We start from the raw sequence: 53,458 nt of genomic DNA, 5'->3' as shown, positions 1-53,458 counted from the left end.
GGCGGCCCTGAATCCCCTTACCTTCGCGATTGAACCGATCCGCGCCGCCTACGCGGGATCCTTCCACCTCACCGATGTGGTGCTGGTGGCCCCCTACGGATCCCTCTCGGCCCTCACCTGCCTGGCCATCCTGGCGGGGCTGGCCGCCGGTCTGTTCCTGCTGATCCGCCCGATGCTGGATCGCAAGCTCACCTGACGCCCCGCCCCGTGTCCCTGCCGTCCCCCCGTCCAGAGCTTTCCCATCTGCTGCTCGAAGCCATCCGCCGCAGGGATGCCGCCACCGTCGCCCGACTCACCGGCCAGTGGGCCCACCGCCATGGGGTGACCTCCCTGGAGAGCTTCCGCACCGGCAGCGTGGTTGCCGAGGCGGGCTGGGAGGCCGGCGACTGGCTGCTGCAGCACATGGACGCGGCGATGGCCCCCGCCAGCGTGACCATGGCCGAGGCCTTCGCGGCCCTCGAAGATTCCTTCTCCGGCCCCCCGCAGCCCGCCCCGACCGCGGCCGTCTCCACCCCGATCGCGGCCGTCCCCACCGCGATCACGCCCGTCCCCAACCCGGTCACTCCCATCAGGGCCGTCCCCGAGCCGACCGACCCCGTCACTGACACCGCCGAGGAGCCAGTCCCCGCCCCCGTTGACGCCCCCGTCGCCGCGGCCGAAGGGGCGGCCGGCCTGTCAGACGTCATCGCCTTGCATCCTCTGAGCCCGAGCGCCTCGCCGGCTCCGGCGCCCTCCACCCTGGCCGACCTGCGCTCCTGGCTCTCCGCGGCGCCGCAGCATCGCCGCGCCAGCTGATCCCTGATCCCTGAACCCCGCCCATGCCGTCCTCCCGTCCCCTGCCTGCGCGGGCCCAACTCGGTGGTCGACTGATCGTCTCGGTGCAGGCCCCCGAGGGTTCGCCCCTGCGCGATCCCGCCGTGATCGCGGCGATGGCGGAGGCCAGCCTGCTCCAGGGGGCCGCCGGGGTGCGGCTCGAGAGTCCGGAGCACATCGGCGCGGTGCGGCGTCGCTGCCCCGAGGCCCTGATCGTGGGTCTCTGGAAGCGAAGCTTCCCCGGCAGCCCGGTGTACATCACCCCCGGCTGGGAGGAGATCCGTGCCGTCTGGGCGGCCGGAGCCGATGTGGTGGCCATCGATGCCACCGAGCGCCCCCGCCCCGATGGCCAGGAGCTGGAGGCGCTGATCACGCGGGTCAGGCAGGAGCTGGGGGCTCCGCTGATGGCGGATGTGGACAGCGTGGCGAACGGGCTGCGGGCGGCGGCCCTGGGCTGCCAGTGGGTGGGTACCACCCTCTACGGCTACACCGAGGCCACCGGCTCGCTGCCGCCGCCCGCCTGGGACCTGCTGGGCCCCCTGCGGCAGGAGCTGCCGGAAGCAGTGGCCCTGATCTGTGAGGGGGGCATCGCCTCGAAGCAGGAGGCGACCCGTGCCCTGGGTTGTGGTGCCGATGCCGTGGTGGTGGGAACGGCGATCACGGGTGTGGACCTGCAGGTGGCCGCCTACGTGAAGGCCATGGCCGGCTGAGCCCCAGCCCAACCGGCCCGTGCGAGCCCCCCGGGGCTCACATCATGCCGGGCATGCCCATGCCGCCCATGCCACCCATCCCTCCCATGCCGCCCATTCCACCCATGCCGCCGTCACCGGCGGGGGGAGCGGCGGGCTCCGGCTTGTCGGCGATCACGGCCTCGGTGGTGATCAGCAGCGAGGCGATCGAGACCGCATCCTGCAGGGCGAGCCGCACCACCTTGGCCGCATCCAGGATGCCGACGGCGAGCAGATCGTCGTAGCTGTCGGTGAGGGCGTTGTAACCCTTGCCCTGACTGAGCATCTGCTGCACCACCACGTCGCCGTTGGCGCCGGCGTTGATGGCGATCTGGCGGGCGGGGGCCGCCAGGGCCCGCTGGACGATCTCGACCCCGGTGCGGACGTCGCCCTCGCAGCGGCTGGCCAGGGCTCCGAGTTCTTCGGTGAGTTCCACCAGGGTGCTGCCACCGCCGCCGACGATGCCCTCATCGATGGCGGCCCGGGTGGCGTTGAGGGCGTCCTCGATGCGCAGCTTGCGGTTGCGCAGTTCGGTCTCGGTGGGGGCCCCCACCTTGATCACGGCCACCCCGCCGGCGAGCTTGGCGATGCGCTCGTTGAGCTTCTCGCGGTCGTAGTCGGAGTCGGTGGCCTCCAGCTCCCGCTTGATCGCCGCCACCCGATCGCTGACGGCGGCGCGCTGGTCGTCGGCGGCCACGATCGTGGTCGTGTCCTTGGTGATGGTGATGCGGTGGGCATGGCCCAGGTCGGCCAGGGTGGCCTTGTCGAGGGTCATGGCCCGGTCCTCGCTGATCACCGTGGCGCCCGTGAGGATGGCGATGTCCTCGAGCATGGCCTTGCGGCGGTCACCGAAGCCCGGCGCCCGCACGGCGGCCACCTGGAGCACGCCGCGGGTCTTGTTGACCACCAGGGTGGCCAGGGCTTCGCCCTCCACCTCCTCGGCCAGGATCACCAGGGGCCGGCCGCTCTTGGAGACGGCCTCGAGCACCGGCACCAGGTCGAGGACGGTGCTGATCTTGCGATCGGTGATCAGCAGCAGGGGATTGTCGAAGGCGCACTCGCGCCGGTCCTGGTCGGTGACGAAGTAGGGGGAGGAATAGCCGCGATCGAAGGCCATGCCCTCGGTCACCTCCAGCTCGGTGGCCAGGGACTTGGATTCCTCCACGGTGATCACGCCATCGGCGCTGACCTTCTCGACCGCTTCGGCGATCATCCGGCCGATCTCCTCGTCGTTGCCGGCGCTCACCGTGGCCACCTGGCGGATGGCGTCGCCCGCCACGGCACGGGAGCGCTCGGCGATGCCCGCCACCACCACGGCGGTGGCCTGCTCCATGCCGCGGCGCAGGGCGACGGGGCTGGCGCCGGCGGCCACGTTGCGCAGGCCCTCATGCACCAGGGACTGGGCCAGGACGGCCGCGGTGGTGGTGCCGTCGCCGGCGGTGTCCTTGGTTTTCGAGGCCACCTGCTGGATCAGCTTGGCGCCCAGGTTCTCGAAGGGATCCTCGAGTTCGATCTCCTTGGCGATGGTGACGCCGTCATTGATGATGTCGGGGGCGCCGTACTTCTTCTCCAGCACCACGTTGCGACCCTTCGGTCCGATGGTGACCTTCACCGCATCGACCAGGGCATTGACGCCCCGCTCGAGGGACTCGCGGGAGGCATCGGCGAACTGGATCAGTTTGGCCATCGACGGGGTGACATCAGGAGCATCCGTCGCAGCGTCCCACAGCGACCCCGCCGCAGGCACCCGCCCCTCGGTGGGGAAAGCCGAATGTCCCGTTCAGGGACGGCTGCGGCCCCCCGCCGCAGGAGGTACCTTCGATCCATGGAAGACCTGCTGCAGCAGACCCTCGACAGCGCGGCCACCGAATCGGCCCTCGTCCCCAGCACCAACGCCGACGGCATGGTGTTTCTGCTGATCGCCGCCCTCGGCCTGCTGATGGCCCTGGTCTACGTGCCGATCCGCCTGTTCCTCACCCTCACGGCCCGCAGCCGTCGCCTGCGCCTGCTGCAGCGGATCCGCAAGCTGCGGGAAGACCTGGCCCAGCCCCTGGCTCCGGAATCCTGAGCGGCGCTCAGCGCATCACCATGCCGCCATCCACCTGCAGCACCTGGCCGGTGATGTAGGCCGCCGCCGGATCGGCCGCCAGGAACCGCACCGCCCCGGCCACCTCCTCGGGCTGGCCCATGCGGCCCAGGGGGATGGCGGCGAGGATCGGCTCCTTGTCGAGATCCCTGGTCATGTCGCTGTCGATGAACCCGGGGGCGACGGCATTGACGGTGATGCCGCGGCTGGCGAATTCGGCGGCGGTGCTGCGGGTCAGGCCGATGACGCCGGCCTTGGCGGCGCTGTAGTTGGCCTGGCCGGGGTTGCCCATCAGGGCCACCACCGAGGTGATGTTGATGATGCGGCCGCGGCGGGCCTTGAGCATGCTGCGGCTGACGGCGCGGGTGCACAGGAACACCCCGGTCAGGTTGAGGTCGATCACGCTCTGCCAGTCGGCGGTCTTCATCCGCATCAGCAGGCCGTCGCGGGTGATGCCGGCGTTGTTGACCAGCACGTCGAGGCGCCCCTCCGTGTCCAGCACGGCTTTCACCATCGCCTCCACAGCCGCTTCATCGGCCACATCCGCCTGATGGCTCCAGGCCCGGCCACCGGCCGCGGTGATCGCCGCCACCACCTCCTCGGCCGCCTCGGGTGAGCGGGCGTAGTTCACCACCACCGTGGCTCCCGCCAGCGCCAGGGACTCGGCGATGGCCCGGCCGATCCCCCGGCTGGCACCGGTCACCAGGGCGACCTGACCGGAGAGGGGAGCGGCGCTGGACATGGGGTCGGGAGCAGGGTCAGGCGATCGTATGCCGTGCGCCGGCCCGCCCCTATCGCCATGCGCCGGCCCGACCAGATCGGCTCAGTCGGCCATCTGGTCGGCACTCTCGAGAGCAGGCCCGAGCACATCGGCGAAGCGCTGCAGCTGCTCCTTGCTGCCCATCACCACCAGCAGCTGGCCGGCCTCCAGCCGGATGTCGCCGCCGGGGTTGGTGACCAGCGTCGCCTCCGGGGTGCCGTAGGTGGTGCCCCGGTAGGCGTAGGGATTGGCCACCGCCGGCGGCGGCGTGCGGATGGCCAGCACCTGGGCGCCGCTGCGGCGGCCGAACTGCATCTCCGCCAGGCTGCGGCCCTGGAGCTCCCCCAGCCGGGAGGGGTCGTCCGTGAGCTGGAACTCCTCCACCTCGCAGTCGGAGCCGGCCAGCAGCTCCATGAAGTCGACGGCCAGGGGCCGCAGGGCGGTGGCGGCCATCACCCGGCCCCCGGCCACGTAGGGGCTCACCACCTGGTCAGCGCCGGCCAGGCGCAGCTTGCGGCCCGCCTCGGCACTGTCGGAGCGGGCGATCAGCCGGCAGCGGGGGGCCAGTCCCCGGGCACTCAGCACCACGTAGAGGTTGGCGGCATTGCTGGAGAGGGCCGCCACCAGGCTGCGGCACTGGTGGATGCCCGCCTCCAGCAGGGTCTCGTCGAGGGTGGCGTCGGCGAACAGCACCGGCAGCCCCCGCTCCTCCGCCGCATCCCGGCAGCCCTGGTCCATCTCCACCACCAGCAGGGGGACCTTCTCCCGGATCAGCTGGTCGGCGATCTCCTGACCGATGCGGCCGTAGCCGCAGAGAATCACGTGGTTGTTCATGCTTTGGACCCAGTTGCGGAAACGGCGCTGCCGCAGGCGCCGGAAATAGCCGGTTTCGGAGAGGCCCACCAGGTTCTGGATCGTCAGCTGCACCACCACGAGCCCTCCGGCGATGGAGAACACGGTGACGAGACGGCCGGCGGTGGACAGGGGCTCCACCTCCCCGTAGCCGATCGTGGCGATGGTGATCGCCACCATCCAGTAGCAATCCCCCCAGTCCCAGCCCTCGGTGATCCGATAGCCGATGGCGCTGGCGTTGACCACCACGAGCAGGGCGATCAGGGGGGTGAGCCAGGGCCGGCGCGACCGGGCGGTGGGGGGACGCTTCCTGCGGGCGAACCACAGGCGACTCATCGGCGTGGCTCAGCCCAGGCCAAGGGCCTTGAGCACGTCGTTGCTGGGGAGCTCACGCAGGTGGCCTTCCGAACCCAGTCCTTGTACTCCGGCGCGAACCGGAAGGCTGTCGCTGCTGCGACCCAGGGCCACCACCGGTGTGCCGCTGAGCAGGGCCAGTTCGATCGTCACCGGATCGCTGGCCAGCAACACGTCACTGGCGGCCACCAGGGCGGCCCGGGCGGGAATGTCGGCCGCCGAGGCCGGCGGCACCTGCCGGGAGCGCAGGCCGGGGAGGGTGGCGGCGATGCGGCCGGGCAGCTCCTGCCAGGCCGCTTCGGGCCAGTCGCCGGCACGGCCGGAGGGGGCCAGCAGCAGCATCGGCCCGTCGCCGGCCGGCAGCGCGGCCATGGCCTCGTCGAGGGCGGTGCGGGGAAGGGCCAGGCGGAAAGCGGCGGCCTCGAGCTTCACCCCGATGGGCCGCAGGTAGGCCGCCAGGGCCTGGGCCGGCCAGAGCCCCTGGGGCACCTGCACCTTCTCGGTGGCGGAGAAGCCCCCGGCCGCCATCCGGTTGGGGATGTGGCTCATCGAGAGCATCGGGTCGACCTGGCGGCCGGCCGCCAGGTTGATGCAGGCCTGGAAATCCGGCTCCCGCACCGACCCCAGCAGGTTGGCCCAGTCGGCCAGGGTGGCATCGCCGAAGTTGAAGGGGATCACCTTCTCCACCGCCGGCAGCAGCTTCCAGAGACCGGCCAGCGAGGGGTGGCAGGCCACCTGGATCTGGAACCGGAGCTGCTCGGCGGTGGCCGCCACGGCCGGGAGCGCCTGCAGCTGGCTGGCGCCGTCGCCCGGGATCAGAAACAGTGCGCGCATCGGGCGTTGGGTCGGGCGGGCCTCGCGGCCTGATTGTATGGAGGGGACTCCAGTGTTCCGCCCGGGCGGCCCATCGCTTGTGCATTTGCTGATCGCCGCCGCCGGCAGTGGGCGCCGCATGGGCGCCGCCACCAACAAGCTGCTGCTGCCCCTGGCCGGACGCCCCGTTCTGGCCTGGACGCTGGACGCCGCCCTGGCCTGCGGGGCGATCCGCTGGATCGGGGTGATGGGCCGGCCGGAGGACGAGGCGGCCATCGGCGCCATCCTTGCCGCGGCGGAGCCCCGCCGGTCCCTGGCCCAGCCGGTGGCCTGGATCGTCGGCGGCGACACCCGCCAGGAGTCGGTGCGGCGTGGTCTGGAGGCCCTGCCGGCCGATGCCGAGGCGGTGCTGATCCATGACGGCGCCCGTTGCCTGGCGGAACCGGACCTGCTGGAGCGCTGCGCCACGGCCCTGACGCAGGCCATGGCCGAGGGGGCCGGCATCATCGCCGCCACCCCCGTCACCGACACCATCAAGCAGGTGGATGGCTGCGGTGTGATCACCGCCACCCCCGAACGCAGCGGACTGTGGGCGGCCCAGACCCCCCAGGGCTTCGGGGTGGCCCAGTTGCGGGAGGCCCACGGGCGGGCCGAGCGCGAGGGCTGGAGCGTCACCGACGACGCCGCCCTCTACGAGCGGCTGGGGCTGCCGGTGCGGGTGCTGGAGGCGCCCCCCTCCAACATCAAGCTCACCACCCGCTTCGATCTCACCATCGCCAGCGCCGTGCTGGCGGCCCGCGGGGCCTGAGGCCGCCGATGGACAGCGCCACCCAGCTCGAAACGATCGCCACCCGCTGGCAGGGGTCCTTCCACAACCGGCGCCAGGTGGCCGCCCATGTGGCCAGGGGCGGTCCGGCGGCTCCCGAGCTCACCCGGGAGGTGCGGACGATGGTGGTGGAGAGGCTGCAGGCGCCCCAGCTGGGGGCGGTGGTGCTCTACTTCCAGGAGTTCCGCGCCAGTGCCCCCCAGCTGGCCCAGCGCCAGCGGGTGGTGGTGCTGCGGCAGGACCCGGACCGCGGCGCCGTCCGGGCCGAGCAGCTGTTCTTCCGCGGCGGGCCCACCTACGACCGTCCGCCCCTGGCGGCCGGCCTGGTGGCGGACCTGGGACCGGAGGCCTTTGATCGCCATCCCGGCTGCGACCTCTTTTTCGAGGCGGAGCCGGCCCTCGACCGCTTCCGCGCCCGCATGGATCCCGGGGCCTGTCGCTACCGCCATCCCCAGGACGGTGAGGTCTGCGCCGAGTTCGAGATGCTCCTCCATCCCGACCAGCTCTGGTACCGGGACCGCAGCCTGCGCCTGGCCGACGGATCGGTGCGGGGCGAGGTCGACGGCTTCAGCTGGCTGCTGTTCGACCGGGCCGAGGGGGCTGCCGGACTCGCGGAGGCCACCCTGCCGGCGCTGGTGCGGCAGCGGGGTATCTGGCGGGGCACGTTCCGCCGCTATGACGCCGAGGGCGTTCTGCGGGAAACATTTCCGAGCACGATCACCATTCGGGTGAGCCAGGACGCCGGCCGCTGGCTCTATCACCAGAGCAACCTGCATGGCACTGAGGACGCTCCGCTGCGGCGCATCGAGGCCCACGGTGAGATCCATTCCGGCCGGGTGTGGTTCGCCAGCGAGCGTTATCAGGGCTGGGCGATGGATCTGCCGGGCGAGGAGCCTGCGGCCGGCAGCCTGCTGGTGATGCACCCCCGCGACCCCGCGGATCCCGACATTCACGAGACGATCCGCTGCAGCCCCGATGGTCGCCGTCGCTGGCGGGTGAGTCAGCTGCTGAAAGATGGCCAGCTGGTGGGCCGCACGCTGATCGACGAGGAGAGGCTCACCGAGGAGGAGAGCCTCACGGGCGACTGACGGGCCCACCGGCCCCTTCGACGAGGCTCAGCAGGCCCCGGTCGCCGTCGAGCCGGGCCCGCACCCCCAGGGGCAGGGCGGCATTGACGTCGCCGTGGCCCACCGGCAGGCCGGCCAGCACCGGGATCCCCAGATCGGCCGTGCGTTCCCTGAGCACCTGCTCCAGGCTGAAGCGGGAGCCGTCGCCCTCGGGGTCGGTGGGATCGCCGCAGCCCTCGAAGCTGCCGAAGCCGATGCCCCCCAGCCGCTGCAGGGCGCCGCAGAGGCGCCAGTGGGTCAGCATCCGCTCGATCCGGTAGGGCGCCTCGCCCACGTCTTCGAGGATCAGGATCGCCCCGTCCAGGTCCGGCAGGTGCGGCGTGCCCAGCAGGTGGGTCGCCACGGTGAGGTTGGCGGCCAGCAGCGGCCCCTCCACCTGCCCGCCTACCCAGGGCTCCCCCTCGAGGTCGGCCAGGGGTTCGCCGAACAGCAGGGCCCGCAGCCGCTCCCGGCTCCAGGCCGGTTCGGCGGCCAGGGTGGTCAGCAGGGGACCGTGAATGGCGCCCCCCTGGCCCGTCACCAGCCGATGCCACAGCAGGGAGGTGACATCGGAGAAGCCCAGCAGCCAGCCCCCGGCCGCCTCCAGGGGGCGCTCCAGCAGCCGGGCCGATCCCCAGCCCCCCCGCACACAGGCCAGCAGGGCCGCCGGCTGCTGAGCGTCGGTATCCGGGAGCAGATCCCCGGCCCGCTCAGCGTCCCGGCCCGCCAGGTAGCCCCAGCGGCGCGGCAGCAGCCGGGCGGGGTCGTCATCCAGCTCCAGGCCCCAGCCGGCCAGCACCGCCAGGCCCGCCTGCAGCCGTTCCAGGTCGGCCAGGGCGGAGCTGGCGGCCACCAGCCGCACCCGGTCGCCCGGACGCAGGGCCGGTGGCTGGTGGGGCGGCGGCTGGGGCGCTGCGGCGTCCATGGGGAATCAGGCGCTGGTGGAGAGGATCACCGCCAGCAGCAGCAGGGCACCGAGCCACACCTGGACGGCGAAGTGGCGCCCATAGGCGCTGCGGGGCAGATCGGCGCGACGCAGCTGGGCGGCCTGCTGCTGCATGGCCAGGGCGGCGACGGCCCAGGGCAGCCAGAACGGCAGGCCCGCCCGCCCCTGCAGCAGCACCGCCAGGGCCAGGGCGGCGCAGGTGAGGCCGTAGCAGAGCGCCACCGCCAGGGGCGCCCGGGCCCCCAGGCTCAGGGCGCTGCTGCGCACCCCGAGGCGCCGGTCGTCCTCCCGGTCGCTCATGGCGTAGACGGTGTCGAAGCCGAAAGTCCAGCTCACGGCCGCCAGCCAGGTGAGCAGCAGGGGCCAGCCCCCCAGGTCGCCCTGCAGGCCCCCCTGGGTGGCCGCCCAGGGAATCAGCACGGCGAAGCCCCAGCAGAGGGCCAGCACCAGCTGGGGATAGCCGAACCAGCGTTTGGCGGACGGGTAGAGGAGCACCAGGGGCAGCGTGGCCAGGGCGAGGCCCACGCAGAGCACCCGGTTGGCGGCCGGCAGGGCCAGCAGGGCCGCCAGCGCCACCACCAGGCAGAGCAGCAGCAGCACGGCCGCGGTGCCCACGCCGAGGCGGCCGTCGGCCAGGGGGCGGTGGCGGGTGCGTTCCACCAGGGGATCGATGCGCCGGTCCCAGAGGTCGTTGGCCACGCAGCCGGCGCCGCTCACCGCCAGTCCCCCCAGCACGATCCAGCCCACCAGCAGGGCCGGGGGCGGCACGGCCGGCCCCAGCCAGAGGGCCCAGCCGGCGGGGATCAGCAGGATCAGCCGGCCGCTGGGCTTGTGCCAGCGCAGCAGCTCGAGCCAGGCCGGAGCGCGGCCGGGGGCCATCGGGACGTTCACCGCGGGCAACGGTCGGGTGTCGGCACCCTATCCAACTCCTGTCGGTGACGTTCCAGCGGCCGATCCGGAGCATCGCCCGGTGGCAAAGTGGCGCCGCCGCCGCCCGGGCCGACCCCCATGCCCCCGACCCCCGACACCGCCGGCTCCGCGGAACGGCGGGTGGCGGCCATCGACATCGGCACCAATTCCATCCACCTGCTGGTGGCGGCGATCGACCCGGTCCTGGGCAGCTTCTCGGTGGTGGTGGCGGAGAAGTCCACCACCCGGCTGGGGGAGAGGGATCCGGAAACGGGGGACCTCACCCCCGAGGCGATCGAGCGCGCCTACCTCACCCTTCGCCATTGCCGCGACCTGGCCACCAGCCACGGGGTGGAGCAGATCGTCACCGCCGCCACCAGCGCCGTGCGGGAGGCCCCGAACGGCCGTGCCTTCCTGCAGGGCCTGCAGGACCAGCTGGGGCTGGTGGTGGACCTGGTCAGCGGGCCGGAGGAGGCCCGGCTGATCTACCTGGGGGTGCTCTCGGGCCTGTCCTTCGGCGACCAGCCCTATTTCATCCTCGACATCGGCGGCGGCTCCACCGAGCTGGTGCTCGCCGACGGCCGCGATGCCCGCGCCCTGACCAGCACCCGCATCGGGGCGGTGCGGCTGCAGCGGGAGTTCTGCCGGGAGGATCCCCTGACGCCGGCCCGCCGGGGCTTCCTCGAGGCCTACATCCAGGGGGCGATGGATCCGGCCGTCGCCGAGGTGAAGCGGGAGCTGCGGCCGGGGGAGAAGCCCGTCCTGGTGGCCACCAGCGGCACCGCCATGGCGATGGCGGCCCTGGCCTCCGCCCAGGATCCCAATCCGCCCCTGAAGCTCGACGGCTATCGCCTCGGCCGGGCCCGCCTGGACGAGATCGTCGAGCGGCTGGTGGCGATGACCCCGGACCAGCGCCGGGCCCTCACCGCCATCAACGAACGCCGGGCCGAGATCATCGTCCCCGGCGCCCTGATCCTCCAGACCACCATGGAGATCCTCCAGGTCCGGGAACTGGTGGTCTGCGAGCGGGCCCTGCGGGAGGGCCTGATCGTTGACTGGATGCTGCGCAACGGCCTGCTGGTCGACCGCTTCACCTTCCAGAGCACGATCCGCCGCCGCACCGTGCTGCACCTGGCCCGCACCTACGGGGTGGACACGGGCCGGGCCGACCGGGTGGCCAGCCATGCCATGAGCCTCTACGACCAGACCCGGGGCCTGCTCCACGATGACGACGGCGAGGGCCGCGCCCTGCTATGGGCGGCGGCCCAGCTGCATGCCTGCGGCAAGCACGTCAACATCGCCGCTTACCACAAGCACACCTGGTACCTGATCCGCCATGGGGAGCTGCTGGGGTACTCCGAGGCCGAGCACCTGATGGTGGCGGCGATCGCCCGCTATCACCGCCGCAGCCTGCCCAAGAAGCGCCACGAGTCGTGGCAGCTGATCGAAGCCGGCCAGCAGCGTCACACCGTGTTCACGATGGCCCTGCTGCTGCGGCTGGCCGCTGCCCTCGACCGCAGGCCCGCCCCCGGCATCGCCGCGATCACCGTTTCAGCGGACACCGACCGGGCCCATCAGCCCCGTGGCTTCACCATCGGCCTGCAGGCCGGACCTCCGGAGGCCGGGGAGCCCCCCCTGGATCTCAGCCTGGAGGAGTGGAGCCTCCGCTCGTGCGCGGATCTGGTGCTGGAGGCCACGGGCCTGCGGCTCACGGTGACGCAGGCGTCGCCCTGAAGGTGCGCCAGACCACCTGATCGATCCTCCCGAGGGTCTGGGGCGCCAGGCTGCCGGCGCTGGCCGTCACCAGGTCGGGCCGGCCGGCCAGGACCCGCAGACCGCTGCCCAGGGGGAAGCGCTTCTCACCGGTGAAGGTGCCGCGGAAGAGCGTCTCCCCGGCGGCCGTGCGCACCTCCAGCCAGCTGGGCTGGCGGCTCTCCAGCAGCAGCTGATCCGGCGCCGGCCGGGGTGCCGCCGGTGCAGGGGCCGGTGCGGCTGGCTGGCCGGAGGCGGTGGGCTGGCCGGAGGCCGTGGCCTGGCCGGGGGCCGCCGCCGGTGAGGGGATTCCGGCCGCCGGCGGGGAGGGGACCAGGCCCTTCAGGGCCGCCACCGCGACGGCACCGCCCCCCAGGAGGACCAGGACCCCCCACAACCAGCCGGGGGGGCCGCTGCGGCGGGCGGGGGCCGTCGCCGTCAGGACCTTGCGCTGCAGGGGCCGGGCGGCAGGCTTGCGCCCCACCCGCATCAGGCGGCTGTTCTGCAGATCGCTGATCTGCTGGCTGACGTCGATCCCCAGGGCGCCCGCCACCCGCTTGGCCTGGGCCACCACGAAGACGGCCTCCGGCAGGTGCTGGTGGTCTCCGGTCTCGAGGGCCATCAGCTGTTCGCTTCCCAGCCGCAGGCGGTCGGCCAGGTCCTCCAGGCTCAGACCCTGGCCACGGCGGGCCGTGGCCAGCCGTTCGCCCAGCTCGACCAGTTCCGGGATCGGAGTGCTCCAGTCCTCTGCGGCCATGGTCGCGGCAGGAGATTCGGGCAAGGGCAGTGTCTCCTGAAGCGCTGCGTAGCCAGCAGTATGACGAGCGGTCCGGATCGAGACCAGCACCCGTCGCTGGGGACCTTACCGGTGCAGAAACCGGAGGAAAGACATGGGCGATACTGGATTCGAACCAGTGACCCCTTCCGTGTGAAGGAAGTGCGCTACCGCTGTGCTAATCGCCCGTCATTGCGGCCGACACCTCTTCGACGCTGAAAGTGATTCTTCCTGCGGCTGAGGGTTCCGGCCCGGCCCGTGGGCCAGAACCCTCCTACACGGTCGCCGAACTCACTGTCAAATGCCGGCTAGCTGCTGCAGCCAGTGCGCACCCGGCTGACCGCCACGGGATTGAATTCGATGCTCGCCGGCCCGGTGAACAGATCGGGCTGCAGGTCCCTCAGGGCCTGGGCGTCCCGGTCGAGGCGGTCCTGGGCGGCGGTGATGCGGGCCTCCCGCCGCTGGAGCCACCGGGCCCGCTCGCCGGCCACCTGCTGCTCCCAGGCCCCGAGGGCCTCCTCGTAGCGTTCGCGGTCGAGGCGCTGGTCCTCCGGGCGGTACCGGGATTCCCTGCCGTCGTCCAGGGGCTGGGGGGGCGCCACGCTGGGGCGGAAGGGGCTGTTGCGCGCCGCCGCCAGCTCCTGTTCGGCGTTGCGCAGGGACTCCATCAGGGTGGCGATCCTCCCCTGACGCCGGCGGCAGCTGTCGAGGGCCTCGCGCCGGGCGGCCGCCGCCTTCTCCATCGCCGCCCGCTCCATCGCCAGGCTGCGGTCCGTGCCGGGCAGGCAGCGGAAGTAGCTCAGGGCCGCCCTGAACGGATCGCCGGCGGCGGCGCTGAGCCGGCGGCAGCGCTCCTGGCCGGCCTCACTCACCCCGGCCCCCTGGCAGCCACCGGCCAGCAGGGTCAGGCCCAGCAGCACCGGCAGCAACGTCCGGACTCGGCTTCCACGGGAACTGGCCATCGCCCTCGAAACGCCCCTCGGAGGCACACCGCATCCATTGTCGCCACCGCCCCGGCGCTCCGATGGTCGACGCAGCCGCCCCCTACGGCGGCACTCGCACCACCCGGAAGGTCAGGTTGAGCCGGGGGGCGCCCACCTTCAGCCGCCGCGGCAGTCCGTGCTGCCAGTGGCGCTGGGTGGGCGGGTCCATCAGCAGCAGGTCCCCGTGGTCCAGTTCCACCGCCAGGGTCGGGGCGGTGCCCCGCTGGCGGGGGCGGAAGCGCAGGGTGCGGCTCGCCCCCAGGCTCAGGGAGGCGATCGGTGCCTCAGGGTCGAGCTCGGCCTCGTCATCGGCGTGCCAGCCCATGGCATCGCGGCCGTCGCGGTAGAGATTCAGCAGCAGGGAATTGAAGTCCCGCATGGCGGCCTCCCCCACACGCCGGCGGATGGCGCCGGTGAGGGGGGTCCAGGGCTCGATGGCGTTGTCCAGGCCCGAGTAGCGGTAGCCGCAGCCCGGATCGGCCATCCAGCAGGTGAGGCGGGGCATGGCGTGGCGGCGGCCGTAGACGGTGATGGACTCCTGCTTCCAGGGCACCTCCTCCAGCAGGGTCCGCAGCCAGCCATCGGCCTCCGCGGCCCCCACCCAACCCCGCCAGTGGCGCAGGCGGGGGGCCGCCGCCGTCACTCGGCGCCGCCGCGGAAGAGGTGGTTGTGGCTGGCGGAATAGAGCAGGGAACGGGCCCCGCCGGCGTCCCGCAGGGCCGGACTCACCACGTAGAGGGTGGTGCGGATCAGGTTCCGCTCGCGGCTGACCCGGGCCATCGCCTCGAGGGGCACCACCGTGAGCCACTGGTCGGGCCAGCTGACCCGGTAGCCGATGGCCACGGGGGTGTCCGCCGGGTAGTGCTGCAGGAGTTCCCCCTGCACCTCCTCCACATGGCGGGCGCTGAGGTAAAGGCACAGGGAGGCCTGCAGGGCGGCGAGCCGGGCCAGGGATTCCCGCTCCGGCGTGCCGGTGCGTCCGCCCGCCCGGCTCAGCACGATCGTCTGCACCCGGCCGGGGATGGTCAGCTCGGCCCCCAGGGCGGCGGCTGTGGCCTGGTAGGCGCTCAGGCCCGGCACCACCTCCACGGCCAGCCCGGCGTCGGCCAGCCGGCAGATCTGCTCCTGCAGGGCGCCGTAGAGGCAGGGATCGCCGTCATGGAGGCGCACCACCCGCTGCCCCGCCTGGGCCCGCTCCAGCACCACGGCCATCACCTCCTCGAGGGTGAGGGTGCTGGTGCGGACGCTCTCGCAGCCCGGCGGCGCCAGGGCGGCGATCTGGGGATTCACCAGGGAGTCGGTCCAGACCAGCACCTGGGCCGATTCGATGGCCCGCGCGGCCCGGAGGGTGAGCAGGTCCGGGGCGCCGGGACCGGCTCCCACGATCTGGACGGTGGCTGTCATGCGGTCAGGCCGGAGGGGTCGGGGAGGGGACGGCGGAAGCGGTAGAGCCAGAGCAGGCCCGCCCCCCCCAGCAGGATCAGCAGCAGGCTCATCAGCTGGGCCATGCGCAGGCCGCCGCTGCAGAAGGGGGGCTGGGAGAACAGGCAGAGGGGATCGAGCCGCAGCCCCTCGATCCAGAGGCGGCCGCTGCTGTAGGCCATCAGGTAGACGCAGCTCAGGGCACCGGCCGGCAGCCGCAGGCGGCCGCTGCCGCCGAGGCGGAACAGGACCAGGAGCAGGGCGCAGACCCCCAGGTTCCAGAGCGACTCGTACAGGAAGGTGGGATGGAACGACGCCTGCTCGAGGAACTCCTGCGGCCGGTTGGCCATGGGAATCGTCAGGGCCCAGGGGAGGTTGGTGGGCAGGCCGAAGGCCTCGGAGTTGAAGAAGTTGCCCCAGCGTCCAATCGCCTGGCCCAGTGCCACGGCGGGCACGAGCACATCCAGCAGCGGCCAGAAGGCCTGGCGGCGCCAGCGGCAGAAGAGCACCGTCACCAGCGTGCCGCCGATCAGGGCGCCGTGGATGGCGATGCCGCCGCGCCAGATGGCGAAGACATCGGACCAGTCACTGCGGTACTGGCGCCATTCCAGGGCCACGTAGTAGATCCGGGCACCCACGACGGCCCCGAGCACCATCAGGGGCAGCAGGTCGGCGATCAGGGCCGGGTCGATGCCCCTGAGGCGGCCCAGCCGGGTGGCCAGCAGCAGACCCAGCAGGACCGCCAGGGCGATGAGCAGGCCGTACCAGCGAACGGAAACGGGACCCAGCTGGAAGATCAGGGGTCCCGGGGAGGTGAAGAGGCCGAGAGGAAGGCTCAGAAGCCCTCCGCCGCCTGGACCTTCTCGATCTGGCGCTTCTTGAGCACCAGCATGATCTGGGCGAGGGCCACGGCGGCGAAGAAGGCCAGCAGGCCATAGATGCGCACCGGGTTCTGAAGCACCACCTCGGCGTCGATCTGGCCGAAGCCACCGACGTTGGGGTCGTTGGTGATCGGTGCGCCGGCCTCGACGGCGTCGCCGACGGCGACGGTCAGGGTGGGCCCGGCGGGCACCGTCTCGGTGACGCTGCCGGCGGCGTCGGTGATCTCCACCACGGTGGCGCCGTTGGCGTCGGTGCTGATGGCGCTGACCGTGCCGGCCGCCGGGGCGGTGTAGACGGTGTTGTTGGTCTTCTCACCCTCAGGGGTCACCTGGCCGCGGCCGCGGTTGGCTCCGACGTGGACCTGGTACTTGCCGAAGTGGATGGCGCTGTCGGTGGCCGGGTCGGGGGAAAGGATCGGGAAGACGATCTCCTGGTGCTGGTCACCGGGGAGGGGGCCCACCAGAAGGATGTTGGGCTGGTCGTCGCTGTACTGGGTGTAGTAGATGCCGGCGGTCTCCTCCTTGAGCTCATCGCTGAGGCGGTCCTGGGGGGCCAGGGTGAAGCCGTCGGGGAGCATCACCACCGCGCCCACGTTCAGGCCGGCGGGGCTGCCGTTACCGGAGACCTGCTGCACCGAGGTGTCGTAGGGGATTTCGACCACCGCCTTGAACACCGTGTCGGGGAACACCGCCTGGGGAACTTCCACCCGGGTGGCCTTCTTGGCCAGGTGGCAGTTGGCGCAGACGATCTTGCCCGTGGCCTCACGCGGGGTGGCGTAGTTCTGCTGGGCCCAGAAGGGGTAGGCCCAGCTGGGGCTGGCCCCCAGGAGCACCACGCCCAGCGACAGGCTGAGGGTGAGCAGGGTGCCGAACAGGGGGGAGAGGAAGCGGCGCATGGGGGTGGAGGTGGCGGGCGTCGGAGAGGAGAACGGGGAGGGATTCAGGCGCCGATCAGGCCCACCAGGCCTTTTCGCCCGTGCGGAAGTCGGTTTCGGTCCACTGGCTGAGGAACACGTTGTCGTTCTCGACGCTGACGTGGGCCAGGGCCAGGGAGAGGGGCGCCGGGCCGCGCACCACCTTGCCGGTGGCGTCGTACTGGCTGCCGTGGCAGGGGCAGATGAAGCGGTTGGCGCCGCTGTTCCAGGGCACCACGCAACCCAGGTGGGTGCAGATGGCGTTGATGCCGTAGTCGCCGATGGCCTCGCCGCCCTCGACCAGCAGGTAAGTGGGGTCACCCTTGAGACCCTGCACCAGGCTGCGGTCGCCTTCCTTGTGGGTGGCCAGCCAGCCGGTGGCGGTCACGCTGTTGCCCAGCTCGTCCTTGGCGGTGACGCCGCCACCGCTGCCGGCGGCCTTCGGCGGGATGAAGTAGTTCACCACCGGGTAGAGGGCACCCAGGGCCACCCCCGTGACGGAGCCGAAGGTCAGCAGGTTCATGAACTGGCGGCGGCCCATGCCGGGCACATCACCAGAGGCACCGCCGTTCGAAGAGGCCGCAGGGATCTGGGTCATAGGGAACGGCGCGGTGTGACCGATTGACGTGGCGCCCATTATGAACCTTGCCCTTCCCGCCCCGGGTCCGAGCCGCACCCGGCCGAGACCGGCTGCAACATGCTGTTGTGGAGTGCGCCGTCCGCCATGACCTCACCGGAACCGCTGCGGCGGGAGGAACTGCTGGAGCTGCTGCGCAGCCGCTGGCAGGCCTCCTATGACCTGCAGCTGGTCCAGCGTCGCGGCCGCCTCTATCTCCATGTGATGTGGGGCTATCTCGAGCAGCAGTCGTTCCCGCTCACCCGCGAGGCCTACGAGGCCCATCTCGAGGAGCTGGTGGGCTCCCTCAACGGCCTCGGGGTGGCGTCCCAGGTGCGCCAGTGGCTGCGGACCACCAACGACAGGCCCCGGCTGGGCAAGGCCCTGTCCCTGCCCCTGGAGCTGCCGGCGGGGCGCGCCAGCGAGTTCATGCTCTGAGGCCCGGCCGGGCGCCGGCCGTTCAGGTGGAGGGGGAGGGGGAGGGCCGCAGCCCCTCGGCCAGGGCCACCAGGGCCACCCCCAGCAGGTAAAGCGCCGTGATCGCCCCGGTGAGAAGCAGCATCGTGATCGGGTCGGTGGAGGGGGTCAGCACCGCCCCGGCCAGGGCCGCCACCAGCACCACCCAGCGCCAGGCTCCCAGCATGGTGCGCCAGTCGATCAGCCCCAGGGCGCCCAGCAGCAGCTGCAGCACCGGCAGCTGGAAGGCGAGGGCCGTGGCCACCATCAGCAGCAGCACGAAGTCGAGATAGCGCTCGATCGACCAGATCGGCTCCACCACATCGGCCCCGTAGGACACCAGGAAGCGCAGGGCGGCCGGCACCAGGGCCCACCAGGCGAAGGCCAGACCGGCCGCGAACAGCACCGTCGAGCCGGCGACGGCCGGGGCCACCAGCCGCCGCTCCCGCCGGGTCAGCCCCGGCAGCACGAAGGCCAGAACCTCGAAGATCACGTAGGGCAGGGCCAGGGTGAGCCCCGCATAGCCGGCCACCTTCAGCGACACGAACAGGAATTCACCCGGGGCCAGCTGCAGGAAGCGGATCCCCTCGGCCGGCACCTCCAGCAGCCGCACCAGGGGCCGCACCGCCAGCAGGCAGGCGGCGGCGCCGACCACCACCGCCAGCAGGCTGCGCAGCACCCGCCTGCGGAGCTCCTCGAGGTGCTCCACCAGGCTCATGTGCACCTCGCCGGGGAACTCGCCGGGGAAGGTGTCCTCGGGGATGGGGTCGCTCATGGCTGTTCCGTTCCCGGCAGCCTAGGGGGCGCGGCCAGCAGACCTGCGGCCCGTTCGGGCACCGCCCACAGCACCTCGCCCCCCCGGTGACGCACCGTGCCGGGGCCGGCGCCGGCGATGCGCTGCAGATCCGTGGTCGGCACCATCACCACCGGCACCCGGCCGTTGGCCCGGCCGCGGCTGAAGTGGGCCGCCAGGTCGGCCGCCTCCCGCAGGTCCGCGTCGCTGGGGGTGCCCTCCGAGCCCTTGAGCACCACGTGGCTGCCCGGACACTCCTGGGCATGGAACCAGAGGTCGCCGCGCCGGGCCTGCTGCAGGCTGATCCATTCGTTCTGGCGATGGTTGCGGCCCACCTGCAGCCGCAGGCCACCGCTGCTGCGCAGTTCCAGCGGGGCCGGAGCGCCGCCGGCCGCGCCGCGACGGACCCGCCGGGACGGCCCGGGCCCCTGGCCCTCCCGGGCGGGCAGCAGGACGGGGAGGTCCTCCTCCACGGCGGCCAGCTGGGCTCCGTTCTCTGCCTGCTCCAGGAAGGTGAGGCTGGCTTCGATGGCGGCCAGCCGTTGCTGATGCAGCTCCAGCCGCGGGGTGATCGCGGCGACCGAACGGCGCAGCTTGCGGGCCCGGCGGTACAGCCGCTGGGCTTCGTCGATCTCCTCCCGCGATGGCGACGGCAGGCTGAGCAGGCCGTCCGCCCGGTGCTGCATCGCGTCACTGCCGGGCACGGCCTCCAGCAGGCCCTGCTGCTGGTCGGCGTTGCGGCGCTCCCGGGCCGCGGCGTTCAGCAGCCGCTGCCGCAGGCTCGCCCGCCGCTGCTCCAGCTCCCGGCTCCCCAGGCGATCGGCGTAGTAGCCCGCCAGCCCCCGGTTGATCGCCCAGTCGTCGTAGTCGTCGTCGTCGTCGGTCGGCCCTTCGGGGTCCCAGCAGCGGTAGTCGCTGGGGCCGCCCCAGTCCAGCTGGAAGCGCTCCTCGGCCACCGTCTCCAGCCAGAGCTGCCAGCGGTGCCAGAGCTGCTGCCACGCCTCCGCCTCCAGGCTCTGCACCGGCCGGGCCAGCCCCTCCTGCGCCAGCTGGCGGGCCAGGGCCGGGCCGACCCCCTGGTAGGCGCCCATCAGGGCCTCGCCGACGGTCTGGGGCAGAAGGCCGAGGCGCCGCCGCCAGGAGGCGACCTCCTCCTCCAGCCGGGGCGGTTCGCCGGCCATGGGCGGTGGCGGCTGGTAGGGATCGCCGGTGCCGATCGGCCGCAGCCGCGACCGGTCCTGGCGCACCTGGCGGGCCAGGGCGATCACCCGCTGGTCCTCGTCGAGCAGGAACAGGTTGCTGTGGCGCCCCATCAGCTCCAGCACCAGCTGCCTCCGGATCGGCTCGCCGGGCCTGGGGGCGAAGCCCAGGGCCACCACCCGCTCCCAGCCCTGCTGCTCCAGGCTCACCAGGGCCAGGCCCCGCAGGCCGTGCTGCAGCTGCTGGGCCAGGGTGCTGCCCTCCCCCTGCTTCAGGGGCGGCTCGACCACCAGCAGGCGCGGGGCCTCCGCCAGCCAGCTGAGCTCCAGCCAGAGGGTGCCCCGCAGGCTGCGCAGGCCCAGCTGCAGGCGGTGGGCGTCGGGCTGCTGGGCCTTCTCGAAACGGCTGGGCAAAAGGCCGCGGCGCATCTCGGCCAGCACGGCCCGCAGGCTGGTCACATCCATGGCCTGGATGGACGGGGATGGGGCCATCGCCTCCTCTGTCGCCTCAGAGCGGTCCACCCCTACTGTGCGCCCCAGCGCCAGTCATCCATGGACTCCCCCCCCTCCAGCGGCCGGCTCACGGTGATCACCGGCCCCAGCGGGGTGGGCAAGGGGACCCTCGTGGCCCGGCTGCTGCAGCGGCACCCTGCCCTGTGGCTGTCCGTCTCGGCCACCACCCGCTCGCCCCGTCCCGGTGAGATCGACGGGCAGCACTACTTCTTCCTGACGCGCCCAGACTTCGAGGCCCAGGTGGCCAGCGGGGGCTTCCTGGAGTGGGCCGAGTTCGCGGGCCATCTCTACGGCACCCCCCGGCCCCCGGTGGAGGCCCAGCTCGCCCAGGGGCGTCCGGTGCTGCTGGAGATCGAGCTGGAGGGCGCCCGCCAGGTCAGGCGCACCTTTCCAGCGGCTTTCCAGTTGCTGATCAAGCCGCCCAGCTTCGAGGAACTGGAGCGCCGCATCCGCGGCCGCGGCACCGACAGCGACGAGGCGATCACGCGGCGGCTGGCGCGGGCACGCCAGGAGCTCACGGCCGAGGCGGAGTTCGATGCCGTGCTGGTCAACGGCGACCTTGACCTGGCCCTGCAGGAACTGGAGCGGCTGCTGGGATTTCGCGACGCCGTCTGACAGCACCGCCAGGTTCGTGCCGCCATGAAAAAAGCGGCCCTTCAAGGGCCGCAGGGTGGATTGGGCTGCCGCACTGGGGGTCAGCCCTGTCGCTGGCTTCAGGGTCAGTGAATGATCAGATCCGGGAAGAAGCGGAAGACCTCGATCGTGATGCCGGCGGTGAGGGTGAACCAGACGGCGGCCACGACGGGAGCGGTGGTGAGGAATTTCTTCATGGCTCTTGGAATCAGCGGGGGGAAACGGTGACTTTGGAGTCGGATTCCACCAGGGCTCCGCTGGTGAACTCCTTGAGAGCCGCCAGGGGCCAGACGGCGGCGGCCAGGGTGGTCTTGAAGGCCAGGGGCAGATCGATCTGGATTTCACGCATGGTGGCGTCCTTGCTGCCGCGAATGGCGATCAGGTAGCCACGGCCGGCCCAGCCGATCGTGCCGGCGATGTACAGAAAGAGCAGGCCGGGAATCGTGAAGTCACCGGCGTGGCTCCAGCGGCCATCCGTGATCAGGTGGGGCAGGCCATCGGTGCCACACAGGGCCTCCCCGTAATACGCGAAGCGGGCCTTGGCCTGATCCGTTTTCGCAGCGGCGGCGCGCTGCTGGAAGCGGGGGGTCTCGCTGCAGGGGGTGAGTCCGCCGATGTCGGCCCGGGCCGAGGGGGCGAAGCCGAAGAGCAGGAACACGGACGCCACCAGGGCGAAGGCCCGGATGGCGAAGGAACGACTGGAGAGAAGACGGCGCATGGAGAGGGGCCGCGGGGGAACTGCCGCGGGGCAGGATGGCTCGTGCGGACAGTAGGGGAGCTCCCCAGGGAGCATGCGCACGGTTCTGGCCCTCGAAACAAGTTGTGACGAGTCAGCGGCGGCGATCGTGGCCGGTCGGCGGGTGCTGGCGGGGGCCGTGGCCTCCCAGATGGAGGAGCACGCCCGCTGGGGCGGGGTGGTGCCGGAGATCGCCTCGCGCCGCCACGTGGAGGCGCTGCCGGCCCTGATCGCCCGGGTGCTGGAGGAGAGCGGTCTGGCCATGGCCGATCTCGATGCCGTCGCCGCCACGGTCGCCCCCGGCCTGGCCGGGGCCCTGCTGGTGGGGTCGGTCACGGCCCGCACCCTGGCGCGGCTGCATGGCAAGCCCTTCCTGGGGGTGCACCACCTGGAGGGGCATCTGTGCTCGGTGCACCTGGGCGACCCCCTGCCGGCGGGTCCCTACCTCGTGCTGCTGGTCAGCGGCGGCCACACCGAGCTGATCCGCGTCGATGGTCCCGGGGCCTACACCCGCCTGGGCCGCAGCCGCGACGATGCGGCCGGAGAATGCTTCGACAAGGTGGCCCGGCTGCTCGGGCTGGGCTACCCGGGTGGGCCCGCCATCGAGGCGGCGGCGGCCGGTGGCGACTCCGGTCGTTTCCGCTTCCCCAAGGGAAGGGTCTCCCTTCCCGAAGGGGGCTTCCATCCCTACGACTTCAGCTTCAGCGGCCTCAAGACGGCGGTGCTGCGCCAGGTGCAGCGGCTCGCTGGCGAGGGCGTTCCCCTGCCAGTGGCCGACCTGGCGGCGAGCTTCGAGCAGGGGGTGGCCGAGGTGCTGGTGGAGCGCAGCTGCCGCTGTGCCGTCGAGGCGGGCCTGGAGACGGTGGTGCTGGTGGGGGGCGTGGCCGCCAACCGGCGCCTGCGCCGCCTGATGGCGGAGGCGACCGCCGCCCGCGGCCTCTCCTGGCGCGTCGCGCCCCTGGCCTACTGCACCGACAACGCCGCCATGGTGGGCCTGGCGGCGGTCGAGCGGCTCGAGGCGGGGGGGCGCAGCGGGATCAGCCTGGGGGTGGCGGCCCGGCTCCCCCTGGAGCAGGCGGGCTCGCTCTATGCGCCACAGCCACCCTTTTGATGCCCTTAAGGTGGGTGGATCGCCTTACCGTCTGGCCCCATGGCCCCCGCGAACCCCCTGCCCATTGAGCAGGGCGAAACCTCCCTCATCGACACGGAACCCGTGTCCCAGCAGGAACTCAACGCCTGGCGCCGTGGTTTCACCCCCCAGGCCGAGATCTGGAACGGCCGTCTGGCGATGCTCGGCCTTTCCGTGGGCCTCGGAGTTCTGCTGCTGGTGCGGCTGGCCGGCGGCTGAGCTCCGGCCCGTTTCTCCGCCCTCCCACAGTCCTCAGTCTTCCGAAAATCTGCTGTTCATGTCCGCCCGCGCATCGTCTGGGCCAGTTCGCTGGGCCTGAGGCTGGCGGCGAGAGCATCTTCCGCGTGGACCCTGCCGGCGGACACCAGATTGGCGAGATACTGGTTGGAGGTGATCATGCCGTCGAAACCGCTGCGGGCCATGATCGATTCAATCTCATCGAGATTGGCCCGCATGATGTAGTCCTTGCAGGCATCAGTGTTGATGAAGACGTCGTGGTACGACGCCCGTTTGCCATCCACCGTCTTGATCAGGCCCTGGGAGATCACCCCCAGCAGCGAATCGGCCACCGATCGCCGGATGATCTCCTGTTCGTCGGGGGGATACATACCCAGCATCCGCTCGACGGAGCGCACGGCCGAGTTGGTGTGCAGGGTGCCCAGCAGCAGGTGTCCGGTCTGGGACGCTTCGATCGCGGTGGTGAGGGTGTCCTGGTCGCGGATCTCCCCCACCAGGATCACGTCCGGATCCTCCCGGAGTGCGGCGCGGAGCGCCGTCTTGAAGTGGCGGGTGTGGCTGCCCAGTTCCCGCTGGCGGATCAGGGACTGGCGGCTCTGGTGCACGAATTCGACCGGATCCTCGATGGTGAGGATGTGGCGCTTCATCGTGCGGTTGATGTGGTCGATCACCGCGGCCAGGGTGGTGCTCTTGCCTGAGCCCGTCGGGCCGGTGACCAGAAGCATGCCCTTGGGACGCTGGGCCAGATCCTTGAGCACCGGCGGCAGGTTGAGCTCGTCGATGGTGGGAATGGCCTGGGGAATCAGCCGCAGGACCATCGCCGGACCCTGTAGGGATTCGAGCAGGTTGATCCGCACCCGCACGAAACCGAAGGCATAGGAGCCGTCGTATTCCTTCTGCTGGAAGAAACGATCGATCTGGGCCGGCTCCAGGATCTCCCGGAGCCAGTCGCGGAAGGTGTTGCCATCAGTCATGCCCAGACCGGCGAGGATCATGTCGCCGCGGCTGCGGAACCGGGGCGCCTCACCGACGCCGAGGTGGATGTCGGAGAAATTCCGTTCGAAGGCCACCCGAACGATCTGCTCGAGCGTCGGCGGGGCTCCACCATCGTCCGACATCGGCGTGCCCTGGACGGAAAGGGCAGCCCCTGCCTGCAGGCTCACGGGGGGCGGTGGTGGTGGGGCCTGGGGCATGGAGGAACGCGGCTGGAGCGCGGGGCGGTCCCGCTGATCGATGGCGTTGGTCGAATGAGGCGGGCGAATTCGCCGACACGAATGTGACGCTCCGGGGGGATCCTAGGGGCGGATTCGCATCTGTGGACCGGGGCGACGACCGGCGCCCCGCCTGGCCGGGGAGTGGCGAACCCAGGCTGCCTAGGATCGTCCAATCCGCGTCGGCCCGTGTCCCTACAGCCTCTGGTCAGCATCGTTCTGGGCACGCGCCCCGAGGCCATCAAGCTGGCTCCGGTGATCCTGGCCTTCCAGCGGTCGCAGGACTTCCGCACCCGCGTCGTCCTCACCGGACAGCATCGCGAGATGGTCACCCAGGTGATGCATCTGTTCGGCCTCACCGCCGACCATGACCTGGCCCTGATGGCCCCGAAGCAGACCCTCACCCACGTCACCTGCGCCGCCCTGCAGGGACTGAAGCAGGAGTTCGAGGAGCACCGCCCCGACCTCGTGCTCGTCCAGGGCGACACCACCACCGCCTTCGCCAGCGCCCTGGCCGCCTTCTACGAACAGATCCCCGTCGGCCACGTGGAGGCCGGCCTGCGCACCGACGACCTGCTCGACCCCTTCCCCGAGGAAGCCAACCGCCGCCTGATCTCCCAGCTGGCCCGCCTCCACTTCGCCCCCACGGCCCAGTCGGCGGCGAACCTGAGGGCCTCGGGGGTGGTGGGCGAGATCCTCACCACGGGCAACACGGTCATTGATGCCCTGCTGCTCATGGCCAGCACGGCCCCCGACTGGGACCTGCCCGGCCTCGACTGGCAGAACCAGCGGGTGCTGCTGGCCACCGTGCACCGCCGCGAGAACTGGGGCGAGCGCCTCCAGGACATCGGCCGTGGCTTCCTCGCCCTGCTCGAACGCTTCCCCGACACCGCCCTGCTGCTGCCGCTGCACCGCAATCCCACGGTGCGGGAGCCCCTGCAGGCCCTGCTCGGCTCCCACCCCCGCGCCTTCCTCATCGAGCCGCTCGACTACGACCGCCTGGTGGCGGCGATGCGCGGCTGCACGCTGCTGCTCACCGATTCGGGTGGCCTGCAGGAGGAGGCCCCGGCCCTGGGCAAGCCCGTGCTGGTGCTGCGCCGCACCACCGAGCGGCCGGAGGCGGTGGCGGCGGGCACGGCGAAGCTGATCGGCACCGACAGCGAGGCGATCGTGGCGGAGGGCAGCCGGCTCCTGGAGGACCCGGAGGCCTACGGGGCCATGGCCCACGCCCACAACCCCTTCGGCGACGGGGCGGCCAGTGGCCGGATCGTCGAGGCGGCGCGCCGCTACCTGGGCCTCGCCACCTAGGGGCGCTTCTTGGCCCAGGGGGGCAGGTCGATGAACACCCGGGTGCCGCTCTCCAGGCCCGAGAGGATCTGGGTGTCCTTGCCGCTGCTGGCCCCCAGCTCCACGGGCTGGAAGGTGGGTTCCTGGCCCTTGCCCACCAGCAGCACCCCCGGCCGGCCGTCCTCGGTGACGATGGCGACGGTGGGCACCACGGTCCTGGCCTGAAGGGTGCCGGTCTGGAAGTCGATGTCGGCGGTCATGCCGATGCGCAGTTCCGGGGCCGGATCGGTCAGCTGGAGCTTCACCTCAAAGGAGGTGACGTTGTTGGTCTTCACCGCCCTCGGGGCGATCTGGCGCACCCTGGCCTGGAAGCGACGGTCGGGGAAGGCATCGACGCGCACGCTGGCGGGCAGGCCCACCCGCAGCCGGCCGATGTCGCTTTCCGGCACCTTGGCGACCACCTCCAGCCCTTCGGAGAGCTCCACGATCGAGGAGCTGGTGGCGCCGGCGGTGGCCGAAGCGGTGGTGGTGGGGGTGACGAAGGCGCCCGGTTCGGCGTAGCGCTGGCTGATCACCCCGTCGAAGGGGGCCCGCACGATCAGCTCGTCCTTCTCCACCATGCGCTGGCGGAGCCGTTGCCGGGCGGCGGCGGTGGCCAGGCGCCGCACCTCCGCCTCGGAACGGAAGCGGTTCATGGTGTCGAGGCTGATCGCCCCCTGGCGGAACAGGGGTTCGTTGCGGCGCAGCTCGCTGTCGCTGCGGCGCTGCTCCGACTCCGCCGACTGAACGTTGGCCTGCAGTTCCATCAGCCGGTCGCGCAGGTCGCCGTCATCCATCAGGGCCAGGGGCTGGCCCCGGCGCACGCTGTCGCCCTCGTCGACCATCAGCTCCAGCAGCACCCCCTGCCGCTTGGGGCTGACATTCACCCGCTTGACGGCATCGAGCTCGCCGCTGGCGGTGATCACCCCGGGCAGGGAGCCCTCGCGGGCCACCACGGTGAAGGGGGCTAGGTCGCGGCCGGCCTGCAGGCGCTGCCGCTGCCAGAGCCCGGCGGTGGCGAGCAGGGCCAGGCCCACCGCCAGGCCGATCCAGAGGCGGCGGCGGCGGCCGCGGCGCCGGCCCTTCACCGCGGGAGTGGCTGGCGGGGGCGCCTCCCGGGTCGGAGCGGGGGCCGGCGGCAGGGGGGTGATGGCGGGAATGGGCCGGCGGATCGCTTGGGATAGTTTCGCGCGCCCGCGCGGTGGTTGTGAACGGCGGGAGACCGAAGGCCCCCGTCCGGGCGCCCCCTACATTTCCCCCATGCTCAAAGCCGGAATCGTCGGGCTGCCCAATGTGGGCAAGTCGACCCTCTTCAACGCCCTGGTGGCCAACGCCCAGGCCCAGGCGGCCAACTTCCCCTTCTGCACCATCGAGCCCAACGTGGGGGTGGTGGCGGTTCCCGATGAGCGCCTGCAGAAGCTCTCCGATCTCTCCAGTTCCAAGGAGATCGTGCCGACCCGCGTCGAATTCGTGGACATCGCCGGGCTGGTGCAGGGGGCGAGCCAGGGGGAGGGACTCGGCAACAAGTTCCTGGCCAACATCCGCGAAGTCGATGCCATCGTCCACGTGGTGCGCTGCTTCGAGGACGACGACGTGATCCACGTCTCCGGCAGCGTCGACCCGGTGCGGGACGCCGAGATCATCAACCTGGAACTGGGCCTGGCGGATCTGGCCCAGATCGAGAAGCGGCGCGAGCGGCTCAAGAAACAGATGCGCACCAGCAAGGAGGCCGCCGCGGAGGACGGCGCCCTGGCCCGGCTGCAGGCGGAACTGGAGCAGGGCGGCGCCGTGCGGCGGGTGACCCTGACCGAGGAGGAGCAGGCCCTGGTGCGCAACCTGGGCCTGCTGACCGGCAAGCCGATCATCTATGCCACCAACGTCAGCGAGGACGACCTGGCGGAGGGCAACGCCTGGGTGGCCGCCGTCGAGGCCCTGGCCGCCCGGGAGGGGGCCGAAGCGGTGCGCATCTCCGCCCAGGTGGAGGCCGAGCTGGTGGATCTGGCCGCCGAGGAGCGCTCCGACTACCTGGCCGGGCTGGGGGTGAGCGAGGGCGGTCTGCAGAGCCTGATCCGCGCCACCTATCGCCTGCTGGGTCTGCGCACCTACTTCACCACCGGCGAGAAGGAGACCCGGGCCTGGACGATCACCGCCGGCATGACCGCCCCCCAGGCGGCCGGTGTGATCCACACCGATTTCGAGCGCGGCTTCATCCGTGCCCAGACCATCGCCTACGCCCAGCTGCTGGAGGCCGGCACCCTGGCCGAGGCCCGCAACCGGGGCTGGCTGCGCAGCGAGGGCAAGGAGTATGTGGTGGCCGAGGGGGATGTGATGGAGTTCCTGTTCAACGTCTGACGACGCCCCGTGGCCACACCCGTCGGTTTCATCGGTCTCGGGGCCCTGGGCGCGCCGATGGCCGCCAACCTGCTGGCCCAGGGCTTTGCGCTCACGGTCCACAACCGCCACCGTGACCGCGAGCTGCCCCTGGCCGTCGCCGGGGCCACACGGGCGGCCACGCCGGCGGCGGCGGCCCGGGGCGCCGCGGTGCTCGCCCTCTGCCTGAGCGACGACGCGGCGGTGGCGGCGGTGCTGCTGGGTGAGGGGGGCGACGGTGACGGCGCTGCCGTGGCCGGTCTGGCGCCCGGGGCCCTGGTGGTCGATTTCTCCACCATCGCGCCGCAGACCTCCCGGGCCATGGCCGCCGCCCTGGCCGAGCGCGGTGTGGCCTATCTGGATGAGCCGGTGACCGGCGGCACCGAGGGGGCCAGAGCCGGCACCCTCTCGGTGCTGGTGGGGGGAGCGGCCGCCGACCTGGAGCGGGCCCGGCCGCTGCTGGAGGCCGTTGGCCGCACGATCACGGCGATCGGTCCGGTGGGGGCGGGCCAGGCGGCGAAGGCCGTCAACCAGGTGCTGGTCGCAGGCAGCTACGCGGCGGTGGCCGAAGCCCTGGCCCTGGGGCAGCGGCTTGGCCTGCCGATGGAGGAGGTGCGGCAGGCGCTGCTCGGTGGGGCCGCCGGCTCCTGGGCCCTGGAGCACCGCGGCGGCGCCATGCTGCGGGGCGAGTTCCCGCTCGGGTTCCGCCTGCGGCTGCATCGCAAGGATCTGGCGATCGCCCTGGAGGCCGCCGCCGCCGGGGGCCTGGGGCTGCCGGTGGCCGAGCTGGTGGCGGCGATGGAGGACGACCTGATCGCGGCGGGCCATGGTGACGAGGACGTGTCGGCCCTGGCCCGCTGGTTCAACGCCGGCTCCCGGTGAGCAGCCCTGGCTCCCTACCTTGGTGCCGCTCCTGTGGTTGTGGCCGACAGGCCGTTGGCTGAATGCTTGAAGCGCCCCCCGCTGAGCCCTCCGCTGCGCCCCCGGCCTCCGCGATCGAACTGCGGGGGCTCAGCAAGCGATTCCAGGAGGGGGAGAGCGAGCGGACGGTGCTGCAGGCCGTCGACCTGACCATCGCCCCCGGCCAGTTCGTGGTCCTCCTCGGTCAGAGCGGCAGCGGCAAGAGCACCCTGCTGCACCTGATCGGCGGCATCGACACCCCCTCCTCCGGCAGTGTGGCCATCGGCGGGGTGGACCTCACGGCCCTCGACGAGCGCAACCGCACCCTGTTCCGCCGCGACCACATCGGCTTCATCTTCCAGTTCTTCAATCTCATCCCCACCCTGTCGGTGCTGGAGAACGTCACCCTGCCGGGTGAGCTGGCGGGCAGGCCCCGGCCGGCCCTGGAGACCGCCGCCCGCGACCTGCTCGGCCGGGTGGGGCTGGCCGACCGCGCCTCCACCAGGCCCGACAAGCTCTCCGGCGGCCAGCAGCAGCGTGTGGCCATCGCCCGCGCCCTGCTGCACCAGCCCCTGCTGATCCTGGCCGACGAGCCCACCGGCAACCTCGACGAACACACCGGTGAGCAGGTGCTGCAGCTGCTGATCGATCTCACGCGCCAGCAGGGCCGCACCCTGATCATGGCCACCCACAACGGGGCCATCGCCGATCGGGCCGACCGGGTGCTGCGGGTGCAGGAGGGTCATCTGCTTGAGTCGTCCGCCCCTGCGGCTGCGGTGCCGGCATGAGCCAGGGGGATGCACTGCCCGTGGTCCGCAACGGGCCTCTGTGGCGCCTCGCGGCCAGGCGCTGGCGTCGCCGCCCGCTCCAGTACCTGCTCTGCATCCTGGGCATCGCCCTGGGGGTGGCGATGCTGGTGTCGATCGATCTGGCCAGCGGCTCGGCCCAGCGGGCCTTCTCCCTCTCCACCGACGCCATCACGGGCCGCACCAGCCATCGCCTGGTGGCGATCGGGCCCGGTGGCGTCCCCGATGCCACCTTCGTGGAGCTGCGCCGCCGCTTTCCGGAGATCCCCGCCGCGCCGGTGATCGAGGCCTACGGCCGGGCCGAGGAGCTGGACGGGGAACTGCTGCGGCTGGTGGGGGTCGATCTGTTCAGCGAAGGTCCGTTCCGCGGCCTGCTGGGCGGCGACGGCGATGGCCAAGGGGGCCGCGGGAAATCCGGTGGCAGGGGCTTCGTTCCCTTCCTCACCGAGCCCGGCACGGCGGTGATCGCCGCCGACACCGCTGCGCGCTACGGCCTCCACCCCGGCGCCGCTGACGCCTCCGGAACCCTGCATCTCGATCTGGCCGGGCGGACGACGGCCCTGCGGCTGGTGGGCAGCGTCAGCAGTGATTCGGCCCTGGAGCGCCGCGGGCTGGAGACCCTGCTGCTGGTCGACATCGCCACCGCCCAGGACCTGCTCGCCCCCGCCGGCGCCGCTGCGGCCCCGGCGCTGGGCCACATCGATCTGATCCTGGAGGGCCCCGCCCAGGAGCAGGCCATCCGCACCTGGTTGCCCGCCGGGCTGAAGCTGGAGACGGCGGCGGCGCGCGGCAATGCCGTGCAGCAGATGACGGCCGCCTTCGAACTCAACCTCACCGCCATGAGCCTGCTGGCCATGGTGGTGGGCATCTTTCTCATCTACAACACGGTCACCTTCAGCGTGGTGCAGCGCCGCAGCCTCTTCGGGGTGCTGCGCTGCCTGGGGGTGACCCGGGGCCAGCTGTTCACCCTGATCCTGGGGGAGGCGGCCCTGTTCAGCCTGGTGGGCTCCCTGCTGGGTCTGGTGCTGGGGGTGGTGCTGGGGCGCACCGTCGTCGGCCTGATCACCCAGACGATCAACGACTTCTACTTCGTGGTCTCGGTGCGGCAGATCAGCCTCTCGGGATTCACCCTGGCCAAGGGCATGCTCGTGGGGGTGGCTTCGGCCCTGGTGGCCTCGGCCCTGCCCGCCTGGGAGGCGATGGCCACCCCGCCCCAGATGACCCTGCAGCGCTCCAGCCTCGAGGCCGGCTGGCAGCGACTGCTGCCCTGGTTCCTGCCCGCGGCCGCCCTCACCGGCGGCCTGGGGGTGCTTCTGCTCCGCTGGGACAGCCGGGATCTGGTGCCCGCCTTCGCCGGCCTGTTCGCCCTGCTGATGGGGGCCGCCTTGCTGATGCCGCCCGTGCTGGCCGCCGTCATGGCGGCCCTGGGACGGGCCGGCGGCGGTTTCGGGGTGGTGGCCCGCCTCGCCCCCCGCGACATCCTGCGCTCCCTCAGCCGCACCGCGGTGGCCGTTGCGGCCCTGATGGTGGCGGTGTCGGTGATCGTGGGGCTCTCGATCATGATCGGCTCCTTCCGGGGCACGGTGGTCACCTGGCTCGACCAGACCCTCCAGGCCGACCTGTTCGTCTCTCCGCCCAGCACCACCGCCAACCGGGTGCTGGGCAAGGTGGATCCCGCCATCGTCCGGGCCGTCGCCGCGCGCCCTGACCTGCGGGCCCTGGTCACCTTCAACAGCTTCGACGTGCACCTGGTCGACCAGGACCGGGACATCACCCTGATCGCCGCCGGTGGCGACGTTTCCGCCGGCCGGCGCCCCTACGCCTGGGTCCGCCCGGGCGTTGACGATCCCTTCGCCGCCCTGGCAGCCCGCGAGGGGGTGATCCTCTCCGAGGCCGTCTATCTGCGCGACGGCCAGGGCGCCATCCCGGAGCAGGTCAGGCTCGAAACCCCTGACGGCGAAAGGAGCTTCCCGGTGGTCGCCGTCTTCTACGACTATTCCTCCGACCGCGGCAGCGTGCTGATGGACCGCTCCCAGGTGGCGGAGCTCTGGCACGACGACAACATCGCCTCCCTGGGGCTGTTCCTGGCCCCGGGCGTGGAGCCCGAGGCGGTGGCCGCCGAGCTGCGGGAGGGCTTCCGCAGCCGCCAGAGCCTGCTGGTGCAGACCAACGGCGCCCTGCGGCAGGGATCGCTGGAGATCTTCGATCGCACCTTCGCCATCACCGGCGCCCTGCAGCTGCTCACGGTGCTGGTGGCCTTCATCGGCATCTTCAGCACCCTGATGAGCCTGCAGCTGGAGCGGGGCCGGGAGTTCGCCGTGCTGCGGGCCGGCGGCATGACGCCCCTCCAGCTGGGGCGCCTCACCCTGCTGGAGACCGGCCTGATGGGTCTGCTGGCCGGCACCTGCTCGATGCCCCTGGGCTACGGGCTGGCCTGGGTCCTGGTGCATGTGATCAACGTGCGCTCCTTCGGCTGGACCCTGCAGATCGCCCTGGAGCCCCGCTTCTTCGTCCAGTCCCTGCTGGTCGCGGTGGGGGCGGCGGTGCTGGCGGGCCTCTACCCGGCCCTCCGCCTTGGCCGCATGAACATCAGCGAGGCGCTGCGGCAGGAATGAACCACCCCCATCCCCTGCGCGCCCTGCTGGCCCTGGTGGCCGTGCTGCTGCTGAACCTGGCCGGTGCGGCCCCGGCCGGGGCCAGCAGCGGCATCCGCTGGGGGGAGGCGCCGGAGCCCGAGGGATTCGTGCGGGCCTTCAGCCCGCGTCAATGGCAGTTCCCCGCTGACTTCGGCCCCCATCCCGAGTACCGGACCGAGTGGTGGTACTACACGGGCAACCTGGAGGGCGACGACGGACGTCCCTTCGGCTATCAGCTGACGATCTTCCGCCAGGCCCTGGCCCCAGCCGCTCCCTCCGCCGCTGAATCGGCTGGGGCGATCGCCGGCTCCCCCTGGCGCACCCCGCAGGTCTTCTCCGCCCACTTCACCGTCAGCGACATCGCCGCCGGTTCCTTCCTCGAGGAGGAACGCTTCGCCCGCGGCGCCCTCGGGCTGGCCGGGGCCGAGGCCGATCCCTATGCGGTCTGGCTCAACGACTGGCGCATCAGCGCCGAAGGGCCCGACCGGGTGCGGCTGCAGGCCGCCACCGACGCCATGGCCATCGACCTGAGCCTCACCCAGAGCCGGCCCCCGGTGCTCCAGGGCCAGGACGGCCTCAGCCGCAAGGGGCCCGAAGCGGGCAACGCCTCGCACTACTACTCCCAGGTGCAGCAGCCCACCGAGGGCACGGTCACGGTGGCGGGCCACACCTACGCCGTCCGCGGGGTCAGCTGGAAGGACCATGAGTTCTCCACCAGCGTCCTCAGCCCGGGCACCGTCGGCTGGGACTGGTTCTCCGCACAGTTCGAGGACGGCTCCGCCCTGATGCTCTATGGCCTGCGCCGGGAGGACGGTGGCAAGGAGCCCTTCAGCGGCGGCCGCTGGATCGCCGGCGACGAGACGGTGGAGCTCGGCGCCGACGACTACACCCTCACGGTGAAGCGCACCTGGCGCAGCCCCCACAGCGGTGCCACCTACCCCGCCGCCTGGACGCTCACGATTCCGCGGCTGGACCTGGAGCTGGCGATCACCCCGCAGATGGCCGATCAGGAGCTGACCACGGCCTCGGCCACCTACTGGGAGGGGGCGCTGCGCTACGAGGGCCACCGGGGCGAGCGGCCGCTGCGGGGCCGCGGCTACGGCGAGCTCACCGGTTACGTCGACCGCCTCGATGGCCTGCGGGGTGGGTGATCGGCGAGGATGGCCCCAGCAGGAGCGAAGGGCCATGGCAGCAGCGGACCATCCCGGGATCCCGTCCCCCCCTTCGGAGGAGGCCGGCGACGCCGCCGCGGCTGCCGCCGAGCATCCCCACAATTTCGACGTCCAGAAGGAGATCCACCGCCGCATCCGCAACGACCCGGATTACGACGACTGGGAGTACGGCACCGAGCCCCTGCCCCACGAGGCCTGGGTGGAGCGGCAGTCCGCCGCCTCAGGGGAGCGCCCGGCGGGGGCCTAGGCCACGCACCAGCGGCAGTCCCCCCAGGCAGGCCAGGGCCATCAGCAGCCAGAGTCCGGCCCCATGCCCTTGGCCGTCCAGCAGTCGGCCGGCCAGCAGAGGCGCGGCGAAGCCGCTGATGGCGAAGCACTGGGACAGCAGCGCCAGGGCCAGGCCCTGGTGCTCGATCGGGCTGCGTTCCACCACCGCCTCGGTGGCGGTGGGCAGGAAGCAGGCGATCCCGAGGGCCAGGGGCAGCTGGGCGAGCAGCAGCAGGGCCAGACCCCGTTCGCTGTAGGCGGAGGCCGCCAGCAGCAGGTTGCCGGCCGCGAAGCTGACCAGGCTCAGGGTCAGGCCCGTCCTCACGGGCCGGCGGGCGAGGGCCTGACCCACGGGCCACTGGAGCAGCAGCAGCAGAGCCAGCTGCAGGCCGATGGTGAGGGCACCCAGGCTCACCGGCAGGGCCCGGCGCAGCAGGCTGCCCCGCACCAGCTCCAGGGGCAGGGCGCTCTGCATCAGGGCCGGCATCGCCGTGGCCAGCACGGCGACGGCCAGCAGCGGCGCCAGGCCGGGCAGCCAGGGGCCCCAGGGGCTGGGGTGGGCCAGCCGCTCCCTGGGCCTGGGATCCGGCAGCCCCTGGCGCGACAGCACCAGCAAAACCGCCAGCATGCAGCCGATGTCCACGGCGTAGATGCCGCGCAGCCATCCCCGCCAGGCGAGCACCGCCCCCACCAGGGCGCCGACGGCGATGCCCAGGGCATCGGCGCTGCGCATCAGGGCGAAGGCCCGGCCCGAACCCACCGGGGCGCCCGAACCCACCGGCGCGCAGCTGAGCGGCACCGCCAGCTCGATCGCGGGCCAGTAGAAGCCCACGGCCATGCCGAGCAGCACCTGCCCCTGCAGGTAGCCGCCGAAGGAGCCGGCCGCCATCAGCCGGGCGTCGCCGGCGATGGCCAACAGGGCCGTCAGCAGCACCGGAACCGCGCAGTTCAGGCCCCGATCCAGCAGGACACCACTGAGGATCCGGCCGAAGGTCCCCGCCACCGCGGCCAGGGCCAGCCCTTCGGTGACTCGGGCCGCACTGAATTGCGCCTGGTGGAACACCATGGGCGTCAGATAGAGAACGCCGCCCGCCCCGAGCATGGCGATCACGCGGATCAGGGCGAGATGGCGCAGGGCTGCTGGAAACTGGGTGAACCAGGACCGCGCCCTGGCCCTCCCCTGTGCCTGTTCCACTCCGCTTTCGCCAGTTCAAGGGTCTGCTGGCCAGTCTGCTGATCGCCGGGACGCCCCTTGTGCCGCCGGTGGCTGCGGCGGAGGTGCTGGAGCTCCGCTTTGACGGGCTGGAGCTGCCCGTGAACCTCGAGCAGCTCGACGGCTGGACCCGCAGCCCGGCCGGCCGGAGCAGTGGCGGCGGCGATCTGGCGGTCTGGCTGGATCTTCTCGACCCCCGCAGCCGCCAGGACCTCAGGATCCTGCTGCGCGCCCCCCTGCTGCGGGACACCAGCTTCGGCCAGCAGCTGCTCGACAGCTGGGCCGGCAGCCAGATGCTGGCCCGCCTGGGGGACCTGCTGACCACGGCCGACGGCCGAAGCACCACGGCGGTGCTGCAGACGACCCTGCGCCGACTGCTGGAGTCCCGTCAGGACGTCTCCACCATCGGCCTGCTGCGGGCCCTGCCGGTGCAGCGGCTGAGCCTCCAGCTCGACGGGCTCTACGAGCTGGCCGTTCAGTGGCGCCAGCAGATCGACCTGCAGCGCCAGGCCCTGCGGCGCCTCCAGGCCCTGGCCCTGCCGGAACGCCGCACCGTTCCCCTGGCCTTCGCCGATCGCACCCCCCTGAGCCCCCGGCGGCTGGGGCTGGCCGTGGACCACCGCCAGCAGCCCCTGCCCCTGGAGATCTGGCCGGCGGTGGCGCCTGCCCCTGGCCGGGGGAACGGGGCCCCGCAGCGGCCGTGGCTGCTGCTGATGCCCGGCCTGGGGGGGAATGCCGACCAGTTCGGCTGGCTGGCCAGCGAGCTGGCCGAGCGGGGCTGGCCGGTGGTGGTGGTGCAGCACCCCGGCAGTGACGGCCCTGCCCTCAAGGCCGCCCTCGACGGCCAGCGGCCCCCACCGGGTGCCGAGACCCTGGCCATCCGGCTGGCCGACATCGAGGCGGTGCTGGCGGCCCAGCGCCGGGGCGAGCTGCCGGTGCGGGGCCGGGGGGTGGTGCTCCTCGGCCACTCGATGGGGGCCCTCTCCGCCCTGCTGGCGGCGGGGGTGATGCCGGAAGCAGGGCTGGCCGGGCGCTGCCGCAAGGCCCTCGACCGCCTGCCGATCGCCAACCCCTCCCGGCTGCTGCAGTGCCAGCTGCCCAGCACCGACCTGCCGGAGCGCTCCTCCCCCCCCGCCGACCTGCGGGGCCTGGTGCTGCTCAACAGCTTCGGCAGCCTGCTCTGGCCGCGGCGGGGGCTGGCGTCCCTGGGGGTGCCGGTGCTGATGGTCGGCGGCAGCCTCGACCTGGTGACGCCGCCGCTGGAGGAGCAGCTGCGCCTGTTTCTGCAGGGGCGGGATCCCCGCAGCCGGCTGGTGATGGTGGAGGGGGGCAGCCATTTCTCCCCCGTGCGGCTGATGCCCACCGATGAGGTGCTCTTCCGCCTGGACGAGGAGCTGGTGGGGGTGGACCCGGCCCGGGTGCAGTCGGCGCTGCTGCGCCTCACCACCGAATACCTCGAGACCCTGGAGCAGCCCCTGCTGCTGCCGGCCCAGCGGCGGGTGCAGCAGGGCGTGACCCTCGACGTGCTCGACGCCGCCGCCGCCCGGCGCTGGAAGGCCGGTCTGAAGCCCTGACTCAGAAGCGGATGCGCGGATCGAGCAGGGCCACCAGCAGGTCCACCAGAACGGTCACCAGCACCACCAGGGCCGCCACCACCACCACGATCCCCTGCACCACGGGATAGTCGCGCTGGGCGATCGCCTCCTGCAGCCGGAAGGCGATGCCCGGCCAGGAGAAGGTGACCTCGATCAGCAGGGCGCCGCCGATCAGGGAGGCCACCGTGATGCCGGTGATCGTCAGCACGGGCAGCAGGGCGTTGGGCAGGGCGTGGTGCAGCACCACCCGCCGTTCGCTCAGGCCCCGGCTGCGGGCCGCCTCCACATAGTCGGAGCCGAGGGCACGGCGCAGGTTGAGCCGCAGGGCATTGGTGAAGATGCCGCTGAGCAGCAGGCCCAGGGTGGCCGCCGGCAGCACCAGGTGGCGCAGGCTGCCGGCCAGCTGGCCCCAGTCGCCGGCGAGGAGGCTGTCGAGCAGGTAGAAGCCCGTGCCTTCCGGGGGCATCAGGGTGGCGGGGAAGCGCCCCCCCACCGGCAGCCAGCCCAGCCAGACGGAGAACACCAGCTGGACCACCATGGCGGCCCAGAAGGGGGGCAGGGCGTAGGTGCTGATGCCGTAGAGCCGGCCGGCCAGATCGATGCGTCCCTCCGGGCGGGCGATGCCGCTGAACCCCACCGCCAGCCCCACCACGGCCGCCAGCAGCAGGGCCACCACGCCGAGTTCCAGGCTGGCGGGCAGGCTGGCCTGGATGATGCCGGTCACCGGTTCGCCGTTGGTGAGCGAGGTGCCCAGGTCGCCCCGCAGCAGATGGCCGAGGAACCGGCCGTACTGCTCGGCCAGGGGCAGATCCAGACCCAGCTGGGCCCGCAGGGCGGCGCGGGCCGCCTCCGGGGCGCGGGTGCCCAGCAGGGCGTCGATCGGATCCCCGGGGGCCACCCGCAGCAGCAGGAACACCAGCGAGGCGATCAGCCAGAGCATCACCGGAGCCAGGGCCAGACGGGAGGCCAGGTAACGCGCCAGGTCGGAACGGCGGCTCATGGCACCCTCGCCGCGGCGGCGGCGGGGAGACGGTGCAGCTCGCCCAGCATCACCCGGCCCGATCCGTCGAACCGGGGCTGGCTGACACTCCGCTGGCCCCAGGCCACCGGGGCGCTCAGCCACACCGGCACATAGGGACTGGCGGCGGCGACCCGGCGCTGGATGGCCACCAGCAGGGCGATCCGCTCGGGGCCGTCCAGCTGGCTGCTGCGCTGCAGCTCCTCCTCCAGCCCCGGGGCGGTCCAGAAGGTGCCTCCCAGCACGCTGTTGCCCTTCAGGCAGCGCTCCCCCTCGGCCTTGCTGCAGGAGAGCAGCGGCATCAGGAAGTTCTCCGCATCGGGGTAATCGCCGATCCAGTCGTAGAAGAGCATCGTCAGGGCGCCTTTGTCGAGCTGGGAGTAGGCGGTGGTCGACTCCATGCCGCTCACCTCCAGCTTCACGCAGTCGCCCAGGTCCCTTCGCAGCTGGGCCTGCCAGGTGAGCGCGAACAGCCGGTCGGTGGGGATGTCGGACCGGTAGGTGAAGGGCAGGGTCAGCACCTTGCCGCCGCAGTACCCGGCCTGGCGGTAGAGGGCGCGGGCCCCGGCGGGGTCGTAGGCCGGCCAGGCGGTGGGATCGGAGCCCGGCAGGCCGGGGGGGACCAGCTGCCGCTGGGGGGAGCGCAGGCCCAGGGTCACCCGCCGCACGATGGTGGCCCGATCGAGGCTGCGGGCCACGGCCTGGCGCAGGACGGTCCGGTTGAGCGGCGGCTGGTCGGTCAGCAGGGACACCAGGCTGATCTCCTGGGAGGGGCCGACGGCCTGCCGCAGGCGGCCGGCCGCCGCGTCCCGCTTCAGGGCCTGCTGGTGGTCGATCTCGAGGCCGGTGCTGAGCAGCAGGTCCACCTCGCCGCTGCGCATGGCTCCGAACAGGGCGGTGAAGTTGCTCAGGGTGACCAGGTCGATGCCCCCGTTGGCCGGCCGCCGGCCCCAGTAGCGGGACCAGGGCACCAGTCGCTGCTGCTGGCCGCCGAAGAAGGCCAGGGCGTAGGGGCCCGTGCCCACGAAGCGGTCGTTCAGGGGCTTGTCCCGGTGCTGCCGGTAGGCGGTGGGGGAGACCGGGGTCAGGAAGATGGCGCTGAGCAGCCGCGGCAGGGGACTGAAGGGGCGCTTCAGCACCAGCTCGATCTCGTGGGGAGCGGTGACCCGCACGCTCTCGACCCGCTCGCTCAGCTGGTAGCCGAGGGTGCCGATCGCCATGAAGCGCCGCAGGGAGAAGGCCATGGCGGCGGCATCGAAGCGGGTGCCGTCGTGGAACAGCACCCCCCGGCGCAGGGGGATGCGGGCCCGCAGCCCGTCGGGGCTCAGCACCGGCAGGGCCGTGGCCAGCCGCGGCTCGATGCGGCCGCTGGCGTCGATGGCATAGAGGGGGTCCCCCAGGCCGCTGAGCACCTGCATCACCCCGATCCTGGAGGCCTGGACCGGATCGAGAGAATCGATGCGGCTCTTGGTCGCCACCACCAGGGACCGGCGCGATCCCGATGGCTGGCAGCCCGCCAGCAGCGGCAGGGCCAGCAGCAGGGTGGCGAGGGCGGTGGCCGTCGCGGCCGGCCCGCGTCCTGTTCTCCCCCTGGTCGTCGGCAAGACCTTGCGATCCGGTGGGGCCCATTCAAGCGGCCTGTCCAGCGCGTCCCCGACGGCGGAGCTCAGGGGGTCCGTCGCTTGCTCCTGGGGCGCCGCCCGCGCAGGATCTCCAGCTGTCGGATCAGCTGCTGGAGCAGGGTGAGGGAGGCGCGAGGGCGCTGGGCGCCGGCGGCGAAGGCCGCGGCGAAGCCCACCGAGGCGATGGTCACCCTCGCCACCCCCTGGCCGAGGGCCCAGACGTCGGTGGGGGCGGGCCCGCTGATCCGGCCGGAGGCGCGGGTCTCCGTCTTCTGGAGCTCCTCAAGCAGGCTGAGCTTCAGCTCGTTGAGGGGCAGGCTGAGGGCCGCCGGGGGGAGCTGGGGCCGGGGGGCCTGGAGTCGGGAGAAGCGGGCCTGCAGGTCCTCCGGGCTGGTGGCGGCCTCGATCGCCTGCCGTATCCGGGTCACCCGTTCGTCGAGGACCGTGCGCTGCATCGCCTGGGCGCCCTTCGCCTGGGAGAGGACGCGCCAGGTGGCGAAGCCCTGCAGGGGCACCAGCAGCAGGAAGGCGAACACCACGACGATGGCCCACTGGCGGGCGATGGCCAGCTTCGCCCGCAGGAAGCCATTGCTGGGCTCGATGAACAGCCCCAGGTGGAGCAGCAGGAACCCCAGCAGGGCCAGCAGCGCGGTGTTGACCATGCGGTTGGTGAACCGCAGCTGCCAGGAGGGACTGAGGAGCTGGAGGGGCAGGGAGTCGACCAGGACGAAGGCCAGGAACACCAGCAGCAGGCCGCCACCGCTCCAGGCGAACAGGCGGCTGAAGCCGGCGAGCGTCTCCTCGCGGCTGGGGGCGTGGTCAGGCATCCGTGGTCCGGGCTGGACAGGGTGGTGAGAACTGGCCAGCGGCCCAGACCTTAGGGGGCCCCACCGGCGCCGTCAGGGGCCCGGAGGCCGCCGATGGGGACCCCCACCCGGCCGACTTAAGCGGATGCCAGGCAAGCCTGAAGATTGGCTGATAAGCTGGTGAAACATTCCTGGCTGTTCATGGTGCGCTTCCTTGGGTTCGGTGCCCTCGGACTGCGGCGTTTCCGCCCTTCCGTCCACCTCTACCCTCCCCTCGTTCTGCTGAGCTGTCTGATCGCCAGCACCGCGGCCCCGGCGGGGGGCATCCATGGGCACGACGGGCTGACCGAGCTGCAGGAGCTGCGCGAGCTTCTGGTTCCAGGCTTCGGGCGGGACCCCGAGATCCTCATCGGCGTCGGTGGCATCACCCTGGGCAACCCCGTGACGGGCACGGTCGTGCCGCCTTTCCAGGTCAGCGCCCTCTCCGGACCGGATTCCATCATCGACGGCTTCGTCGTGCCGTCGGGCTACTTCCTGGCCCGCTCCGGACCCGTTCCAGGCCGCAGCGGCTTCCGGCTGACCAACCCCCTCGCCTTCCGTTGGACCGGCACGGCGTCCACCCCGCCGCTGCAGCTCACCTGGCAGGCCGGCACGCTCTTCGACAACGTCTTCGACGGGGCCACCGGCGCCTTCGTTCCTTTCGGGATCGTCCCCGGCGGCTCGACGGGCGAGGCCCCCTCCACCGAGCCCAGGCTGGCCCTGGCGGCAGAGCCCGCCGAGGAGACCCCCGGCCAGGGTGAGGGGGACGACGTGTTCAAGACGGCCCTGCTTCTGCCACCGCCTGGAGCCCCCTCCGGTGAGCAGCCCGGCAACGGCCCCACCGACCAGCCCGGTGAAGGCGGCGACGGTCCCGGTGACCAGGGTCCGGCGGCTGAGGGCCCTGATCCGGCCTCGGTGCCGGGTCCCCTGCCCGTGGCCGGCGTGGCCATCGCCTGGCGTTGCAGCCGTCGGCTGCGGCAGCGCCTGCGCCAGGCGCGCTGAGCTGCCGGTGCCGGCTCAGGGCCGGTTCAGAGCGTCCGCAGGCAGGCGGCCACCGCCTCGACGCCCTCCAGGGCCTCGATCGCCCCGAGGGCCTCGCGGAAGCGGTCCTCTCTCACCTCGTGGGTGATCACCACGATCTCCGCCTCCCCCTCCCTGGCGTCGAGCTGCACGATCGACTGGATCGACACCTGGGCGGCACCGAAGCAGGTGCCGATGCGTCCGATCACGCCGGCCTCGTCGCGGGTGCGCAGCCGGACGTAGTTGCGGTGGCGGGTCATGGAGCCGTCCACCAGGCTGCAGTGGCGCCAGCTGCTGGCGGCCAGCAGGGGATCGAGGCCGGCCTGGGGGCCGCCCACCTGGCGGATCCCGGCGATGTTGAGGATGTCGGCCACCACCGCCGAGGCGGTGGGCCCGGCCCCGGCGCCCGGCCCGAAGAACATCACCTGGCCCACCGGATCCCCTTCCACCAGGATCGCGTTGTTGACCCCGTGGACCCCCGCCAGGGGATGGTGCTTGGGCAGCAGGGTGGGGTGCACCCGCACGTCGAGCGCCACGCCATCGGGCGGCTCGGCGCCGTGGCCGTCGCCAGCGGCGGCGGAATCCTCCTCCACCTTTTCGGCCACCGCCAGCAGCTTCACCACGAAGCCCAGCTGGGCCGCATAGGCCACGTCGCGGGCGTCGAGCCGGTCGATGCCTTCGGTGGCGATGCCGCCGCGTTCCACCGGGCCGCCGTAGGCCAGTCCGGCCAGGATGGCGATCTTGTCGGCCGCGTCACCCCCCTCCACATCGGCGGCTGGATCCGCCTCCGCATAGCCCAGCCGCTGGGCGTCGGCCAGCACCTCGGCGTAGGCCGCCCCCTCGTCGGCCATGCGGCTGAGGATGTAGTTGGTGGTGCCGTTGATGATGCCGCTGACCCGGCGGATGCGGTTGCCGCCCAGGGACTGCTTGATCGGCTCGATGATCGGGATACCGCCGCCCACGGCGGCCTCGATCAGCACGTAGACGCCCTTTTCGGCGGCCGCGGCGGCGATCTCCTGGCCGTAGCGGGCGATCACCGCCTTGTTGGCCGTGACCACAGGCTTGCCGGCGGCGATGGCCCGCAGGATCAGGCTGCGGGCGGGCTCCAGCCCCCCCATCACCTCCACGACGATGTCCACCGCCGGATCGTCGATGACCGCCTCGGGGTCGGTGGTGAGACGCTCCGGGGGCAGGGTCAGGGGGCGGGGGCGGCTGAGGTCACGCACGGCCACCCGTTCCAGCACCAGTTCACCGACCAGGGGATGGCGCCCCTGGGGACTGGCCAGGATCGCCGCCACCCCGCTCCCCACCGTGCCCAGCCCGAGCAAGCCGATGCCGATGGCCATTGGCTGCAACCCCGCAAACCACCATCCTAGAAATCAACCGGCATCCAGCCTGCTGGCCTGGGCCTGCATGGTGCGCAGGATGTTCAGGAAACCGTTGGCCCGCGAGGGCGTCAGGCTCGCCTGCAGGCCCGTCGCGGCGATGAAGGAGGGATCGAGGGCGGTGGCCTCGGCCGGGGTCAGGCCCTCCAGCCCCTCGATCAGCAGGGCCAGCAGCCCCTTGGTGATCTGGGCATCGGAATCGCCGCGCCAGTGCAGCCGACCCTCCTGGAGGTTGCCCACCACGTAGACCTGCGACACACACCCCTTCACCTTGAAGGCGTCCTGGCGCAGCTCATCGGGAAAGGGCTCCAGCTTCTTGGCCAGCCACAGCACGTACTCGTAGCGGCGACGGGGGTCGCTGGTGCTCCCCAGCCGCTCCACGATCCGGTCGAGAGCGGGACTGCCGGTGGCCATGGACGACACGGAGGGAATCAGGACGGGCGGCGCGTCCGCAGCATCCCGGCCAGACCGGCCACGGCGAGCACGCCGAGGGGGGGCAGATAGGCCCATCCCTCCAACCGAGGGTAGGAATGGGAGCGGCTCACCCGTGCGGGGGCCGCGGAGGTGGCCTCGGGTTCCGGCAGCTCGAGGTAATCGCGATGACCCGGGCCCGCATCCACCTGCACCTCCCACTGGCGGCTGGCCTGGGGCGGCAGGGTGAAGACGATGCTGCCGTCGGCGCCGGTGCGCCCCAGCTCGATCGGGGTGCCGCCATCGGGGGGGACGATCCGGACCGCGGCATCACTGGCCGGCTGGCCGCCGGAGAACTGGCTCTCCAGGCGCAGGGTCTCGGGGCCGGGGGTCGCCGCGGAGCGGTGCAGGGACTCGTTCAGGCTGGTGAGCCGCTCCAGGCTGCTCTCGATGGCGTGGGCGCGGACCTGCGTGGGGGCGACCACCAGAGCGGCAAGGCCGACCAGCCCGGTGAACAGAAGGGGCTTCATCCGTGAATCAGGAGGCTTTCCAGCGACTATCGCTGCTTTTCCCCGCCTGCACCATCCTGGCGACCGAACTGACCATCATCGAGAGGGCGTCGCTGGAGGCGCCACGGCCCTGGATCTCGGAGGTCATCACCCGCTCGGCGGCCGTCAGGGGACGGTTCTGGAGCGACGAGGGGATCGAATCCAAGGACGGCACGGATGCACTGCCCCGATCCTGGCAAACGATCGGGACCTTGTCCCGGCCGCAGCTCCATCGTTAAGAGCTTGCAACCTTCCGCTGACCCGCCGGTGTCAGATGGCAGTAGCGCTCATCGATCCAGCCATCAAAGGGGATGTCCCAGGGATCCCGGGGAAGGTCCGTGGTGACGCAGGCGGCGGGCAGCACCGCCAGGGCGGGCACCGCCGCCCAGCGGGGATCGGCCCGCAGCCGGTCGTACCAGCCGCCCCCGGAGCCCAGCCGCAGGCCCCCGGGGTCCATGGCCAGGGCGGGCACCAGCAGCAGGGCCATGGCGGCGGGGTCCAGGTCCTCCCGCGGCTTCGGGCCGGCCGCCCCCACGGTCGGCGCCGGAATGCCGCAGGCATCGGCGGCCAGGGGATCGCCCGGCGCCCAGGGCCGGTACACCAGCTCAGGGCCGGCCACCGCCGGCAGGGCCAGCCGGCCGGCCCAGGCCGGGGCCAGGGGGCGCAGGTCGGGTTCGCTGCCGAGGGGCCAGTAGAGGCCGAGGCGGCCCGGCCGCCGCGCCAGCAGGACCTCCAGGTGCCGCCGGGCCGTTGCCAGGATTCCCGGGGCAGCGGCCGCCAGGCACTGGCGCCGCCGGCGGCGGAACAGGCGCCGCAGATCCTCCTTGGAGGTCCCTTCGCCGGCGGGCGGAATCACCGCTGAAACCAGCCGGTCAGCGCCACCGCCAGGGCGTCGGCGGCGTCGTCGGGGCGGGGGGGGTGCTCCAGATCCAGCTCCCGCATCACCGCCGCCAGCACCTCGTCCTTCTCGGCATGGCCCGAACCCGCCAGCGCCAGCTTGATCTGCATCGGCGGGAACTCCACCACCGGAATGGCGAAGCGGGCCAGGGTCATCATCACCACCCCCCGGGCCTGCACCACCGCGATCGTGGTGCTGGAGCGGTAGAAGAAGAACTTCTCCACCGCCGCCAGCTGGGGCCGCCAGCGGCGCACGATCACCCGCAGATCGCGGGCGATCTCCACCATCCGATCCCCGTCGCTGCGGCCGGGTTCGGTGCGGATCATGCCGCAGTCGAGCAGGCGCTGGTGGCCGCCGCCCGCGGCGGAGCGGCCTTCCACATCGATCACCCCGTAGCCGACGCGCGCCAGCCCGGGATCGATGCCCAGAATCCTCACCCCGCCAGGGCCAGCTGGAAGGCGGAGGGGTCGCCGGCGGGGCGGTCGAACACCTTGCAGAACGTCTTCACCACCCGCTCGCCGGAGTCGATCTGTTCGAGGGGGTCCTTGCGCAGCCGGTGGCGCAGGCAGCAGGCCACCACGCGGGCCACGTCGTCGTCGCTCACCTCGAGGTGGCCCTCGAAGGCCGCCAGGGCCCGGGCGGCCCGGTTGGTGACGATGTCGCCCCGCAGGCCGTCCACGTCCAGATCGCCGCAGACCGCCGAAATGCGGATGCGCAGGTCGTCGTCGATGGACACCTGGGGCAGCCGCTCCTGGGCCTCCACCACCCGGGCCTGCAGGGCTTCCTGGGTGCTCTGCAGCCGGTCACTGAAGCTGTCGGGGTCGGCATCGAAGCTGGTGCGCTGATCCACCACCTGAACCCGCAGCTCCGGATCCCGCACGGTGCGCACCTCCACGCTCATGCCGAAGCGATCCAGCAGCTGGGGCCGCAGTTCGCCCTCCTCCGGGTTGCCGGAGCCGATCAGCACGAAACGGGCCGGGTGCCGCACCGAGACCCCCTCCCGCTCCACCGTGTTCCAGCCCGAGGCGGCCGAATCCAGCAGCACGTCCACCAGGTGGTCGTCGAGCAGGTTCACCTCGTCGACGTAGAGCAGGCCGCGGTTGGCCTTGGCCAGCAGCCCCGGCTCGAAGGCGCGCACGCCCTCGCTGAGGGCCTTCTCGATGTCGATCGTGCCGCAGAGGCGGTCTTCGGTGGCCCCCAGGGGCAGGTCGACCATCGGCACCTGGCGGGGCTCCACGGGCAGCTGTTCGCCCCGCTCGGCCCGCTGGCGCACCTCGCTGCTCTGCAGGTCGGGGTCGCTCGGGGAGCTGTTGTAGGGGTCTCCCGCCACCACGTCGATCGCCGGCAGCAGATCGGCGAGGGCCCGGATGGTGGTGGATTTGCCCGTGCCCCGGTCGCCCATGATCATCACCCCGCCGATGCGGGGATCGATCACGTTGAGCAGCAGCGCCAGCTTCATCTCCTCCTGACCCACGATGGCGGTGAAGGGGAAGACCCTGCGCTTCCTGGTTGGCGTCACGGACGGCTTGCGGGCGGAGCCCCGGATTGTTTCACAGCCGCCCCTGGGGCCGCTGGCGTCACCACCGGAATCAGCGACAGCACCTGGGGCGGGGTGGCGTCGGCCGGGTAGATCAGCCGCACCCGCAGCTGCCGTTCCTGGCCGGGGCGCAGGCTGACCGTGCCCAGGGGCGGGCCCTCCTGGCCGGCCCGCAGCACCAGGTGGAAGCGGCGCCGACCCCCCGGGCCGCCGGCGTCGTTGTCGAGGCCGCTGACCTCCACGGTGCCCCGGAACATCACCGCCCGCGCCGGAGTGGTGTTGAAGCGCAGGCCGCCCAGGGGCTGGTCGGTCTTGATCGGCGATTCCAGGGCCACCGCGAGCTGCACCGGCCGCGGGGTGTCGTTGCGCAGGGGCAGGCTGAGGTCGTAGGTGACGCCGTAGTTGCCGTGGGCCGCCCAGGCGGTGCCCGGGTAGAAGGCGCGCAGGGGGGCGGTCTGCACCTGGCCGGTGCCCAGGGTGCCCCGCTCCAGCGAGGCGATCGGCCAGGAGATCGGGGCCCGGCTCACCGACAGGGTCGGGCGGCCCGGATCGGTGATCCGCCCCACCCAGGCGCTGCCGTCCTGGACCCCGCTGACGCGGGAATAGATCATCGGTCCCTTGGCCCCCCGGGGGCTGGGGCTGTGCTCCTTCGGGCTGAGTCCGCCTTGCAGCAGGCGCTGCCAGACGGCCGGATCCGGCGGGCGATCCACGGGCCCGAAGGCGGCCAGGGTGGCCACATCCACCGGACCGTCACTGTTGAGGCGCAGCTGCAGGTTGAGGCCGTTGAGCAGCGGGTCGAGGCCGCGCACCGGCAGGGGCAGCACCATCAGGGTGCTCAGCTGCCCCGGCGGCAGGGTCCAACCCTCCGGCACCAGGGGGCTGCGCTGGCGGGCGAGCAGCTCGGTGGCCACCCGGCTGCCGGGGCCGGCCCAGATCGGGGTGGTGCCCTGCTCCATGAGCGCCGGCAGGGGCAGGAAGGGGGCCGAGGGCTGGTCGGGGGTCACCGACTGGGACAGGGCGGTGGAGCCCGCCACGGTCCGCAGCCTCACCGGGACCTTGCCCCGCGGGGCTGCCACCACCGCCACCCAGAGGGTGGAGTCGAGGCTTTCGGGGGTGCCGGCGTAGATGTGATGGCTGAACAGCTCGAAGGGGCCGCTGACGGCCGCGTTCAGGTGCGCCGCCGGCACGCCCAGGGGCCGGCCGTCGTAACCCCGCTGGCCATCGAAGGTGGACAGCAGGATGCCGGGCCCCTTGATCACCTCGGGGTTGTTGTCGTTCACCATCGGCACGCCATCCAGCCGGCCGGGCAGGGGCGCCACCGTGCCCGGGCGTAGCACCGGTGGTGTCGGGGCTGCCTGCGGCGCTGGGGAGGGTTGCGGCTGGGCGAGCAGGGGACCGCCCAGGGCGGCCAGCCCGAGAGCGGGCAGCACCAGGGCGCGGATGGGGGCGTTCATCAGCGTTTGACGAGGGTTTTGGTGACGGCCCCGGCCATTGCCCGGATCAGCTCGGCGGAGCGGGGATCGTTGAAGGGACCCTTCACCATCAGGGCCAGGACGGCCCGCTGGCCGTTGGGCAGCTGGATCAGGGCGGCGTCGGAGTAGGCGATGCCGATGTCGCCGGTCTTGTTGTAGACGGTGATGCCCTCGGGCAGCAGCTCGCTGTCGGGATCGGAGGAGTCCTTGCCCATCCCCATCAGCAGGCCGAGGGGGATCAGGGTGTTGGTGCGGGAGGTGGCCATGATCTCCCGGAACAGGTCACGGGCCCGGGGCGTGAGCTTGTCACCGGTGTCCACCAGGGCGATGGAGCGGGCCAGATCGCGGGAGCTGGTGGTGTTGGTGCCGTCCAGGTCCGGCAGCCAGTTGTTCACCACCGTGGCCGTCAGGCCGAGGCTGCGGAAGCGGGTGTTGAGATTGGTCTTGCCGCCCAGACGGCGGATCAGCAGGTTGGTGGCGGTGTTGTCGCTCACCCGGATCATCTCCGTGGCGGCCTCGAAGAAGGGGAAGCGGGTGCCCAGGGGCTTGTTGGCCATCCAGCCGGCGCCGCCCCCCACCACCTCCTTGGTGAGCGGCATGGGCTCGTTCCAGCGCAGCTTGCCGCCATCGAGATCCTCCAGGCTGGCCAGCAGGATCGGCACCTTGATGGAACTGGCCGCCGACAGGGGCAGGTCCGGCTGCAGCTGGGCGAAGCGGCCGTCATCGAGCACCAGCAGGAAGGCGCTGGCGGTCAGCCCCTTCTGGGCCGCCGCCAGCCGGGCCCACTGCTGGCTGAGGCCGACCAGTTCCTGGCGCGGTTCGAACCGCCCCAGGGCCATGGGGCCGGTGCCGGGTTTCTTCACGACCGGTGCGGACGGCGCAGGGGTGCCGATCGCCCCCTGGACCAGGCGCGGCGCCATCAGCTTGAGGGCGGTGCCCACGATCACCCCCAGACCCACGCCCAGCACGATCAGCCGCAGCACCAGCCCCACCGGGCGAAGCCAGGGGTTGCTGCTGCGGGGACGGGATGGACGGCCAGCGCTCACGGATGCAGGACGTTGGGGCGATGTCCGACGCTAGTGGTCCTGGGAGGAAGGGAAAGGGCGACGGCTCGCCCAGCGCAACTGGCACACCATGCCCCGCAGCAGGGCCACCTCCGGGCCACTGACCTGGCCGCGCTGCAGCAGGGCCCGCAGCTTGGCCATCCGGGCGGCGGCGGTGTGGGGCAGCAGGAAGCCCACCTCCAGCAGCAGCTCCCGGGCGTCGTCGAGCATGGCTTCGAGCACCCCCCGGGGGCAGGGGCCCTCCCCGACGGAAGCCTGCGGGGCCGGGGCCGGGGCCTGCGCCGGCGTCGGGCCGCGCCGCCCGAGGCGGTGCAGGTCGTGCAGCACGACTGCCACGGCATGGGAGAGGTTGAGGGAGCCGTGGGGGGTGGGGGTGGGAATCTGCAGCAGCCGGCCCGCCTGCAGCAGCTCGTCGTTGCTCAGCCCCCGGTCCTCCCGTCCGAACACCAGCGCCGACGGCAGGGCCCGGTCGCCGGCCAGCAGCCAGGCCAGGGCCTCATCGGGTTCCTCCAGGGGCAGGGGCTCCCCCTCCGGACGGCCCGTGGCGGCCACCACCCGTCCGCAGTCGGCCAGGGCGGCGGCCAGGGTGGGGAAGATGGTCGCCCGCTCCAGCAGGGGCAGCCCCTTGACGGCCATCAGACGGGCCTCCTCACCGAGGGGATCGCAGCGGGGGGCGACCAGGCGCAGATCCTCGATGCCGTAGTTGCGGCAGAGCCGGGCCACGCTGCCCACGTTGAGGGGGCCGGCCGGTTCCACCAGGACCAGCGTGGGGCTCAAGGCAGGGAGTGCAGGAAGGCCAGCAGATCGGCCATGGCCTGGGGTTCGGGCTGGAAGCTGGGCATGGGCGGGGTCCGGCCGCTGACCACCTGCTGGATCAGCTGGCGGTCGTTCTTGCGCCGCTCGACGCCGTGCAGATCCGGGCCCACCAGCCCCTGGGCGGCCAGCCCGTGGCAGCCGGCGCAGTTGAGCCGGAACAGGCGGCCCCCATCGGTGGCCGAGCCGGTGAGCTCGAGGGTCTGGCGGGTGTAGGGATCGCTGCGGGCCGCCGGCAGCACCACCACCACCACCAGCAGGATGCAGGCCACCGCCGCCAGCGTCGCCAGGGCCGCCACCAGGCTGCGGCGCCGGGCGAGGGGCTGTTCGCCTCCCATGGGAGTGGAGGGCGTCACGGCGGCCGGGGTGCTGGGGGACGGACTGATCACAGTGCTGCGGTGGGTCTCGCGCTGCCGGCGGTGGTCGTGGAAGAATTGTGCATCGCCGGAACCGACCGCCCCTCCATGATCGAACCCCTCCTCTGCGGCATCGTGCTTGGACTGATCCCCGTGACGCTCGTGGGTCTGTTCGTGGCGGCCTGGAACCAGTACCGCCGGGGCAGTGCCCTCGGGGGCTGAGCGTTCGTTTCGACACACCCTAGCCAGTCCGGCCGCCCGGTTCTCCCCCTCGGCGTCTGAACCTCAGCCCTTCCGTTGGGATGGCGATGGCGTCGCCGTCGTCGTCCCTTCGTCGCAGAGGCTCTGCAGAAAGGCATCCGCCTTGCTGCGGTTGTGCCTCCTGAACAGTCCCGTGCGCCGGTGGCCGAAGCCCCCCCGGCGTTGGTCGAACCTTGCCAGCCAGCTCTGCAGCAGCGTCATCGACCAGTCCCGGCGCCGGGAGAAGGCGGCGAAGCCGACCACCAGCACGAGGGCGGAGAGCACGGCACGGATGCTGCCCTGGATGATCTGCCAGAGACCCGAGGGCTGAATCCCCCGAAGCTGGTCACCGGCGCGGATCTCCGTCCGCTCCAGCGTTTCGAGCATGGTCTTGCGCAGCGCCGGCAGGGGCTGGGCGAGGTCGGCGGGGCTCAGGGGAGGGACCCCGAGGCCCTGCAGACGCCGTTGCAGGTCCGAGGTGCTGGCGGATTTGTTGATGGCGTCCCGCACGGCCGAGATCCTGCCGGTGACCTGGCGGAGCTGGCTGCTCTGCTGGCCGTTGGCGTTGCTGACGCCACGCCACACCGCATAGCCCTGCAGGGGGATCAGCAGCAGAAAGCCCAGCACGGCAGCCAGGGCCAGGGCGGCGAGGTTGTCGCGGCGGCGGATCAGATGGGGATTGGCGGGGTCGAGATAGGCGGCCAGGTGGAGCAGGGCCAGGCCGAGCAGGCCGAGGAAGCCGTTGTTGATCAGGGCATTGGTGAACCGCAGCTGCCAGGCCGGATCCAGGAGCCGCGGCGGCAGGATGGCGGCCAGCACCACCAGCGCGTAAAGGATCAGCAGGCAGACGGCGAGAAGCCCGAACTGGGAGGCCATCTGTCGGGAATCGTCGGAGCGCGGATCGACACGCGTCGGGGAAGCAGCCATGGCGGTTCCGGGAGGAAGGGGCGGAAGTGGGTAGGCAGGTGAAGAAAGAAAAAAGGCCCTGCCGGGAGGCGGGGCCGGGAAACGTTCTCAACAGGAGCCGTCAGGCCTTGACGCGCGCCCCGTTGATGCGACGGCGCAGCTTGCGGCTGAAGCCGAAGGCCACACCGGCGCCGAGGACCGGCAGGGGACCGGGGACAGTGGAGGTTTGCTGGAAGCTGTTCTCGAAGGAATCAATGGCCCCAGCGCCGTTGTATACATTCCCCACTGTGATTGTGCTTGGGCCGCCAATCACAGACTCAATATCTGCCGATCCATTCGTGCTCGTAAGGACAATTGGAGAGTTCCCGTCAGCAAATGTGTAAGTGGCCGTCAGAATGCTTGGGGGATTCGCGAAATTGTCTCCATTAGAGTCAAGATCAACGGCGCTGAAGACGCTTGGGGAACCGGTGATCGACGCCACGTAGGTGAAGTCGAAGGGGTTCGTGGTGAAAGTGGGCAAGTCCAGGTTGAAGAGGAAGTCACCTGGGAGAGGTTGATTTGCGGAGACAGTTGATAAGGCAAGATCGCCGAGTGTGGCTGTCGAGCTGTGGGAGAAGACTTTGTCGTCGCACGTGAGATCTTGGCCGCCAACCCAGGCTGCCCAGGAGATCTGAACTCCGCAGCCTGTTGCGGCTTCGGCCGACCCCGCCGAGAGCGCCGCGCCGGCGCCGCCAAGCAGGGCGGCCGCCATCAGGCCCCGGGTCAGGAGGCGCTTGGGGCCGAAGGGGGTGGGGGTGGATGGTCTGGAAGGGGTTGATGGAAGGGATGGCATGGCCGTGAACGCCGGAATGGGCCCTATCTGAATACCATCCATATCCGGGGTGAAAGGTGTTAATCGGGGTCACGACTTGACATCTGCAGCGGATATACTGCAGATGGACTGACCGCACATGAAGAATTTTCAGCTGGAGATAAAGCCCGTCAGCAGATCTGCAAAAAAAGGAGACTTCAGGTCGGCCAGGTATCAGCAGGCAGCGCGGGTGCCACTTCCAGCAGCACCACCGTGCTCCCCCCATAACGCCGCTGATCACGACAGCGCCATCCCGGCGGCACCTCCGGCACCCCATCGCTGGCGCATTCCCACACCAGGATCCCCCCGGGGGCCAGCCAGCCGCCCCTGAGCACGGCCGCCGCGAGGGGTACGTAGAGGCCGGCCGCATAGGGGGGATCGGCGTAGATCAGATCAAAAGGGCTGGGGTCGGTGCGGGCCAGCCAGCGCAGCACCTCATCGCCGTCCACCCGGCAGCGGGTGGGGGCCTCCGGCGCGGCCGATCGGCCCTGGCGCACCAGTTCCAGATTGGCCCGGGCCACCGCGGCGATGCGGCGATCCCGCTCCACGGCCACCACCTCGGCGGCGCCGCGCTGCAGGGCCTCGCAGGCCATCACGCCGCTGCCGCAGCAGAGATCCAGCCAGCGGCTGCCGGGCACCCGGGCCGCCAGCAGGTTCATGACCGCCAGCCGGACCCGGGCGGCGGTGGGCCGGGCGGTGCTGCCGGGGGGGCTCTGCAGCCGGCGCCCCCCGCTCAGCCGCAGCGTCACAGGGAGGCGACCCAGTCCAGCCAGCGGCGCAGCATCGCTTCGCCCACGGGCCCGGACTTCTCCGGGTGGAACTGGCAGGCGGCGATGGTCCCCTGCCACACCGCCGCGGTCACCGGGGTGCCGGCGTAGTCGACGAGGGCCGTGCTGGCCGTGGCCTCGGCAGGCTCGGCGGCGAAGGAGTGCACGAAGTAAACCCAGGCCTCGGGGGTGGCGGCCGGCAGCAGGGGGCTGGCGGTGGCCGGGATCAGGGGGGCCCAGCCCATGTGGGGCAGGGGGTGGCCCGCCACCCGCGGCAGGGAGCGCACGCGGCCGGCCAGCACGCCAAGCCCATCGGTTCGGCCTTCCTCGCTGGCCTCGAACAGCAACTGAAGCCCCAGGCAGATCCCCAGCAGCGGGCGGCCGCTGGCGCAGGAGCGGCGCAGGGCCTGCTCCAGCCCGGCCGAGCGCAGCCGCTCCATGGCCGGATCGAAGGCGCCGACGCCCGGGAGCACCAGGGCCTCGCAGGGCTCGAGGTCGGCCGGGCCGTGCACGCTCACCAGCTCGGCACCGAGCCGCGCAAAGGTGCGCTGCACCGAATGGAGGTTGCCCATGCCGTAGTCGATCAGGCCGATGCGGCTCATGGCTGGCTGACGCTCGGGACCCGCTCGGCCGGATGCTCCAGGGCCGGTGAGGCGGGCAGGTCGAGGCCGTTGAGGTGGTCGATGAACTGATAGAGCCTGCCGACGCGGCGTTTGTCGAAGCGCAGCCGCAGGCAGGGCCGCAGCAGGCCGTTGTCGTCGACGCCCTCGCCGGTCTGGATGGCGCCGTCCTCCAGCAGGTCGGCGAAGCGGCGGTTCAGCTCCGGCAGCAGGCTGCGGGGCACCTCGGCGTTGAGCAGCAGCTCGATGCGGTCCTGCCCCAGCTGGGCGCTGTGGAACACGCGGTAGAACCGGCAGATGTGGGCCACGGCGTCCTCGGCGCTGGAGGCTTCCACCATCAGATCCACATCCTCCGGGG

Annotated in this window: 60 protein-coding genes and 1 tRNA gene (2 of these 61 only partly in view); 21 read left to right on the top strand and 40 right to left on the bottom strand. The window is 72.0% G+C overall.

The genetic code is table 11. From position 1 onward, the window contains the following. The 3 genes in view from CJZ86_RS05150 to CJZ86_RS05140 are tightly spaced (at most 23 nt apart) and all read left to right on the top strand, a layout consistent with a single transcriptional unit that may run on beyond the window. Positions 1–196: the 3' portion of an ABC transporter permease gene (locus CJZ86_RS05150; protein WP_094584879.1), read on the top strand. Its footprint begins 668 nt before the window's first position; 196 of the gene's 864 nt are visible here — the last part of the coding sequence; its start codon lies beyond the left edge, outside the window; it ends in the stop codon at positions 194–196. A gap of 11 nt (positions 197–207) precedes the next feature. After that, positions 208–795, top strand: a complete 588-nt coding sequence (locus CJZ86_RS05145; RefSeq protein WP_094584878.1) for a hypothetical protein — start codon at positions 208–210, stop codon at positions 793–795. Positions 796–818: 23 nt separating this feature from the next. Then, on the top strand, positions 819–1,523 hold the full coding sequence (locus CJZ86_RS05140; protein WP_094584877.1) for an N-acetylmannosamine-6-phosphate 2-epimerase: 705 nt from the start codon (positions 819–821) through the stop codon (positions 1,521–1,523). A gap of 37 nt (positions 1,524–1,560) precedes the next feature. Here the strand turns inward: CJZ86_RS05140 and groL are convergent, their stop codons facing one another. Beyond that, complete coding sequence (groL, locus tag CJZ86_RS05135) at positions 1,561–3,228, bottom strand: chaperonin GroEL (RefSeq protein ID WP_094584876.1); 1,668 nt, start codon at positions 3,226–3,228, stop codon at positions 1,561–1,563. Between the two features lie 138 nt (positions 3,229–3,366). On the opposite strand from groL, the gene CJZ86_RS05130 reads away from it, so the two are divergent. Then, the gene (locus tag CJZ86_RS05130; RefSeq protein WP_094584875.1) at positions 3,367–3,609 is read left to right on the top strand and encodes a hypothetical protein; all 243 of its coding nucleotides are present in this window, start codon (positions 3,367–3,369) and stop codon (positions 3,607–3,609) included. Positions 3,610–3,616: 7 nt separating this feature from the next. On the opposite strand, the gene fabG is transcribed toward CJZ86_RS05130, so the two are convergent. From fabG to CJZ86_RS05115, 3 genes are all read right to left on the bottom strand, one after another. Next, entirely contained in the window at positions 3,617–4,369 is a 753-nt protein-coding gene (fabG, locus tag CJZ86_RS05125) for a 3-oxoacyl-[acyl-carrier-protein] reductase (protein WP_094584874.1), read from the bottom strand. Between the two features lie 81 nt (positions 4,370–4,450). Further along, positions 4,451–5,575, bottom strand: a complete 1,125-nt coding sequence (locus CJZ86_RS05120; protein ID WP_094584873.1) for a potassium channel family protein — start codon at positions 5,573–5,575, stop codon at positions 4,451–4,453. 9 nt (positions 5,576–5,584) lie between these two features. After that, complete coding sequence (locus CJZ86_RS05115; RefSeq protein WP_094584872.1) at positions 5,585–6,427, bottom strand: glycosyltransferase family 9 protein; 843 nt, start codon at positions 6,425–6,427, stop codon at positions 5,585–5,587. Positions 6,428–6,506: 79 nt separating this feature from the next. Here CJZ86_RS05115 and ispD point away from each other — a divergent pair, with 79 nt between their 5' ends. Further along, the gene (gene ispD / locus CJZ86_RS05110) at positions 6,507–7,214 is read left to right on the top strand and encodes a 2-C-methyl-D-erythritol 4-phosphate cytidylyltransferase (RefSeq protein ID WP_094584871.1); all 708 of its coding nucleotides are present in this window, start codon (positions 6,507–6,509) and stop codon (positions 7,212–7,214) included. An 8-nt stretch (positions 7,215–7,222) separates the two neighbouring features. Next, on the top strand, positions 7,223–8,320 hold the full coding sequence (locus tag CJZ86_RS05105) for a CpcT/CpeT family chromophore lyase (protein WP_094584870.1): 1,098 nt from the start codon (positions 7,223–7,225) through the stop codon (positions 8,318–8,320). Here the strand turns inward: CJZ86_RS05105 and CJZ86_RS05100 are convergent. Both CJZ86_RS05100 and CJZ86_RS05095 read right to left on the bottom strand, forming a co-directional pair. Beyond that, positions 8,307–9,263 carry a S66 peptidase family protein gene (locus CJZ86_RS05100; RefSeq protein ID WP_094584869.1) on the bottom strand — a complete coding sequence of 319 codons (957 nt, stop codon included), beginning with the start codon at positions 9,261–9,263 and terminating at the stop codon, positions 8,307–8,309. The genes CJZ86_RS05105 and CJZ86_RS05100 overlap by 14 nt on opposite strands. A gap of 6 nt (positions 9,264–9,269) precedes the next feature. Beyond that, positions 9,270–10,163, bottom strand: coding sequence for a 4-hydroxybenzoate polyprenyltransferase (locus CJZ86_RS05095; RefSeq protein WP_094584868.1), 894 nt, complete (start codon positions 10,161–10,163; stop codon positions 9,270–9,272). 129 nt (positions 10,164–10,292) lie between these two features. Between CJZ86_RS05095 and CJZ86_RS05090 the strand changes: the two genes are divergently transcribed. Further along, positions 10,293–11,927, top strand: a complete 1,635-nt coding sequence (locus CJZ86_RS05090) for a Ppx/GppA phosphatase family protein (protein ID WP_094584867.1) — start codon at positions 10,293–10,295, stop codon at positions 11,925–11,927. Here the strand turns inward: CJZ86_RS05090 and CJZ86_RS05085 are convergent. The 8 genes from CJZ86_RS05085 to petC all read right to left on the bottom strand — a co-directional run bounded on the left by CJZ86_RS05085 (position 11,902) and on the right by petC (position 17,518). Continuing rightward, a complete protein-coding gene (locus CJZ86_RS05085; RefSeq protein ID WP_233133852.1) occupies positions 11,902–12,726 on the bottom strand; it encodes a helix-turn-helix domain-containing protein in 825 nt (274 codons plus the stop codon). The two genes, CJZ86_RS05090 and CJZ86_RS05085, sit on opposite strands and share 26 nt — an antisense overlap. 110 nt (positions 12,727–12,836) lie before the next feature. Then, a tRNA-Val gene (locus CJZ86_RS05080) sits at positions 12,837–12,908 on the bottom strand. 120 nt (positions 12,909–13,028) lie between these two features. Continuing rightward, entirely contained in the window at positions 13,029–13,682 is a 654-nt protein-coding gene (locus tag CJZ86_RS05075; protein ID WP_143594037.1) for a hypothetical protein, read from the bottom strand. An 82-nt stretch (positions 13,683–13,764) separates the two neighbouring features. Beyond that, on the bottom strand, positions 13,765–14,346 hold the full coding sequence (locus CJZ86_RS05070) for an alpha-ketoglutarate-dependent dioxygenase AlkB family protein (protein ID WP_094584864.1): 582 nt from the start codon (positions 14,344–14,346) through the stop codon (positions 13,765–13,767). Further along, positions 14,343–15,107, bottom strand: coding sequence for a precorrin-4 C(11)-methyltransferase (cobM, locus tag CJZ86_RS05065; protein ID WP_094584863.1), 765 nt, complete (start codon positions 15,105–15,107; stop codon positions 14,343–14,345). The genes CJZ86_RS05070 and cobM overlap by 4 nt, the downstream gene beginning before the upstream one ends. After that, positions 15,104–15,964, bottom strand: coding sequence for a prolipoprotein diacylglyceryl transferase (gene lgt / locus CJZ86_RS05060; protein ID WP_094584862.1), 861 nt, complete (start codon positions 15,962–15,964; stop codon positions 15,104–15,106). Before lgt ends, cobM begins: the two co-directional genes overlap by 4 nt. Then, positions 15,961–16,902: a cytochrome f gene (gene petA, locus CJZ86_RS05055; protein WP_094584861.1), complete on the bottom strand. Its 942-nt coding sequence runs from the start codon at positions 16,900–16,902 to the stop codon at positions 15,961–15,963. Before petA ends, lgt begins: the two co-directional genes overlap by 4 nt. 55 nt (positions 16,903–16,957) lie before the next feature. Then, positions 16,958–17,518, bottom strand: a complete 561-nt coding sequence (gene petC / locus CJZ86_RS05050; protein ID WP_094584860.1) for a cytochrome b6-f complex iron-sulfur subunit — start codon at positions 17,516–17,518, stop codon at positions 16,958–16,960. Between the two features lie 126 nt (positions 17,519–17,644). On the opposite strand from petC, the gene CJZ86_RS05045 reads away from it, so the two are divergent. Beyond that, a complete protein-coding gene (locus tag CJZ86_RS05045) occupies positions 17,645–17,974 on the top strand; it encodes a DUF3067 family protein (protein ID WP_233133851.1) in 330 nt (109 codons plus the stop codon). Between the two features lie 22 nt (positions 17,975–17,996). Here the strand turns inward: CJZ86_RS05045 and tatC are convergent, their stop codons facing one another. Together tatC and CJZ86_RS05035 are read right to left on the bottom strand one after the other, a co-directional pair. Beyond that, the gene (gene tatC, locus CJZ86_RS05040) at positions 17,997–18,767 is read right to left on the bottom strand and encodes a twin-arginine translocase subunit TatC (protein ID WP_094584858.1); all 771 of its coding nucleotides are present in this window, start codon (positions 18,765–18,767) and stop codon (positions 17,997–17,999) included. Further along, on the bottom strand, positions 18,764–20,476 hold the full coding sequence (locus CJZ86_RS05035; RefSeq protein ID WP_094584904.1) for an Rqc2 family fibronectin-binding protein: 1,713 nt from the start codon (positions 20,474–20,476) through the stop codon (positions 18,764–18,766). The genes tatC and CJZ86_RS05035 overlap by 4 nt, the downstream gene beginning before the upstream one ends. 60 nt (positions 20,477–20,536) lie before the next feature. On the opposite strand from CJZ86_RS05035, the gene gmk reads away from it, so the two are divergent. Continuing rightward, positions 20,537–21,112 (top strand): guanylate kinase, encoded by a 576-nt coding sequence (gmk, locus tag CJZ86_RS05030; protein ID WP_094584857.1) that lies wholly within the window; start codon positions 20,537–20,539, stop codon positions 21,110–21,112. 104 nt (positions 21,113–21,216) lie between these two features. Here the strand turns inward: gmk and CJZ86_RS05025 are convergent, their stop codons facing one another. Next, complete coding sequence (locus CJZ86_RS05025) at positions 21,217–21,327, bottom strand: Photosystem I reaction center subunit IX (RefSeq protein WP_094584856.1); 111 nt, start codon at positions 21,325–21,327, stop codon at positions 21,217–21,219. A gap of 11 nt (positions 21,328–21,338) precedes the next feature. After that, on the bottom strand, positions 21,339–21,848 hold the full coding sequence (locus tag CJZ86_RS05020) for a Photosystem I reaction center subunit III (protein WP_094584855.1): 510 nt from the start codon (positions 21,846–21,848) through the stop codon (positions 21,339–21,341). A gap of 73 nt (positions 21,849–21,921) precedes the next feature. Here CJZ86_RS05020 and tsaD point away from each other — a divergent pair, with 73 nt between their 5' ends. Next, positions 21,922–22,977, top strand: coding sequence for a tRNA (adenosine(37)-N6)-threonylcarbamoyltransferase complex transferase subunit TsaD (gene tsaD / locus CJZ86_RS05015; protein ID WP_094584854.1), 1,056 nt, complete (start codon positions 21,922–21,924; stop codon positions 22,975–22,977). A 39-nt stretch (positions 22,978–23,016) separates the two neighbouring features. Further along, positions 23,017–23,214 (top strand): high light inducible protein, encoded by a 198-nt coding sequence (locus CJZ86_RS05010; RefSeq protein WP_094584853.1) that lies wholly within the window; start codon positions 23,017–23,019, stop codon positions 23,212–23,214. Positions 23,215–23,270: 56 nt separating this feature from the next. On the opposite strand, the gene CJZ86_RS05005 is transcribed toward CJZ86_RS05010, so the two are convergent. Then, positions 23,271–24,350: a type IV pilus twitching motility protein PilT gene (locus CJZ86_RS05005; RefSeq protein ID WP_094584852.1), complete on the bottom strand. Its 1,080-nt coding sequence runs from the start codon at positions 24,348–24,350 to the stop codon at positions 23,271–23,273. Positions 24,351–24,632: 282 nt separating this feature from the next. Here CJZ86_RS05005 and wecB point away from each other — a divergent pair, with 282 nt between their 5' ends. Further along, a complete protein-coding gene (wecB, locus tag CJZ86_RS05000) occupies positions 24,633–25,751 on the top strand; it encodes a non-hydrolyzing UDP-N-acetylglucosamine 2-epimerase (RefSeq protein ID WP_094584851.1) in 1,119 nt (372 codons plus the stop codon). Here the strand turns inward: wecB and CJZ86_RS04995 are convergent. Then, positions 25,748–26,857, bottom strand: coding sequence for an efflux RND transporter periplasmic adaptor subunit (locus CJZ86_RS04995; protein ID WP_233133850.1), 1,110 nt, complete (start codon positions 26,855–26,857; stop codon positions 25,748–25,750). The two genes, wecB and CJZ86_RS04995, sit on opposite strands and share 4 nt — an antisense overlap. A 172-nt stretch (positions 26,858–27,029) precedes the next feature. Here CJZ86_RS04995 and ychF point away from each other — a divergent pair, with 172 nt between their 5' ends. From ychF to CJZ86_RS04965, 6 genes are all read left to right on the top strand, one after another. Beyond that, a complete protein-coding gene (gene ychF, locus CJZ86_RS04990) occupies positions 27,030–28,121 on the top strand; it encodes a redox-regulated ATPase YchF (RefSeq protein ID WP_094584850.1) in 1,092 nt (363 codons plus the stop codon). A 9-nt stretch (positions 28,122–28,130) separates the two neighbouring features. Beyond that, positions 28,131–29,021 (top strand): NAD(P)-dependent oxidoreductase, encoded by an 891-nt coding sequence (locus tag CJZ86_RS04985; RefSeq protein ID WP_094584849.1) that lies wholly within the window; start codon positions 28,131–28,133, stop codon positions 29,019–29,021. Between the two features lie 62 nt (positions 29,022–29,083). Then, positions 29,084–29,827: an ABC transporter ATP-binding protein gene (locus CJZ86_RS04980; RefSeq protein ID WP_094584848.1), complete on the top strand. Its 744-nt coding sequence runs from the start codon at positions 29,084–29,086 to the stop codon at positions 29,825–29,827. Continuing rightward, the gene (locus CJZ86_RS04975; protein WP_094584847.1) at positions 29,824–32,460 is read left to right on the top strand and encodes an ABC transporter permease; all 2,637 of its coding nucleotides are present in this window, start codon (positions 29,824–29,826) and stop codon (positions 32,458–32,460) included. The genes CJZ86_RS04980 and CJZ86_RS04975 overlap by 4 nt, the downstream gene beginning before the upstream one ends. Further along, the gene (locus tag CJZ86_RS04970) at positions 32,457–33,632 is read left to right on the top strand and encodes a lipocalin-like domain-containing protein (RefSeq protein WP_094584846.1); all 1,176 of its coding nucleotides are present in this window, start codon (positions 32,457–32,459) and stop codon (positions 33,630–33,632) included. The genes CJZ86_RS04975 and CJZ86_RS04970 overlap by 4 nt, the downstream gene beginning before the upstream one ends. 34 nt (positions 33,633–33,666) lie before the next feature. Beyond that, positions 33,667–33,900 carry a hypothetical protein gene (locus tag CJZ86_RS04965; protein ID WP_094584845.1) on the top strand — a complete coding sequence of 78 codons (234 nt, stop codon included), beginning with the start codon at positions 33,667–33,669 and terminating at the stop codon, positions 33,898–33,900. On the opposite strand, the gene CJZ86_RS04960 is transcribed toward CJZ86_RS04965, so the two are convergent. Then, positions 33,874–35,022: an MFS transporter gene (locus CJZ86_RS04960; RefSeq protein WP_094584902.1), complete on the bottom strand. Its 1,149-nt coding sequence runs from the start codon at positions 35,020–35,022 to the stop codon at positions 33,874–33,876. The genes CJZ86_RS04965 and CJZ86_RS04960 overlap by 27 nt on opposite strands. Positions 35,023–35,102: 80 nt before the next feature. On the opposite strand from CJZ86_RS04960, the gene CJZ86_RS04955 reads away from it, so the two are divergent. Then, positions 35,103–36,707 (top strand): alpha/beta hydrolase, encoded by a 1,605-nt coding sequence (locus tag CJZ86_RS04955; RefSeq protein ID WP_094584844.1) that lies wholly within the window; start codon positions 35,103–35,105, stop codon positions 36,705–36,707. Position 36,708: 1 nt separating this feature from the next. On the opposite strand, the gene CJZ86_RS04950 is transcribed toward CJZ86_RS04955, so the two are convergent. The 3 genes from CJZ86_RS04950 to CJZ86_RS04940 form a co-directional block, all read right to left on the bottom strand. Further along, on the bottom strand, positions 36,709–37,728 hold the full coding sequence (locus CJZ86_RS04950) for an ABC transporter permease (RefSeq protein ID WP_094584843.1): 1,020 nt from the start codon (positions 37,726–37,728) through the stop codon (positions 36,709–36,711). Continuing rightward, a complete protein-coding gene (locus CJZ86_RS04945) occupies positions 37,725–39,350 on the bottom strand; it encodes an ABC transporter substrate-binding protein (RefSeq protein WP_094584842.1) in 1,626 nt (541 codons plus the stop codon). Before CJZ86_RS04945 ends, CJZ86_RS04950 begins: the two co-directional genes overlap by 4 nt. 62 nt (positions 39,351–39,412) lie before the next feature. Beyond that, positions 39,413–40,195, bottom strand: a complete 783-nt coding sequence (locus tag CJZ86_RS04940) for a hypothetical protein (protein WP_094584841.1) — start codon at positions 40,193–40,195, stop codon at positions 39,413–39,415. Positions 40,196–40,354: 159 nt separating this feature from the next. Here CJZ86_RS04940 and CJZ86_RS04935 point away from each other — a divergent pair, with 159 nt between their 5' ends. Then, the gene (locus CJZ86_RS04935) at positions 40,355–41,215 is read left to right on the top strand and encodes a hypothetical protein (protein ID WP_233133849.1); all 861 of its coding nucleotides are present in this window, start codon (positions 40,355–40,357) and stop codon (positions 41,213–41,215) included. Between the two features lie 26 nt (positions 41,216–41,241). Here CJZ86_RS04935 and CJZ86_RS04930 read toward each other — a convergent pair whose 3' ends face one another. From CJZ86_RS04930 to CJZ86_RS04885, 11 genes are read right to left on the bottom strand one after another with little or no spacing between them, the layout of a single operon-like run. Next, entirely contained in the window at positions 41,242–42,579 is a 1,338-nt protein-coding gene (locus tag CJZ86_RS04930; protein ID WP_094584839.1) for a homoserine dehydrogenase, read from the bottom strand. A 33-nt stretch (positions 42,580–42,612) separates the two neighbouring features. After that, positions 42,613–43,032 (bottom strand): SufE family protein, encoded by a 420-nt coding sequence (locus CJZ86_RS04925; RefSeq protein WP_094584838.1) that lies wholly within the window; start codon positions 43,030–43,032, stop codon positions 42,613–42,615. 17 nt (positions 43,033–43,049) lie between these two features. Continuing rightward, complete coding sequence (locus CJZ86_RS04920) at positions 43,050–43,559, bottom strand: hypothetical protein (protein WP_094584837.1); 510 nt, start codon at positions 43,557–43,559, stop codon at positions 43,050–43,052. Positions 43,560–43,566: 7 nt separating this feature from the next. Then, positions 43,567–43,752, bottom strand: coding sequence for a hypothetical protein (locus CJZ86_RS16920; RefSeq protein WP_233133848.1), 186 nt, complete (start codon positions 43,750–43,752; stop codon positions 43,567–43,569). 60 nt (positions 43,753–43,812) lie between these two features. Beyond that, a complete protein-coding gene (locus CJZ86_RS04915) occupies positions 43,813–44,433 on the bottom strand; it encodes a 5-formyltetrahydrofolate cyclo-ligase (RefSeq protein ID WP_233133847.1) in 621 nt (206 codons plus the stop codon). Then, positions 44,430–44,912 carry a crossover junction endodeoxyribonuclease RuvC gene (gene ruvC / locus CJZ86_RS04910; RefSeq protein WP_094584836.1) on the bottom strand — a complete coding sequence of 161 codons (483 nt, stop codon included), beginning with the start codon at positions 44,910–44,912 and terminating at the stop codon, positions 44,430–44,432. Before ruvC ends, CJZ86_RS04915 begins: the two co-directional genes overlap by 4 nt. After that, a complete protein-coding gene (bchI, locus tag CJZ86_RS04905; protein WP_094584835.1) occupies positions 44,909–45,994 on the bottom strand; it encodes a magnesium chelatase ATPase subunit I in 1,086 nt (361 codons plus the stop codon). The genes ruvC and bchI overlap by 4 nt, the downstream gene beginning before the upstream one ends. Beyond that, positions 45,991–47,466: a DUF3370 domain-containing protein gene (locus CJZ86_RS04900; protein WP_094584834.1), complete on the bottom strand. Its 1,476-nt coding sequence runs from the start codon at positions 47,464–47,466 to the stop codon at positions 45,991–45,993. Before CJZ86_RS04900 ends, bchI begins: the two co-directional genes overlap by 4 nt. Further along, the gene (locus CJZ86_RS04895) at positions 47,466–48,530 is read right to left on the bottom strand and encodes a serine hydrolase (protein ID WP_233133846.1); all 1,065 of its coding nucleotides are present in this window, start codon (positions 48,528–48,530) and stop codon (positions 47,466–47,468) included. The genes CJZ86_RS04900 and CJZ86_RS04895 overlap by 1 nt, the downstream gene beginning before the upstream one ends. A gap of 30 nt (positions 48,531–48,560) precedes the next feature. Next, entirely contained in the window at positions 48,561–49,325 is a 765-nt protein-coding gene (locus CJZ86_RS04890) for an RNA methyltransferase (protein ID WP_094584832.1), read from the bottom strand. After that, entirely contained in the window at positions 49,322–49,699 is a 378-nt protein-coding gene (locus tag CJZ86_RS04885; RefSeq protein WP_094584831.1) for a c-type cytochrome, read from the bottom strand. Before CJZ86_RS04885 ends, CJZ86_RS04890 begins: the two co-directional genes overlap by 4 nt. A gap of 126 nt (positions 49,700–49,825) precedes the next feature. Between CJZ86_RS04885 and petG the strand changes: the two genes are divergently transcribed. Continuing rightward, the gene (gene petG, locus CJZ86_RS04880) at positions 49,826–49,939 is read left to right on the top strand and encodes a cytochrome b6-f complex subunit V (protein ID WP_015110794.1); all 114 of its coding nucleotides are present in this window, start codon (positions 49,826–49,828) and stop codon (positions 49,937–49,939) included. A 63-nt stretch (positions 49,940–50,002) separates the two neighbouring features. Here petG and CJZ86_RS04875 read toward each other — a convergent pair whose 3' ends face one another. The 5 genes from CJZ86_RS04875 to CJZ86_RS04860 form a co-directional block, all read right to left on the bottom strand. Beyond that, complete coding sequence (locus CJZ86_RS04875; protein ID WP_143594035.1) at positions 50,003–50,884, bottom strand: hypothetical protein; 882 nt, start codon at positions 50,882–50,884, stop codon at positions 50,003–50,005. Between the two features lie 100 nt (positions 50,885–50,984). Beyond that, positions 50,985–51,614, bottom strand: coding sequence for a hypothetical protein (locus CJZ86_RS16480; RefSeq protein WP_143594034.1), 630 nt, complete (start codon positions 51,612–51,614; stop codon positions 50,985–50,987). A 257-nt stretch (positions 51,615–51,871) separates the two neighbouring features. After that, on the bottom strand, positions 51,872–52,462 hold the full coding sequence (gene rsmD / locus CJZ86_RS04870; RefSeq protein WP_094584829.1) for a 16S rRNA (guanine(966)-N(2))-methyltransferase RsmD: 591 nt from the start codon (positions 52,460–52,462) through the stop codon (positions 51,872–51,874). After that, the gene (hisH, locus tag CJZ86_RS04865) at positions 52,459–53,082 is read right to left on the bottom strand and encodes an imidazole glycerol phosphate synthase subunit HisH (RefSeq protein ID WP_094584828.1); all 624 of its coding nucleotides are present in this window, start codon (positions 53,080–53,082) and stop codon (positions 52,459–52,461) included. The genes rsmD and hisH overlap by 4 nt, the downstream gene beginning before the upstream one ends. Further along, positions 53,079–53,458, bottom strand: partial view of an LOG family protein gene (locus CJZ86_RS04860; RefSeq protein WP_233133845.1) — the 3' portion only. 595 nt of this gene lie beyond the right edge of the window; only the last 380 of its 975 coding nucleotides appear in the window; its start codon lies beyond the right edge, outside the window; it ends in the stop codon at positions 53,079–53,081. Before CJZ86_RS04860 ends, hisH begins: the two co-directional genes overlap by 4 nt.

Origin of the sequence: Synechococcus sp. BO 8801 (genome assembly GCF_002252675.1) — a bacterium.
Lineage (GTDB): Bacteria > Cyanobacteriota > Cyanobacteriia > PCC-6307 > Cyanobiaceae > Cyanobium.
The sequence above is the reverse complement of the archived record's forward strand: the minus strand, read 5'-3'. Positions and strand labels throughout refer to the sequence as shown.

Coding starts and splice junctions, on each gene's coding strand:
- CJZ86_RS05140 (WP_094584877.1), top strand. CDS start 819: ATGCCGTCCTCCCGTCCCCTGCCTGCGCGGGCCCAACTCGGTGGTCGA.
- groL (WP_094584876.1), bottom strand. CDS start 3,228: ATGGCCAAACTGATCCAGTTCGCCGATGCCTCCCGCGAGTCCCTCGAG.
- CJZ86_RS05130 (WP_094584875.1), top strand. CDS start 3,367: ATGGAAGACCTGCTGCAGCAGACCCTCGACAGCGCGGCCACCGAATCG.
- fabG (WP_094584874.1), bottom strand. CDS start 4,369: ATGTCCAGCGCCGCTCCCCTCTCCGGTCAGGTCGCCCTGGTGACCGGT.
- CJZ86_RS05120 (WP_094584873.1), bottom strand. CDS start 5,575: ATGAGTCGCCTGTGGTTCGCCCGCAGGAAGCGTCCCCCCACCGCCCGG.
- CJZ86_RS05115 (WP_094584872.1), bottom strand. CDS start 6,427: ATGCGCGCACTGTTTCTGATCCCGGGCGACGGCGCCAGCCAGCTGCAG.
- CJZ86_RS05105 (WP_094584870.1), top strand. CDS start 7,223: ATGGACAGCGCCACCCAGCTCGAAACGATCGCCACCCGCTGGCAGGGG.
- CJZ86_RS05100 (WP_094584869.1), bottom strand. CDS start 9,263: ATGGACGCCGCAGCGCCCCAGCCGCCGCCCCACCAGCCACCGGCCCTG.
- CJZ86_RS05095 (WP_094584868.1), bottom strand. CDS start 10,163: ATGGCCCCCGGCCGCGCTCCGGCCTGGCTCGAGCTGCTGCGCTGGCAC.
- CJZ86_RS05090 (WP_094584867.1), top strand. CDS start 10,293: ATGCCCCCGACCCCCGACACCGCCGGCTCCGCGGAACGGCGGGTGGCG.
- CJZ86_RS05075 (WP_143594037.1), bottom strand. CDS start 13,682: ATGGCCAGTTCCCGTGGAAGCCGAGTCCGGACGTTGCTGCCGGTGCTG.
- cobM (WP_094584863.1), bottom strand. CDS start 15,107: ATGACAGCCACCGTCCAGATCGTGGGAGCCGGTCCCGGCGCCCCGGAC.
- petA (WP_094584861.1), bottom strand. CDS start 16,902: ATGCGCCGCTTCCTCTCCCCCCTGTTCGGCACCCTGCTCACCCTCAGC.
- petC (WP_094584860.1), bottom strand. CDS start 17,518: ATGACCCAGATCCCTGCGGCCTCTTCGAACGGCGGTGCCTCTGGTGAT.
- CJZ86_RS05045 (WP_233133851.1), top strand. CDS start 17,645: ATGACCTCACCGGAACCGCTGCGGCGGGAGGAACTGCTGGAGCTGCTG.
- tatC (WP_094584858.1), bottom strand. CDS start 18,767: ATGAGCGACCCCATCCCCGAGGACACCTTCCCCGGCGAGTTCCCCGGC.
- CJZ86_RS05035 (WP_094584904.1), bottom strand. CDS start 20,476: ATGGCCCCATCCCCGTCCATCCAGGCCATGGATGTGACCAGCCTGCGG.
- gmk (WP_094584857.1), top strand. CDS start 20,537: ATGGACTCCCCCCCCTCCAGCGGCCGGCTCACGGTGATCACCGGCCCC.
- CJZ86_RS05025 (WP_094584856.1), bottom strand. CDS start 21,327: ATGAAGAAATTCCTCACCACCGCTCCCGTCGTGGCCGCCGTCTGGTTC.
- CJZ86_RS05020 (WP_094584855.1), bottom strand. CDS start 21,848: ATGCGCCGTCTTCTCTCCAGTCGTTCCTTCGCCATCCGGGCCTTCGCC.
- tsaD (WP_094584854.1), top strand. CDS start 21,922: ATGCGCACGGTTCTGGCCCTCGAAACAAGTTGTGACGAGTCAGCGGCG.
- CJZ86_RS05010 (WP_094584853.1), top strand. CDS start 23,017: ATGGCCCCCGCGAACCCCCTGCCCATTGAGCAGGGCGAAACCTCCCTC.
- CJZ86_RS05005 (WP_094584852.1), bottom strand. CDS start 24,350: ATGTCGGACGATGGTGGAGCCCCGCCGACGCTCGAGCAGATCGTTCGG.
- ychF (WP_094584850.1), top strand. CDS start 27,030: ATGCTCAAAGCCGGAATCGTCGGGCTGCCCAATGTGGGCAAGTCGACC.
- CJZ86_RS04980 (WP_094584848.1), top strand. CDS start 29,084: ATGCTTGAAGCGCCCCCCGCTGAGCCCTCCGCTGCGCCCCCGGCCTCC.
- CJZ86_RS04975 (WP_094584847.1), top strand. CDS start 29,824: ATGAGCCAGGGGGATGCACTGCCCGTGGTCCGCAACGGGCCTCTGTGG.
- CJZ86_RS04970 (WP_094584846.1), top strand. CDS start 32,457: ATGAACCACCCCCATCCCCTGCGCGCCCTGCTGGCCCTGGTGGCCGTG.
- CJZ86_RS04965 (WP_094584845.1), top strand. CDS start 33,667: ATGGCAGCAGCGGACCATCCCGGGATCCCGTCCCCCCCTTCGGAGGAG.
- CJZ86_RS04960 (WP_094584902.1), bottom strand. CDS start 35,022: ATGCTCGGGGCGGGCGGCGTTCTCTATCTGACGCCCATGGTGTTCCAC.
- CJZ86_RS04950 (WP_094584843.1), bottom strand. CDS start 37,728: ATGAGCCGCCGTTCCGACCTGGCGCGTTACCTGGCCTCCCGTCTGGCC.
- CJZ86_RS04940 (WP_094584841.1), bottom strand. CDS start 40,195: ATGCCTGACCACGCCCCCAGCCGCGAGGAGACGCTCGCCGGCTTCAGC.
- CJZ86_RS04930 (WP_094584839.1), bottom strand. CDS start 42,579: ATGGCCATCGGCATCGGCTTGCTCGGGCTGGGCACGGTGGGGAGCGGG.
- CJZ86_RS04925 (WP_094584838.1), bottom strand. CDS start 43,032: ATGGCCACCGGCAGTCCCGCTCTCGACCGGATCGTGGAGCGGCTGGGG.
- CJZ86_RS04920 (WP_094584837.1), bottom strand. CDS start 43,559: ATGAAGCCCCTTCTGTTCACCGGGCTGGTCGGCCTTGCCGCTCTGGTG.
- CJZ86_RS04900 (WP_094584834.1), bottom strand. CDS start 47,466: ATGAACGCCCCCATCCGCGCCCTGGTGCTGCCCGCTCTCGGGCTGGCC.
- CJZ86_RS04885 (WP_094584831.1), bottom strand. CDS start 49,699: ATGGGAGGCGAACAGCCCCTCGCCCGGCGCCGCAGCCTGGTGGCGGCC.
- petG (WP_015110794.1), top strand. CDS start 49,826: ATGATCGAACCCCTCCTCTGCGGCATCGTGCTTGGACTGATCCCCGTG.
- CJZ86_RS04875 (WP_143594035.1), bottom strand. CDS start 50,884: ATGGCTGCTTCCCCGACGCGTGTCGATCCGCGCTCCGACGATTCCCGA.
- CJZ86_RS16480 (WP_143594034.1), bottom strand. CDS start 51,614: ATGGCGGCCGCCCTGCTTGGCGGCGCCGGCGCGGCGCTCTCGGCGGGG.
- hisH (WP_094584828.1), bottom strand. CDS start 53,082: ATGAGCCGCATCGGCCTGATCGACTACGGCATGGGCAACCTCCATTCG.